This window comes from Sulfitobacter sp. CW3, from assembly GCF_019392245.1.
In the GTDB taxonomy this organism is placed as follows: Bacteria; Pseudomonadota; Alphaproteobacteria; order Rhodobacterales; family Rhodobacteraceae; genus Sulfitobacter.
Window position 1 is genome coordinate 445,233 of sequence record NZ_JAHXRL010000003.1, and the last position, 57,671, is coordinate 502,903.

The 57,671-nt window shown below is 56.0% G+C and carries 52 protein-coding genes and 1 tRNA gene (2 of these 53 cut by a window edge); 28 read left to right on the forward strand and 25 right to left on the reverse strand.

Going from position 1 to position 57,671, the window contains the following annotated elements; genetic code table 11:
• From KZZ06_RS09130 to KZZ06_RS09165, 8 genes are all read left to right on the forward strand, one after another.
• Positions 1-223: the end of an aromatic ring-hydroxylating dioxygenase subunit alpha gene (locus KZZ06_RS09130; protein WP_219579717.1), read on the forward strand. It extends 818 nt beyond the left edge of the window; only the last 223 of its 1,041 coding nucleotides appear in the window; the start codon falls outside the window, past its left edge; the stop codon is at positions 221-223.
• Between the two features lie 88 nt (positions 224-311).
• Positions 312-1,478, forward strand: coding sequence for an efflux RND transporter periplasmic adaptor subunit (locus tag KZZ06_RS09135; RefSeq protein WP_219579718.1), 1,167 nt, complete (start codon positions 312-314; stop codon positions 1,476-1,478).
• Positions 1,475-4,537 carry an efflux RND transporter permease subunit gene (locus KZZ06_RS09140; protein ID WP_219579719.1) on the forward strand — a complete coding sequence of 1,021 codons (3,063 nt, stop codon included), beginning with the start codon at positions 1,475-1,477 and terminating at the stop codon, positions 4,535-4,537. Before KZZ06_RS09135 ends, KZZ06_RS09140 begins: the two co-directional genes overlap by 4 nt.
• Positions 4,538-4,672: 135 nt before the next feature.
• Entirely contained in the window at positions 4,673-5,833 is a 1,161-nt protein-coding gene (locus KZZ06_RS09145) for an iron-containing alcohol dehydrogenase (protein ID WP_219579720.1), read from the forward strand.
• Positions 5,833-6,267 (forward strand): thioesterase family protein, encoded by a 435-nt coding sequence (locus tag KZZ06_RS09150; protein WP_219579721.1) that lies wholly within the window; start codon positions 5,833-5,835, stop codon positions 6,265-6,267. The genes KZZ06_RS09145 and KZZ06_RS09150 overlap by 1 nt, the downstream gene beginning before the upstream one ends.
• A gap of 165 nt (positions 6,268-6,432) precedes the next feature.
• A complete protein-coding gene (proB, locus tag KZZ06_RS09155) occupies positions 6,433-7,593 on the forward strand; it encodes a glutamate 5-kinase (protein WP_219579722.1) in 1,161 nt (386 codons plus the stop codon).
• A gap of 151 nt (positions 7,594-7,744) precedes the next feature.
• Positions 7,745-7,818 (forward strand) — tRNA-Cys (locus tag KZZ06_RS09160).
• Positions 7,819-7,995: 177 nt separating this feature from the next.
• The gene (locus tag KZZ06_RS09165) at positions 7,996-9,051 is read left to right on the forward strand and encodes a trypsin-like peptidase domain-containing protein (protein WP_219579723.1); all 1,056 of its coding nucleotides are present in this window, start codon (positions 7,996-7,998) and stop codon (positions 9,049-9,051) included.
• 124 nt (positions 9,052-9,175) lie between these two features.
• Here KZZ06_RS09165 and KZZ06_RS09170 read toward each other — a convergent pair whose 3' ends face one another.
• The 14 genes from KZZ06_RS09170 to KZZ06_RS09235 all read right to left on the reverse strand — a co-directional run bounded on the left by KZZ06_RS09170 (position 9,176) and on the right by KZZ06_RS09235 (position 22,801).
• A complete protein-coding gene (locus KZZ06_RS09170) occupies positions 9,176-9,634 on the reverse strand; it encodes a hypothetical protein (RefSeq protein WP_219579724.1) in 459 nt (152 codons plus the stop codon).
• The gene (locus tag KZZ06_RS09175; protein ID WP_219579725.1) at positions 9,631-9,924 is read right to left on the reverse strand and encodes a hypothetical protein; all 294 of its coding nucleotides are present in this window, start codon (positions 9,922-9,924) and stop codon (positions 9,631-9,633) included. The genes KZZ06_RS09170 and KZZ06_RS09175 overlap by 4 nt, the downstream gene beginning before the upstream one ends.
• Before the next feature lie 4 nt (positions 9,925-9,928).
• Positions 9,929-10,345 carry a hypothetical protein gene (locus KZZ06_RS09180; RefSeq protein WP_219579726.1) on the reverse strand — a complete coding sequence of 139 codons (417 nt, stop codon included), beginning with the start codon at positions 10,343-10,345 and terminating at the stop codon, positions 9,929-9,931.
• 250 nt (positions 10,346-10,595) lie between these two features.
• A complete protein-coding gene (locus tag KZZ06_RS09185) occupies positions 10,596-11,357 on the reverse strand; it encodes a hypothetical protein (RefSeq protein WP_219579727.1) in 762 nt (253 codons plus the stop codon).
• 579 nt (positions 11,358-11,936) lie between these two features.
• Positions 11,937-14,315, reverse strand: a complete 2,379-nt coding sequence (locus tag KZZ06_RS09190) for a DUF5906 domain-containing protein (protein WP_219579728.1) — start codon at positions 14,313-14,315, stop codon at positions 11,937-11,939.
• Between the two features lie 303 nt (positions 14,316-14,618).
• Positions 14,619-14,822, reverse strand: coding sequence for a helix-turn-helix domain-containing protein (locus KZZ06_RS09195; protein ID WP_219579729.1), 204 nt, complete (start codon positions 14,820-14,822; stop codon positions 14,619-14,621).
• A 238-nt stretch (positions 14,823-15,060) separates the two neighbouring features.
• On the reverse strand, positions 15,061-15,834 hold the full coding sequence (locus KZZ06_RS09200) for a hypothetical protein (RefSeq protein ID WP_219579730.1): 774 nt from the start codon (positions 15,832-15,834) through the stop codon (positions 15,061-15,063).
• 26 nt (positions 15,835-15,860) lie between these two features.
• The gene (locus KZZ06_RS09205; protein ID WP_219579731.1) at positions 15,861-16,487 is read right to left on the reverse strand and encodes a hypothetical protein; all 627 of its coding nucleotides are present in this window, start codon (positions 16,485-16,487) and stop codon (positions 15,861-15,863) included.
• A complete protein-coding gene (locus KZZ06_RS09210; RefSeq protein WP_219579732.1) occupies positions 16,484-17,746 on the reverse strand; it encodes an integrase family protein in 1,263 nt (420 codons plus the stop codon). Before KZZ06_RS09210 ends, KZZ06_RS09205 begins: the two co-directional genes overlap by 4 nt.
• Positions 17,747-18,222: 476 nt before the next feature.
• A complete protein-coding gene (locus KZZ06_RS09215; protein WP_219579733.1) occupies positions 18,223-19,428 on the reverse strand; it encodes a Bcr/CflA family efflux MFS transporter in 1,206 nt (401 codons plus the stop codon).
• 71 nt (positions 19,429-19,499) lie between these two features.
• The gene (locus KZZ06_RS09220; protein WP_219579734.1) at positions 19,500-20,039 is read right to left on the reverse strand and encodes a cytochrome b; all 540 of its coding nucleotides are present in this window, start codon (positions 20,037-20,039) and stop codon (positions 19,500-19,502) included.
• Between the two features lie 106 nt (positions 20,040-20,145).
• Positions 20,146-21,129, reverse strand: coding sequence for a YHYH protein (locus tag KZZ06_RS09225; RefSeq protein ID WP_219579735.1), 984 nt, complete (start codon positions 21,127-21,129; stop codon positions 20,146-20,148).
• Positions 21,130-21,158: 29 nt separating this feature from the next.
• Entirely contained in the window at positions 21,159-22,328 is a 1,170-nt protein-coding gene (locus KZZ06_RS09230) for a YHYH protein (RefSeq protein WP_219579736.1), read from the reverse strand.
• Positions 22,325-22,801, reverse strand: a complete 477-nt coding sequence (locus tag KZZ06_RS09235) for a MarR family winged helix-turn-helix transcriptional regulator (RefSeq protein ID WP_219579737.1) — start codon at positions 22,799-22,801, stop codon at positions 22,325-22,327. Before KZZ06_RS09235 ends, KZZ06_RS09230 begins: the two co-directional genes overlap by 4 nt.
• 76 nt (positions 22,802-22,877) lie before the next feature.
• Between KZZ06_RS09235 and KZZ06_RS09240 the strand changes: the two genes are divergently transcribed.
• Positions 22,878-23,630, forward strand: coding sequence for a hypothetical protein (locus KZZ06_RS09240; protein ID WP_219579738.1), 753 nt, complete (start codon positions 22,878-22,880; stop codon positions 23,628-23,630).
• 323 nt (positions 23,631-23,953) lie between these two features.
• Positions 23,954-25,087, forward strand: coding sequence for a Hint domain-containing protein (locus KZZ06_RS09245; protein WP_219579739.1), 1,134 nt, complete (start codon positions 23,954-23,956; stop codon positions 25,085-25,087).
• Positions 25,088-25,304: 217 nt separating this feature from the next.
• On the opposite strand, the gene KZZ06_RS09250 is transcribed toward KZZ06_RS09245, so the two are convergent.
• Complete coding sequence (locus KZZ06_RS09250; protein WP_219579740.1) at positions 25,305-26,186, reverse strand: LysR substrate-binding domain-containing protein; 882 nt, start codon at positions 26,184-26,186, stop codon at positions 25,305-25,307.
• A 181-nt stretch (positions 26,187-26,367) separates the two neighbouring features.
• Here KZZ06_RS09250 and KZZ06_RS09255 point away from each other — a divergent pair, with 181 nt between their 5' ends.
• The 3 genes from KZZ06_RS09255 to KZZ06_RS09265 are packed head-to-tail and all read left to right on the forward strand — an operon-like array spanning position 26,368 to position 30,673.
• Entirely contained in the window at positions 26,368-28,026 is a 1,659-nt protein-coding gene (locus KZZ06_RS09255; protein ID WP_219579741.1) for a GMC family oxidoreductase, read from the forward strand.
• A complete protein-coding gene (locus KZZ06_RS09260) occupies positions 28,016-29,224 on the forward strand; it encodes a mandelate racemase/muconate lactonizing enzyme family protein (protein WP_219579742.1) in 1,209 nt (402 codons plus the stop codon). The genes KZZ06_RS09255 and KZZ06_RS09260 overlap by 11 nt, the downstream gene beginning before the upstream one ends.
• An 18-nt stretch (positions 29,225-29,242) precedes the next feature.
• Complete coding sequence (locus KZZ06_RS09265; protein WP_219579743.1) at positions 29,243-30,673, forward strand: aldehyde dehydrogenase family protein; 1,431 nt, start codon at positions 29,243-29,245, stop codon at positions 30,671-30,673.
• A gap of 77 nt (positions 30,674-30,750) precedes the next feature.
• Here KZZ06_RS09265 and KZZ06_RS09270 read toward each other — a convergent pair whose 3' ends face one another.
• The 5 genes from KZZ06_RS09270 to KZZ06_RS09290 all read right to left on the reverse strand — a co-directional run bounded on the left by KZZ06_RS09270 (position 30,751) and on the right by KZZ06_RS09290 (position 35,531).
• A complete protein-coding gene (locus tag KZZ06_RS09270) occupies positions 30,751-31,896 on the reverse strand; it encodes a TauD/TfdA family dioxygenase (protein WP_257884270.1) in 1,146 nt (381 codons plus the stop codon).
• Positions 31,897-31,918: 22 nt separating this feature from the next.
• Positions 31,919-32,647 (reverse strand): class II aldolase and adducin N-terminal domain-containing protein, encoded by a 729-nt coding sequence (locus tag KZZ06_RS09275; protein WP_219579745.1) that lies wholly within the window; start codon positions 32,645-32,647, stop codon positions 31,919-31,921.
• Between the two features lie 29 nt (positions 32,648-32,676).
• Complete coding sequence (locus tag KZZ06_RS09280) at positions 32,677-33,645, reverse strand: NAD(P)-dependent oxidoreductase (RefSeq protein ID WP_219579746.1); 969 nt, start codon at positions 33,643-33,645, stop codon at positions 32,677-32,679.
• Positions 33,646-34,117: 472 nt separating this feature from the next.
• A complete protein-coding gene (locus KZZ06_RS09285) occupies positions 34,118-34,648 on the reverse strand; it encodes a redoxin domain-containing protein (protein WP_219579747.1) in 531 nt (176 codons plus the stop codon).
• 349 nt (positions 34,649-34,997) lie between these two features.
• Positions 34,998-35,531 (reverse strand): glyoxalase superfamily protein, encoded by a 534-nt coding sequence (locus KZZ06_RS09290; RefSeq protein ID WP_306664384.1) that lies wholly within the window; start codon positions 35,529-35,531, stop codon positions 34,998-35,000.
• 635 nt (positions 35,532-36,166) lie between these two features.
• Here KZZ06_RS09290 and KZZ06_RS09295 point away from each other — a divergent pair.
• The 8 genes from KZZ06_RS09295 (at position 36,167) to KZZ06_RS09330 (ending at position 43,803) form a co-directional block, all read left to right on the forward strand.
• Positions 36,167-36,445, forward strand: coding sequence for a hypothetical protein (locus KZZ06_RS09295; RefSeq protein ID WP_219579749.1), 279 nt, complete (start codon positions 36,167-36,169; stop codon positions 36,443-36,445).
• Positions 36,446-36,692: 247 nt separating this feature from the next.
• Complete coding sequence (locus tag KZZ06_RS09300; RefSeq protein WP_219579750.1) at positions 36,693-37,793, forward strand: ABC transporter substrate-binding protein; 1,101 nt, start codon at positions 36,693-36,695, stop codon at positions 37,791-37,793.
• Positions 37,786-38,832 carry an iron ABC transporter permease gene (locus tag KZZ06_RS09305; RefSeq protein ID WP_219579751.1) on the forward strand — a complete coding sequence of 349 codons (1,047 nt, stop codon included), beginning with the start codon at positions 37,786-37,788 and terminating at the stop codon, positions 38,830-38,832. Before KZZ06_RS09300 ends, KZZ06_RS09305 begins: the two co-directional genes overlap by 8 nt.
• The gene (locus tag KZZ06_RS09310; RefSeq protein ID WP_219579752.1) at positions 38,832-39,623 is read left to right on the forward strand and encodes an ABC transporter ATP-binding protein; all 792 of its coding nucleotides are present in this window, start codon (positions 38,832-38,834) and stop codon (positions 39,621-39,623) included. Before KZZ06_RS09305 ends, KZZ06_RS09310 begins: the two co-directional genes overlap by 1 nt.
• Positions 39,624-39,853: 230 nt before the next feature.
• Entirely contained in the window at positions 39,854-40,549 is a 696-nt protein-coding gene (locus tag KZZ06_RS09315; protein WP_219579753.1) for an FkbM family methyltransferase, read from the forward strand.
• Positions 40,550-40,737: 188 nt separating this feature from the next.
• Complete coding sequence (locus tag KZZ06_RS09320; RefSeq protein WP_219579754.1) at positions 40,738-41,391, forward strand: protein-L-isoaspartate O-methyltransferase; 654 nt, start codon at positions 40,738-40,740, stop codon at positions 41,389-41,391.
• A 56-nt stretch (positions 41,392-41,447) separates the two neighbouring features.
• Positions 41,448-42,884, forward strand: a complete 1,437-nt coding sequence (locus KZZ06_RS09325; RefSeq protein WP_219579755.1) for a TolC family outer membrane protein — start codon at positions 41,448-41,450, stop codon at positions 42,882-42,884.
• A gap of 76 nt (positions 42,885-42,960) precedes the next feature.
• Positions 42,961-43,803: a hypothetical protein gene (locus KZZ06_RS09330; RefSeq protein ID WP_219579756.1), complete on the forward strand. Its 843-nt coding sequence runs from the start codon at positions 42,961-42,963 to the stop codon at positions 43,801-43,803.
• Between the two features lie 151 nt (positions 43,804-43,954).
• Here KZZ06_RS09330 and KZZ06_RS09335 read toward each other — a convergent pair whose 3' ends face one another.
• Positions 43,955-44,275, reverse strand: coding sequence for a DUF6280 family protein (locus KZZ06_RS09335; protein WP_093915679.1), 321 nt, complete (start codon positions 44,273-44,275; stop codon positions 43,955-43,957).
• Positions 44,276-44,495: 220 nt separating this feature from the next.
• On the opposite strand from KZZ06_RS09335, the gene efp reads away from it, so the two are divergent.
• The 3 genes from efp (at position 44,496) to KZZ06_RS09350 (ending at position 47,864) form a co-directional block, all read left to right on the forward strand.
• On the forward strand, positions 44,496-45,059 hold the full coding sequence (gene efp, locus KZZ06_RS09340; protein ID WP_219579757.1) for an elongation factor P: 564 nt from the start codon (positions 44,496-44,498) through the stop codon (positions 45,057-45,059).
• 307 nt (positions 45,060-45,366) lie between these two features.
• Positions 45,367-46,992, forward strand: coding sequence for an amidohydrolase (locus tag KZZ06_RS09345; RefSeq protein WP_219579758.1), 1,626 nt, complete (start codon positions 45,367-45,369; stop codon positions 46,990-46,992).
• Entirely contained in the window at positions 46,989-47,864 is an 876-nt protein-coding gene (locus KZZ06_RS09350) for a GTP-binding protein (RefSeq protein ID WP_219579759.1), read from the forward strand. The genes KZZ06_RS09345 and KZZ06_RS09350 overlap by 4 nt, the downstream gene beginning before the upstream one ends.
• Positions 47,865-47,926: 62 nt before the next feature.
• Here the strand turns inward: KZZ06_RS09350 and KZZ06_RS09355 are convergent, their stop codons facing one another.
• Positions 47,927-48,670: a folate-binding protein YgfZ gene (locus tag KZZ06_RS09355; protein ID WP_219579760.1), complete on the reverse strand. Its 744-nt coding sequence runs from the start codon at positions 48,668-48,670 to the stop codon at positions 47,927-47,929.
• A 66-nt stretch (positions 48,671-48,736) separates the two neighbouring features.
• Here KZZ06_RS09355 and KZZ06_RS09360 point away from each other — a divergent pair, with 66 nt between their 5' ends.
• On the forward strand, positions 48,737-49,411 hold the full coding sequence (locus KZZ06_RS09360) for a TIGR04283 family arsenosugar biosynthesis glycosyltransferase (protein ID WP_219579761.1): 675 nt from the start codon (positions 48,737-48,739) through the stop codon (positions 49,409-49,411).
• A 12-nt stretch (positions 49,412-49,423) separates the two neighbouring features.
• Here KZZ06_RS09360 and KZZ06_RS09365 read toward each other — a convergent pair whose 3' ends face one another.
• Positions 49,424-51,280: an ABC transporter ATP-binding protein gene (locus tag KZZ06_RS09365; protein ID WP_219579762.1), complete on the reverse strand. Its 1,857-nt coding sequence runs from the start codon at positions 51,278-51,280 to the stop codon at positions 49,424-49,426.
• 162 nt (positions 51,281-51,442) lie between these two features.
• Here KZZ06_RS09365 and KZZ06_RS09370 point away from each other — a divergent pair, with 162 nt between their 5' ends.
• Positions 51,443-52,651, forward strand: coding sequence for an alanine--glyoxylate aminotransferase family protein (locus KZZ06_RS09370; protein ID WP_219579763.1), 1,209 nt, complete (start codon positions 51,443-51,445; stop codon positions 52,649-52,651).
• Positions 52,652-52,689: 38 nt separating this feature from the next.
• On the opposite strand, the gene KZZ06_RS09375 is transcribed toward KZZ06_RS09370, so the two are convergent.
• On the reverse strand, positions 52,690-53,793 hold the full coding sequence (locus tag KZZ06_RS09375; RefSeq protein WP_219579764.1) for a pyridoxal phosphate-dependent aminotransferase: 1,104 nt from the start codon (positions 53,791-53,793) through the stop codon (positions 52,690-52,692).
• 95 nt (positions 53,794-53,888) lie between these two features.
• Between KZZ06_RS09375 and KZZ06_RS09380 the strand changes: the two genes are divergently transcribed.
• Both KZZ06_RS09380 and KZZ06_RS09385 read left to right on the forward strand, forming a co-directional pair.
• The gene (locus tag KZZ06_RS09380; protein WP_219579765.1) at positions 53,889-54,053 is read left to right on the forward strand and encodes a Tat pathway signal protein; all 165 of its coding nucleotides are present in this window, start codon (positions 53,889-53,891) and stop codon (positions 54,051-54,053) included.
• Positions 54,054-54,113: 60 nt separating this feature from the next.
• Complete coding sequence (locus KZZ06_RS09385; protein ID WP_219579766.1) at positions 54,114-54,905, forward strand: crotonase/enoyl-CoA hydratase family protein; 792 nt, start codon at positions 54,114-54,116, stop codon at positions 54,903-54,905.
• A 207-nt stretch (positions 54,906-55,112) separates the two neighbouring features.
• On the opposite strand, the gene KZZ06_RS09390 is transcribed toward KZZ06_RS09385, so the two are convergent.
• On the reverse strand, positions 55,113-57,671 hold the 3' portion of the coding sequence (locus KZZ06_RS09390; protein WP_219579767.1) for a valine--tRNA ligase. It continues 456 nt past the right edge of the window; the window shows 2,559 of its 3,015 coding nt (coding positions 457-3,015); its start codon lies off the right edge, out of view; it ends in the stop codon at positions 55,113-55,115.

The following is a 57,671-nucleotide window of genomic DNA, read 5'->3' on the forward strand; positions in this document are numbered from 1 at the left end:
TCGCCCCGATGATGCAGCGCTTTCCCAGATGATGAGCGAAGATGTTCAGCACGCATTCGAGGAAGATCGCGCCGTCCTGAACGCGGTGCAAAAGGGGATGGCCGAGAAAACCAGCCCGCATATCGACCTGCCCATCGATGGCGGGCAATTGCGTTTCCGCCGCCAGCTAGAGGCGATGATCGCAGAAGAAGCGCTGGTCGATGCGAAAATGCAGGGGAGTTAGGCACCGCTACAACTAATTTTCGATGCTTGGCATTGCAATCCCGTGCAATCGGATCAGTTACCACACAACTGAAAAGACGGAGTTCACGATGAAGATGTTTTTGGCACGACGTTTGGGGGCCGCTATTATGATAGCAGCTTCTGCGCAGGCACTATGGGCGCAAGAGGCAGACCTGAAACGCGTTCCAAGCGTGACTGTCGCCACCGCAACGCAGGCAGAGGTGGTAAGCCGTGTGTCGATTTCCGGCACATTGGAACCCTACCGCGAGGTTCTGGTCTATCCGCAGGTCACCGGGTTCCCGATCGAGGCGTTGATGGTGGACATCGGGGCGCAGGTCGCCAAGGGCGATACGCTGGCCCAGCTGAACATCGACACGCTGAAGGCGCAATTGTCGCAGGCCACAGCCGAATATGCCCGCGCCGAAGCAGGCGTTCGCCAAGCTCAAAGCCAGATCACATCGACCAAGGCATCAGCGGCACAGGCGCGCAGTGTTCTTGAACGCAACCAGCAGTTGGACCGGTCGGGCAACGTGACCCAAGCCGCACTTGATCAGGCGGTTGCCAACAGTCAAACGGCTGATGCGGCAGTGGCTTCTGCCGAGGACGGGCTAGAGGTCGCCAAGGCGCAGGTATTGCAAGCGCAGGCGCAGTTGGACATTGCCCAGCTGGATTTGGATTATGCCACGATCAAGGCCCCCACCGCCGGTATTATTTCGGCGCGAAATGCGCAGGTGGGTGCGATTGCAAGCAGCAGTGCCGATCCGTTGTTCCGGATGATCCAAGACGGTGTGATCGAGGTGAACGCCGACGTGATCGAGACCGAACTGGCGCAGATATCCGTCGGCGATCCGGCTGAGCTTGATATCCCCGGTGCCGGCATTGTTCAGGGCGCTGTGCGGCTGGTCGCGCCGACGGTGGATGCCACCAACCGGCTGGGCGTTGTGCGCGTGTCCCTTGAGGGCAGTAATGTGCTGCGCACGGGGCTTTTCGCCGGCGGCTGGATCGTCACCGAACGGCACGAGGGGCTGACCGTGCCGACGACCGCAATTCTAACCGATGCCAAAGGCGACTATCTGCTTGAGGTGCAAGACAACACATTGATCCGGCGGGAGGTAACGGCTGGATTGATCTGGAACGACATCCGCGAGGTTATATCCGGACTGGACGATGGGGCTGTCGTAGTGGCGCGGGCCAGCGCGTTCTTCTCGGATGGGGACAAGGTGAACCCGGTTCCGCAGAAGGTTGATGTAGAATGAATATGTCAACATGGGCCATTCGGTCCCCCGTGCCGTCAATGGCGCTGTTTTTGGTGCTGTGCGTTGTCGGTCTGGTCGGTTTCTTCCGGTTGCCTGTGACCCAGTTTCCCAACATCGATATTCCGATTGTCACGGTGACAATCGGACAGTCCGGCGCGGCACCAACTGAAATTGCGACCCAGATCGTTAAGCCGATTGAAGGCGCTGTTTCCGATGTGACCGGGGTCAAACACGTGACCGCCGTTGCGTCCGACGGGACCGCAACCCTGACCATTGAATTCGAACTTGAGACCGACAGCGCCACGGCGCTGACCGACGTCAAAGACGCAGTTGCGGGCGTGCAGGGCGATTTACCCGAAAACGCGACCGAACCTTTGGTCAAGCGCCTTGATGTGACGGGGACGGCGATCCTGACCTATGCGGTGTCCGACCCGACGCAATCCATCCAAGAGCTGTCCTATTTCGTGGACGAGATCGTCGCACGCGAGCTGCAGGTCGAAAAAGGTGTCGGCAAGGTAACCCGCATCGGCGGTGGTGACCGCGCCATCGAGGTAGAACTAGACCCCGATCGTCTGCTGTCATTGGGATTGACCGCGACAGATGTGAACAACCAGCTGCGCCAGAACAACATCGATCTGGGTGGTGGCTCGGGTGATCTGGGCGGGCAGGAATATTCTATCCGCGCCCTTGGCAGCGCCGACACTGTGGCGCAATTGGCCGCGACACCGATCACCACATCGCCGGGGCGTACGGTACGCTTGGACGATCTGGGCAAGGTATTCGACGGGTCCACCGAGACAACCAGTTTTGCCATGTTGGACGGGCAGCCTGTGGTCGCATTTGGTATTTTCCGGTCAACCGGTGCCAGTGATCTGACGGCGGGTGACAATGCCAAGGAACGGCTGGCCGAACTGGGCGAAGAATATCCGAACGCCAGTTTTTCGCTGATTGACGACGCCACCACCTATACCGAAGGCAACTACCATTCGGCGATGGATACCCTGTACGAAGGGGCCGCATTGGCAATCATCGTGGTGTTCTTGTTCCTGCGCAACTGGCGGGCGACGATCATCACAGCGGTTGCATTGCCTTTGTCGATCATTCCGACCTTCATGGTCATGCAGTACCTCGGGTTTTCGCTGAACACGGTCAGCTTGCTGGGCATCACTTTGGTGACGGGCATTCTGGTCGACGACGCGATTGTCGAGATCGAAAATATCGTGCGCCATATCCAGATGGGCAAACCGGCCTATGAGGCCTCCGAGGAAGCCGCGTCGGAAATCGGTCTGACCGTTATCGCGATCAGTTTTACCATCGTCGCGGTGTTTGCGCCGGTCAGCTTTATGTCCGGTATTGCGGGCCAGTATTTCAAACAGTTTGGCCTGACGGTCGCCGTGGCGGTGCTGTTTTCGCTGTTGGTCGCACGTTTGATTACGCCGATGATGGCCGCCTATTTCCTGCGTGACGGGATCGCCCCCGAAGAGGAAAAAGACGGCTTTATCATGCGGCAGTATATGGCTTTGCTGGGCTGGACCCTGCGCAACCGTACGGTGACCTTGTTGTTGGGGTTGGGTATCTTTGCCGGATCGATTTTTTCGGCGACGCTTTTGCCGACCGAATTTGTGCCGCCGTCGGACCAAGGGCGGTCGACGGTGTCGTTGGAATTGCCGCCGGGTTCGACGCTTGATCAAACCCGCGCAACCGGGCGCGAGGTGTCTATGATCCTTGGCGAGATATCCGAGATCACCAATGTTTTTGTCGAAGGAGGGACATCCTCTGACACCAAGGCAAATGTCGTGGTGAACTACGGGCAAAAAGACACGCGCGACCGGTCATCCTTTGCCATCGAAGACGAGATGAAAGCCCTGTTGCGGGACCTGCCGGACGTCAAGATCAACGTGTTGGCCGAGAACGGTCAGCGGGACATCCAATTGAACGTGCTTGGCGATACTGAGGCAGCGGCCTCGGCTGCGGCGATTGAGCTGGCCAATCAGATGAACGGCCTGCCTGATGTCGAGAACGCGGCGACGACCGCATCATTGGTACGCCCCGAAATCCAGATCACCCCACGCCCGCAATTGGCAGCGGAAATGGGCGTGACATCATCGGCGCTGGCCAGCACGATCCGCATCGCAACCCTGGGCGAGACGGACAGTAATGTTGCCAAGTTCAACGCGGGCGACAGGCAGGTGCCAATTCTGGTCCGCTTGAAAGAAGACGCGCGCAATGACCTGAGCCGTCTGGCGGGATTGCGCGTGGCGTCGACAACGGGCAGCCCTGTGCCCATTAGCGTTGTGGCCGATGTGGCCTTGTCGTCAGGCCCCAGCAGCATTGAACGCTATGACCGCCAGTACCGCACCAGCGTCGAGGCGGACCTGTCCCCGGGTGGGCTGCTTGGCCCTGCGACGGAACAGGTAATGGCGTTGCCGATTGCGCTGTCCATGCCCGAAGGCACGTCGATCCAAAGCGCCGGCGACGCCGAAGTCATGGGCGAGGTGTTTACCCAATTCGGTCTTGCCATGGGTGCGGGTATCTTGCTGGTCTACGTGGTTCTTGTGTTGCTGTTTCACAGCTTTGTCACCCCTGTCACGATCCTGTTGTCGCTGCCTTTGGCCATCGGCGGGGCGATCTTTGCGCTGTATCTGAACGGGTCGGCCATCGGTTTGTCTGTTGTGATCGGTTTCCTGATGTTGATGGGGATCGTGACCAAGAATGCGATCATGCTGGTCGAATTCGCCATCGAGGCGATGAAGGACGGGGCCACGCGGTCTCAGGCGATGCTGGATGCCGGGCATAAACGTGCGCGGCCCATCATCATGACGACTGTGGCGATGACGGCGGGCATGGTGCCTTCGGCCCTTGCGGTCGGGGCGGGCGGTGAATTCCGCGCGCCTATGGCTGTGGCCGTGATTGGCGGGCTGTTGCTTTCGACCATGTTGTCGCTGCTGTTCGTGCCCTCGCTGTTTAGTGTGATCGACGGCCTTAAGGATCGAATCCACTGGGGGTTGGTTGCTGTATTGGGGGCAAACCGCCCGCGTGACGCAGCGTCTGACGGTTAAAGACGTCGCCGTTTTGCAGAGTAAAATAACTAGTGAAACAAAGCGCTAGGCGTGGCGCGCAATATTGCCTTTAATGACGGGTGCCTTTGTATTGGTATGCAAGGGCACCCAGATTTTTAATAAAGGCAGTTTCACGTGACCCCATTTGTATTCAACACCACCAAATCAGTCGTCTTTGAAAACGGTGCCGCCCTGCGCCTTGCCGAGCTTGCAGGCGGGTTGCTGGGGCAGAATTGCCTGCTGATCACCGACCCCGGTTTGCGGGGGCTGGGTCTGTGCGATCCGGCGATCGCGGCTTTGGAAACTGCGGGCCACACCGTCACGGTGTTTGACGCGGTCGAGGCCGACCCATCGCGCGCGACATTGATGCAGGCGGTCGAGGCGGGCAGGGCGGCAGGGGCCACCGGGGTGATCGGGTTTGGCGGCGGGTCGTCGCAGGACGTGGCCAAGCTGGTCGCGCTGCTGCTGGGATCGAACGAGGATCTGGACAGCGCGTGGGGTGTGGCACAGGCCAAGGGGCCGCGCTTGCCGCTGGTCTTGATTCCGACCACTGCGGGCACTGGGTCCGAGGTAACACCAGTATCAATCATCACCGTCGGGGATGAGGAAAAGCGCGGCGTGTCGTCGCCCGTGATCCTGCCTGACATGGCCATTCTGGACGCTGAACTGACGCTAGGCCTGCCCGCACATATCACCGCCGCCACGGGCGTCGATGCGATGGTGCACGCGATCGAGGCCTATGCCTCGAAAAGCGCCAACAACAATCCGCTGTCCAAGCTGCTGGCCCGCGAGGCATTGCGGCTGCTCGGGGCCAATATCGAGGCGGTCGTGGCCGATGGATCGAACCTCGAGGCGCGTGGTGCGATGCTGCTGGGGTCGATGCTGGCGGGGCAGGCCTTTGCCAATTCTCCGGTCGCCGCTGTCCATGCGCTGGCCTATCCTATCGGTGGGACGTTCCATATCCCGCACGGGCTGTCGAATGCGCTGGTGCTGCCCCATGTGCTGCGATTCAACGCGCCTGACGCGGGCACGCTATACGCCGAGATCGCGGCCGATGCCTTTCCCGAACTGGCAGCGGTCGAAGGCACGCAGGCCCGCACGGCGGCGTTCATCGATGCCTTGGCGGATCTGTCAGCGCGGGTCGGGCTTCAGACCCGTTTGCGTGATGTGAACATACCCAAAGAAGCGATTGATAAGATGGCAGCAGATGCCATGCTGCAAGGCCGCTTGCTGGTGAACAACCCGCGTGACGTCACCCAAGCAGACGCCCGTACGATCTATACGGCGGCGTGGTAATGTCAGACCGCCCCGTCGCCCCGACTCGCGCAGATTTCAAAGATTTTTACCCCCTGCAAACCCGTTGGAACGACAATGATGCCTATGGGCACATGAACAACGTCGTCCACTATGCGCTGTTTGATACGGCCGTGAACGGCTGGCTGATCGAGCGCGGCTTGCTGGACCCGTTGACCAGTCCGGTGTTCGGATTGGTCGTAGAAACCGGGTGTCGCTACTTTGGTGAAATGCAGTTTCCCGACCGGGTTACAGCCGGGTTGCGCGTTGCCAAGTTGGGTCGCAGTTCCGTGCGGATGGAGCTTGGATTATTCCGCAACGATGAAGATGTCGCATCTGCCGAAGGGTTCTTTGTGCATGTCTATGTCGACCGCACCCACCACAGACCCGCGCAATTGCCAGCCGCCACACGCACGGCGCTGGAAGGCCTGCAATAAGCCGCGCAGGCGGCCCGCTGATCGCTAACGTCTTGGGAACCCGGTTGCATCTTGTGCTTGTCCACATGTTATAACTCCGCGAATCACACCAATTTTCTGCTGTGCAGCAATTCATGCTGCGTCTGCATGTTGTGTTAACTAATGAACAACCGGAGCGTACTCCCCGTGGCCAAGAAGAAACGTATCGTCGTCAAAATCGGATCCAGCCTGCTGGCAAACGAAGAGAAACTTACTTTGCGTTTTGCGTTCATCAACGGCCTGTTGGCGGACCTCGCTGAATTGCAGACCCAAGGCTACGATATCATCCTAACGTCGTCGGGCTCTGTTGCGTTGGGTCTGAACATGATCGGCAAACGCCCCGAAGATGCGGGTATTCTGGACAAACAGGCCGCCGCTGCCTGTGGTCAGCCGTTGTTGATGAATGCCTATCGTCAGGTGGCATCAGAATACGACATGGGCGTGGCCCAAATGCTGGTCACCGTCGAAGACATGGAAGAACGCCGCCGGTTTCTGAACATCAAAAACACGATGCTGCGGTTGTTTGAAAACAACATCCTGCCAATCATCAACGAGAACGATTCAATCGCGACCACCGACCTGAAAGTCGGCGATAACGACCGTTTGTCGGCAAAGGTGGCACAGATGATCGAAGCCGATCAACTGATCATCCTGACCAGCGTCGAAGGTCTGTATGACCGCGACCCGTCCGAGCCGGGCGCGCAATTTATCGAAGAAATCGAGGATGTAAGCGAACATCTGGAATCCACCAAAAGCGTGAGCGAGCTGGGCAGCGGCGGTATGATGACCAAGATGCTGGCCGCGAACATGGCGCAAAACGCAGGCGTTGAAACGATCATTGCCGAGGGCCTGATCGAGGCACCCGTGTCGTCCGTGCTGCGCCGCGAACGCCGTCACACACGCTGCCTGGCGCGCGATAAAACCGGATCACCGCTGATGATCTGGCTAAGCAACCGTTTGCAGGTGGCGGGCACGCTGGTCGTGTCAAACGCCGCTGTCGCCGCGATTTCATCCAAAGAGCGCGGTCTGGCCCGCAATGATCTCGTGTCTATTCAGGGCGAATTTTCCAAGGGTGACGTGCTGCACGTTTATGATGAAGAGGGCAACGAATTCGCCCGGGGCCTGACGAACTTTTCCTCCGAGGAAACGATCCTGATGGCGCGCAACCCTGACATGCTGGTCGAAGACGTGATCGGCTATAAGACCAAAAGCGATATTATCGGGTCCGAGAACATCCTGATCCTCGAAGATCACCACCTGCAATTGGACGCGCCAATGGATGACGCGCAGCCGGTGATCTCGGTCTGAAACGGGCCTATGGTCACCGGCCCAGCTGTGCCGCTAAGATCACGGCGCGTTTGTCGCAAACTGGGCTAGACAAACCCCGAAAAAGTCGGGATAAGCCGACACGCATCAGGAACTGACCACCCTGATGAGACCACCGCGGCAACGCGGTCGAGGCGAGTTGGCGGAGTGGTTACGCAGCGGATTGCAAATCCGTGTACAGGAGTTCGATTCTCCTACTCGCCTCCATTTACTTTCAACGACTTAAATGAAAAACTCCTCATGACAGCCGCTTATGCTGATTGTGGTTGTAGCCACATTGTAGCCATACGTGTTCTGGATCATTACTAATTTTTCTGTGCTATTAGGCATCAAATCGTTCGGCTAAGGTGTCTCAGAAAATCCGATTAAGTCAGGAATGACTACATGAGCATAGAATTTCCAATCTCAATCATGAAAACTCTTTGGTCTCGCCGTGCAGATGGTCAATGGCAGATCAACGATATGAAGGGTTTAGAGCTATCATCCGGCAACGCGGATGAAGAAGGTTTCTTTGTCCTACGCGGTGATATTCAACTCATGACCGATGCGCCGAACAGCAGAATTAATGATGTTATGAGCATGTTTGCACCGACAGAATTTTTGATGCAACAAAGCATCGTTCCAGTTGTTGCATGGATTGAAGGCGAACCCGCCATGAGGTGTATCGGCACCGCTTCCATTATCAGTTGCACCGGTTACATGCTTACCGCTGCACACGTGCTTATGGACCCTATCGAAAGTGGCTACGGAGCGACACGAGATGGTGATCAGGTCAGGATGCACGATGACCTAAACTTTGGAATTCTCATGCCGTTTTGGGTACCAACCAACGGCATGACCATGCAAAAGGCTTTTCGTTTTTTTCCAATCGAGCAAGCGTGGAACTGGGGCGGTTGGAAACAAAGTCCCCTACTACATGAAGATGATCGTTGGGAACATCTGACTGATGTTGCAATCTGCAAAATACCAGAAATGCCAAACGGTGGATCACACCAACCGTTGAATATGTCCCTGAATCCGTTCGTGCCAGATGAAGATGCGTATGCGTTGGGCTACGCAGAAATGCCGGACGTTAAACTGAACCTACAAAACGGCGGATTGCTTGAACAGAAAAACCTGATGGACCTTCACGTTTCAGTAGGACAAATCATTCGAACATTCCCGCAAAACCATGTTGAAAAAGAGGTGTCTACACCTGGCCCCTGCTTTGATTTTAACGCCCGCATTCCTGGAAAAATGAGCGGTTCACCAATCTTCGGTGCGAGAGGCGCAGTAGTTCGCGGCGTTGTCAGTCGTAGTTTTTCAGGCGAGGAACACGCATACGGGTCAATGCTTGGTCCAGCAATGCACTTACCGTTAGATAGCTCTGACCGAACCCTAGCAAGCCTCTTGCAAAACGGCAACGAGGGTATGGCAAAGGTGGAAGGTGTGGGTCTTTAGTTGTAATGAGCGGCGCGTAGGAGATTTGAAATACACGCGCCGCCCAAACTGCTGCTACGGGTAGAAACGTTGAGTCCCTAGCAACGTTAACGCCATACAGATTGGATGAAATGCATAGCGCTTACTAGTGATCCAGTTGAACCGTGCTTCCAAACATGTTGCTTGGCCGTTCATATGGCTGACCATCGCGCTTGCTTACGTCCCTGCCAATGTTCTCAACCCAGCCATAAAACATATGACTGTCGCCATAGACGGTGAACGTGTTCAAAACCTCATGGTCAGAAAACCGCCACATCGTGCTTAGAAAACAAGGCAATCCGAACGGATGCGCAGCGAGGTTCAGCCCTTTGCGTTCCAATGCATCTATGATCATCATATTCTGGTCGCAGTGATCAAAACGAAGATGCTCAAACTTGGTCGCAACTTTCATGGCTTCTTTCACCGCTTCCCGCCCATAGTGGTCACGCAGTCCTGCATCGGTCAAAATTCCGTGCGCGGTTATCCAAAGCTCTTGTGAGGAAATCCAGGCGATGTTTGCAAACTGATCTGCAATTGCCAGTTGGTATGATTTGGCTTTTCTCATTGTCTTTTTCCTAGCTGATCAGTGTACAGGGTTTGAACATCAATGATGGACATGTCGTTGGTAATTATTTGACAAGCCAACCAATCGTTTGGCGTCCATTTACTGTAGTTGATAACAGCTTCATAAAGCGCGTCTGGTTGTGCTGAATGTTGCGCTCTGAACCTGTCCCACCATTGTTCATAATGATGCCGCTGGTCAGTTGTCAGGTCGGCCAGTGGGTCAGCGGGTTGAGCCGCCCTTAGCTTCTCAAGTAACCTGTCAGCTTTGACCAAGTTGCTTGCAATCGTCATGCCTTCAACCTTTCAACAAAGCTTCGATCTGCGCCAAACGTTCTTTTAGCGCATCCATTTCATCAATTTCCTTTAACCGTGCGATGGACATTGAAATGGTTCGGGCTTCATCAGGGCTGACCGTACCGTCAATAAGCGCAGAAACGATACTACCAACGTCTGCACCATCCAGTTCAACGGTTCGCTGATTTGGCAAAACCTTCTCAAGAATGAATATTGCTGCCTTTGTGTCGTTTTTGTTCAAATTCTCTTTGAGGACGCGCAATGCATCAGACGACATGCTCTTGATTTCTTGTATGGCTTTTTGGCTTACCCTGTTACGGCTACCTTTAGGTCGGCCAATATTCCCGCTGCCAGACGCAAAACGCCCGTTGTTATCACGCCCTGCTAAGGCGGTAGAGTTACGTTCGTTATCGGTCATCTGCGCACCTCAACACCTTGTGCAACAAACCAGTCAGCTATTTGAGCGGTTGAGAACCATCCGCTAGGACCATCTTTCAGTGTTTTTGGGAAGCCGCGTTTGTCACGCCAGCGCTGTAGGGTCTGTCGCGTGACCGATACGTTAATCAACAATGACACCAAGGTTATTGTGTCTGCCTTTGGTAATCTGACAACAGACATCGAAAGCGGACGCAGTTTGCGCCCACTCTCAACATTTGAGCCGCTAGACATCAGGCCGCTTTCAGGATTTCAAAAGCCTGCCCTGTTGTCATATTTTCTACGCTGGCGGCAACAAACGCCAAAGCACCAGAAAGGTACTGTCCAGCCGCTTCAATTTCATCATTACCGTTAACAATGCTAGTCCATTGGTCTCGCGCATTGGCTTCCAACGGTTCCCAATCTGGTTCAATGCCCGTCAAATTATCAATGGTCATGGGCGCTGGTGGGAATGCCTTATCAGTACGATAAAGAAATTTGACGATTGCGTAACGTTCTTCGATCCGTTCGAAAACCGTATCGTCCAGGCCAATTAAGGCAGGACCGCCCTCAATAGCCGATGCAAGAATTTCGACGCTCTTGGAATTTAACAACGTTTTGAAAAGTTCGGGTTGGCTTAGCGAAAGAAACCAATTTCGATATTCGGAACGCATTGCTGCGTTCCCACCCTCTACCTTCAACATCATATCGCTACGGTCTTTCAGCGATACCTTTTCATCCATGATCGCTTTGCGCAAAGCGTTCCAAGGTGCGGAGAGTTTGGCAAATTCTGTTTCAGCTTTTGTTCGATAGCCCTTTTCATTCAAGACTTCGGCCTGATTGAGCATCATGCTGCTGTAGTCATTCAGTGCCGCCGCCATAGCGAAGACCGATGGTGTCAACTTGCTATTTTTAAAACGAGAACGCCAAAGCAGCGTGGCCATGTTGTCGGCACCGTGAACCTGAAGAAAACTGCACTCAGGGGCATTGGGTGTATAAAGCAATTTTGTCAGCATTTTATCTGTCCTTATGAGTTGTCTTTCCAAACAGGTGACGCCAACCTGAAATCAAGTCAACTCACTAATATTGCTTATAAAAATCGTTATTCTGCGTTAGGTATCATGAGGCGTTATTGGCGTGAGAAACTTTATCTGACCTTGTGCCAGCGGCGAAAATGAAAAGGAGTTTTGTCAAATCAACCCGCTGTATCCAGCAATCAAAGGCTACTATCTGGTTACAAAATCACATTCGCTAATCTTTGCGACAAACAAAACTCTTTAACATTCTAAATTGATTGAACTAATATATAAAATTGACGACGAAGTATCGGACTAGGTATCCGTTGCGGACCAATTGGCCTTGCGTCGCTATGTTCATCTGGACGACCTATGGCGGGCAGGGCATTACCCACCACTCACCAATATTCCTATGGTTATCGTTAGGTCTCAAATATTTTCCGGTACCCAAAGGTTCCCAAAATTCCCACCCCTATAAAAACGTCAGAACGAATTTCAGTAATTATATTTTCTATAGAGTTCTTGGATGCTGGTAATTTTGGGAACCTTTGGGTACCGGCGCTATAATCACGTCCAAAATTATGTAATTCTGCGGAAATTCATCTGATTATTAATGATAGCCTGCGAAATTTCTGATCTATCCGCGTCCGCCAAAATTTCAGCGGTTAAATCGCCCTTAACGATTAATACCGTTTTTACCTCGCTACCAACCTTTTGTTTGTGTGCAGACCTCATGCCAGAACGTTTAATTGCATGACCCATCGCCGCTGGCGACCTTGGCGCATTGTCAGCCATGAAAGCTGTGAGGTCACTGGTTGTCGCCAACTCTCCTGGCCATGACCTGATAAATTCTTGTGCGTCTTGGTCAGCAGGGCTTTCCATGCTCTTGAGCGATTTCAACTTAGCAGCGTTCATTAGTGCAGGTTCATGCGGGCTAAACCCATCTAGATTAAGTGTCATCAAATATTGCTGGACTGATGCTGTGAAGCGTTGGTCGGTAAGCAGGTTGTTCAGCCACTGATAGTAAGCTTGCGTCTGCCGGTGAACAGGGTTTTCGACAACGATGACGCGCCGGTCCTTGTTGTCGAACGGCAAGGCGTCTTCATGGTTGGAAAACATCAAAAATCGACAACAGTTCTTTTCGACAAATTGCATGCCGTATTTTTCGTTAATATTTCGTGTTTCTTCTGTAATCTTCGCTTTGAACGCTTCTTGGTTCTGGTAACGGTTGACCGTGTTACCCTCGCGGATTTCATCAACTGTTGCGAGTAACTTTTGAGACAGTCTGCCATTAAAGCCACCAAACAGCGCGTTTACATCCATGTTTGCCGCAACATAGCCTCGTAAAGCGCGTGTCAAAATACTACCCAATGTGCCGCGACCTGTTCCGGTCTGTGGGGTGATCATGAGATAGCAAGTGTGAGGTAGTTCACCAGGCTTTTGGAAAATATGCGCGCACCATTTCAGAAACCGTTCTCGCTCGATTTGATCCGGCACAAGGTATTCAACGTGCTTCAAAAACGGGTGCGCCCACTCTTGCCAATTTTCAGGCGGTGTTTGCAGCCGTATCCCAGACCAAAGGTTGTAGGCTTTGTCACCGCCTTGGCTGATTTCCGGTGATCGACAAAACTGACCATCGGCAGGGTTCCAAGTGACCGTATCGACAGACGTTCTTGTTTCGCTTTTCATCCAGCTTTGCAAAGCTGGGATTGTTTTCAGAACTGGTTGCCCATCCTTGTCAATCTTTCCCGTGTCAAAGGTGTGCCAAGATGCTGCATATTCATTACTGGCGTCATGAACAGTTCTAGTGGTCTTGTTGAGCGTGTTGACCACCTTTGATCCGGTTGCGACAAAAACAAGATGCTGCTGCATTTGTTCAGGCGTCAAAATGGTCGGAACGGTTGAAAACGCAAGATCATCGCCAATCGCAATGTCTTCAGTTTTGCGCCGGTCCCGTTGTTGCTGCATCACACCGGCAAAGGACATGTGCGCCTGTACAGATGGTACGCGCCGCACGATGCTGGACCACCCTACCTGTGCATCCTTAATGCTGTTCCACTGCTTAAGGTTTTCACCAACATCATTCCCGTTGTAGCGCTCGCACCATACCGACCACATACCATAGAGCGTGTCGGGGTCCGTCAATGACCATCCAGATTGCTTTATGGCCGCTGTAAACGCAACCCAATCACCACGGTCTAGCGTGTTCGGATCACTGTTGTCCAAAGCGAACTGAAGCCATTCTAAGCTAGGTGCTGCTTTCTCATGATCACCCAATTCAGCCCGTGCGCCGCCATGCGCGATAACATTCACATGGGCGAGTGCAGCTTCAAAGGTTTCAGTATTTGCAACCTGACCGTGACCAGACATGGGGCTACATGTCACAAGATGTGGCTGACCTTTTTGGTGTAGCGTACCAGGCAACCGCATAACGCGCGGCGCGTCAAAACAGACGGGATCACCATCAAACAATTGAACAAGCTTCTGCTGCACCTCACTAAAGCGTTCGTTGCCTTGGTATTGAACAACGGGCCAATAAACATGTGCCTTGTTTGGGCTGCTGTTGACCATAAACGATGGTTTGATTGACCATTGGTCAGCGCGTTGTAAATTCTGCATTGCCGAAAGATTATCAAGGTCAACAAATTGCGCTCTGATATTGGTTATATTGCTTGCTGATTGGCCCCGCCCGTCACATTCATTGATGACAGCAAAACAACCATATCCAAGCCGGTTGTAGGCCAATAACGATGACCAAACATCACCAATAGTGCCGCGAAAGTTCACACCCTGCAAACCACGGTCACGGTCATGAATTGCGCGAAAATCAAAGACACCACCGCCCAAAGCATCGGTGAATGCGCGGGCCTGTTCTATGTCCTGTCCGACCGGAACAGAGTTGTCGAATGCTTGGGGGAAATAAGGGGCGCGGCTGATCGCACAGAATTGGAAAGCCATGTTTATACCTAGGGTTTAAAATGAGATTGAACGCCCGTGAAGGCGTGTTCAGTAGGCTATCCGGCCAATGCGCCACGTCTTTACCGTGGCATGGGTCATCCAACCCTTGCTCATGTTCAAACGGCGCATGAGGGCGGATGCGGGGCAATCACCGTTACCGATGAAGGTTCACGCCCCCGCTATCCTATCTCATTCTGCACGGTTGGATAACATGCTTACCCTTTGTACAGCGTAGAAAAAAGTCATTCAATACATTGTAATTGTTTAATTTTATCGCAAAGTTCACCTGAACTATCACCGCAATCAATGCGCTGTGGCTTCAACGATATTGCTTTCAACATATGCAACGAGGTCCGACGCACGATAACGAACATGACGACCCATTTTTACATATGGAATACGGCGCTCACACCACCTGTCGCGTTCAAGTTTCTTTTCTGACACGCCAAGATATTCGGCGGCTTGTGCTTGTGTGAGTATCGACGGTAAGATGATATTTTGTTCCATGCTGTAACCCTTCAGTTGAACCTATGGGCTAACTTATTGAGCGTTCGCAGTTCTTAGAAGTCATTGCCCACCGCAAAAAAGGGGTCAAATAACTCTGAAGGCTACAATATGGCCACTTTGATGAAGGTATCGGCAAAACTTAAAGACAATAGTCTAAAAAATACGAATTGCAGCGGATAGGTTGTCCGACATCATCTAGCTCTACCAGCTAAGAGGTTTCTTCTCGGTCAAAAAACCGTCAAACATTCACAACAAGATCGTCACTTAACGTATATAGAAATGATCGCTTTACTGTTCCTTTAAATTTTGTCTTGCTGCGAACTTCCGCCTTTACTGCCTTTGCTTCTTCCGGCGTCAAACGTGGGTCCAACATTATTTGATCAATAAGGTCGTGTGGATCAATTTTGTATTTGTAAATGTCACTATCGGAGTGTGAATTGTTTATGTCAGAGTATATCAGCCTAATTTCTCTTTCATGAGAAAAAGCCTTACGTTTCGCAAGTAGAGTTTGGGCAATGGATTCTCCGGTTATTGCCGATCTAAGTCCGTTTTTTGCAAAATCTTTTAGTTCAGCGTCCTTCAGGTACCTAACTTTTCCAATACTACTTTGCACAGGCCCAAACTTGCCGCATGGTTGACCCAAGCTATCTGCCAGTTTTCGCATCGTTGTTTTGATACGAAGCCCATTTGGTGGGAGCTTCTTTCCATCCACATCAAATCTATCTGGTGAATAGATACGCCACATTGCATCTGAAGCCTTGAGCGTTGTCCAGCATTGGCCATAGTATTCATCATGAAAGCTGAAAGTGACTTTGTTACCTTCACTATCCATCGCCGTAGATTTCAATATAAAATTCTCGAACGGGTCTTCCCATTTTCCTGGACGAACAAGTACGTTCTTTTGTTCGTCAAACATTTGAATTAGTCGTTCCTTTGGGAATATTCGGTAAATTGGTTTGTCTAAATCATCATTCTCTAAATTATAGAAAGAAAAAGATTCCGTTTGAGCCATCGGTAATTCCTTACAAAGATTTCATACTAGTCCAGAGAGCGTGATCCGTATAGCGCTTCCATAGATGCGCATATGCTTTCACGCTCTTCAATCATTGAATCATATTTCTCGACGGTTCGGCAACTAATTCTAAACCTTTTTGCGGTATCAATAATGGCATTCTTGCGAGCAGAGCCTTTTTCCCGTTCATTTCTCAGCATCTCCACCACGGCAACCACGTTCGCTTTACCTGCACCAATACACGGTCTACCGACAAATGCGTGACTGGTAGATGGTATTTTAGGTGAAAATAATTCGGCCAGTTCTTCGCGTTCACCTGAACCAAGCACAGGCCGTCCTAATCGCAGGGTTTCAGCCAGCAACGCACCGACATCAGCGGGGCCGTCATTCTTCCCCTTGCGCCAGGCTGCGCTTGCACGTCTCACCGCGTGGGCAAACTCAGTTTCACATGACGGTTGTTTGATTTTCCGTAGCTTGCCAGTCACTGCCAAAGCCAACAATTCCAACCCGTTCGGGTCAAGCGTCCGTTCGCGGCACAGAATTTCCCTTAAGGGTCCAGCTTCTGCGATTACATCTGCACCAGCTTTAGGTCGGATGCCTGTTGCCGCCAGCCGCACCGCATGAGCAAAACCAGTGTCACATGTGTTGGTCATGTCTCAATTTTTCGCAGCATAAAATCCTCAATTCGTTGCATTGGTTCACGCAAATCATCAGTAGTAATTTCACCAATATACCCAGCGGTTACATCGCTGGTGTTCCCGCTGATATGGTTCAGCAATCGTTTCAACTTATATGCCGAAATGTCCAAGGTGTTCGCCACCGCCGCAAATGTGCGACGTAGATCATGTGCAGTCACGCGAAATCCACTAGCCTGCTTGATACGTGCAAATGCCGTACGAAGATCGCTTGAGACTTTGTCGTCCTTATCACCAAAAACGTAGTCACTGGATGAAAGCACTTTGCGTGACGCAAGGATTGCGGTCAGTTCAGTTCCTAGTGCTGTTTCATGATCGCTACGGTTTTTCGTGTCTCGAAAAGTGACGGTTCGTCGCTTAAGATCAACATCAGACCACTTTAGCGCCGGATAACCGTCTTGTTCGTTGCCAAACACTTCAGCCAACCGTGCGCCGGTCAGCAGTATGAAAATCAAGGCGTCCCGATGTTCCGCGCCGTGTTTCAAGCCAAGAAGTTCTGTTTGGACTGCGTTCACCCAAACAGGTATGTCATTCCTTTCAAGGCGTCCCTTCTTTGGTTTTGTATCAGCCCATTGATTTAGCCGTTTTAAGCGGTCTACGGGGTTGGTCGCAATGATTGGCGTGTCGGTGTCGCTTTCGTCGTTCACATGGTTCAGGGCGGCCCGCAGGTAGCGCATTGCAAGGTTTGCTTGCGTAGGGGCATCGGCGGCGATTTTGGCGTGACGCTCTTTCACCATGCCGCCAGTGATTTCGGTAACGGCCTTGTCCATCCAGTCGCCAAAATGCCGGTTCGTAACAGTGTGAATATCGCGGATGGTTCGTGCCTTTTTTAGCTTCACGCCAGACCCGTATCCGCTACCCTTTTTTTTCGGCGCATCAGCATAGCTTTTGATAGCATCCACCAAGGTTAGGGCCGCAGCGTCCTTACGGGCGTCAGCTTCTTTCTTGCGCGCTTTTTCCGCCGCAGGATCAATGCCACGATTGAAAGCGTCTGCTTGGCGGGTCGCTTCAGCCCGCGCTCGCTTCAGATCAGTGAACACGTCCACACGTCCGATTGTCACACGGCGCTTTTTACCATTAACGCGGGCGTCAAAGATGAACGTCTTGGCTGTTGGGGTAACCCGCAGACCAAAGCCCCTCGGTGTGTCAAACCAAATGAATTTTTGCCCTGCCGCTGGGTGAGGCACGGCCTCAATCGCTTTCTTTGAAAGCTCCATTTTCTCGCCCCTTCCATTTATGTAGCCAATGTGTAGCCACGCTGGTTAGAAATTATGAGTGCCTACAGCGGACTTTTTAGGGTAATATATCCATATAAATCAAGGATATTATTGGCTACACTTGTATCTTAGTGGTTATTAGATGCTGTACGCAGCGGATTGCAAATCCGTGTACAGGAGTTCGATTCTCCTACTCGCCTCCATATTTATCAAGGGCTTACAGGGCTCGATGAATTTGGATGCTTGGTCGGACAGCGAAAACGATGCGATTGCAGTGTCTTCAACAGGTGCCTAATCCAACAGGCGCGTCGTAACGCTGGTTCCGTAGTCATATCGTCTAGATGATTATGACCACTGATTTTTCGAACCCTGATTGCCGCGATGTGTCCTGACTCCTCGAAAAGCTTGATCGGGTCCTCGACAAATCCGGTCTCGAACGCGGTTAGAAATCTAATACCCCCTCATTTTCATCAATCTCAAGTTGTTTGGACGACCTTCTCGGCCACAAACGGACGGTGTCTCACGAACGTCCACATGACTGCGCAGCAGGTTCCGACTGCGACCAGAAGAATTGCATAATTCCGGATTAAGTTGTCGGAACTGGCAGACACGATTTGAATACCCGCAGCACCCATGAGGGTTACGCTGAACTGGATGAGGGCTGCGGCTGATCCGGTGTCCCCTGATTGTTGTTCAAGCAGCAGGTTTGCGCCGGGAACCCGCACCATGATCACCGCGACTGTGCACGTAGCGGCAATCGCTGCAAAGGCCCAGGGCGACATGCTTCCGACGAAAAGCATGGATATGCCGCCCAGTATCAGAATCCCGAAGCACGCCAGAATGATGCTTTGCACCGGGACGAAGCGCGAAAATTTTAGATAGAGATACGGCCCAAGCATGGCAAACGCGGCGTTCAGTGCAAAGATGAAGCTGAACGCCTGCTCGGTCATGCCAAACCTATCGACATAGACGTAGGACGAGATGCCGATGAACGCCATCAAGCACATGGGGGCCGCGGAGAAGATCACCAGAAGGTAACCAAATCTGGCATTCTTCATGACGGTGCCCAAGCGCGCCCAGGATTTGAGGAGCGGGCCGGTCGATTTTTCCTCGAGGGTTTCGTGATACAGGGTGACGAGTGCGAAGGCACAGCAGCCGAATATTGCGAGGGTTATGAACATCATGTGCCATGACGCTATTTTGAGCAAAAAGGCCCCCAAAACGGGTGCGATCATCGGCGCAATGATGATCAACGACATGACAACGGCCATGACCCGCTCGCGCTCGCGGCCATCGTACAGGTCTTTGACGATGGTCGTTCCAACAACGGTGACGCCGCCACCGGCAAATCCTTGCAAGGCTCTCAGGGTGATCAGGGCTTCGATGTTGAACGCAAAGGCACATAAAATACTGGCGACGATGTATATCGTCAGCGCATGGAACAAGATCGGCTTGCGGCCTGTTCGTTCGCTCAGCGGCCCCCAGAAAAGCATGCCGATGGCAAAGGCGATCATGTAGGCCCCAAGCGTCAGGTTGACCATGCTGTGACTGGTCGCGAAAGTTGCGGTCATCTGCGGGAGTGCAGGCAGATAAAGATCCATGGTCAGCGGCGGGAATGCCCCGAGGATTACGAGCAGAAACAACGTTCCTTTTTCGCGCAGAATGGGCTGTTCGACTTTCATCGCGATATGTCCTGTTGTGTTCGAGAAATCTCGGGAACGCGTTGCATCTGGGCACGCTTACCCCGGAACTCTCACCGCGCCATGCGTCCAAGGGTATTGTCACGTTGGATCGCGCCATGCCAGATCGTCGCCACCGCGATGTGCCCAAGCACCAGAAGGGCAAGGGCCCAACCCATTTCACCATGCCATTCCGCAGCGATTTGCGTCCACGCAATCGCGGTTTCATGCGCGGGAAAGATCGGAATGCCGAAATAGCTGAATCCGCGCGTGCCCCCAGCCGCGGCAAGAAGCCGGACGGCTGGCACGATCACCATCAATGCATAAAGCGCCACGTGACCGGCAACGGCAGCTTGTCCCATCTTTCCGGAATGGGTGGGCCGTTGTTTCATGTTCATCAACCCCCAGACGCCGCGCAACAGGACCAGCAGGAAAAGTGTCGCGCCTAAATTCGCGTGATAGCCCCAAAGGGTTTCGCGCAATGCGTTTTCACGTGGCAGCGCCCAATGGGCTGCGGCTGATACGAATTGCGCCGCAAACAACGCGGCCATGCCCCAGTGCAGGGTGCGGCTGACGGGGCCATAGCGTTCGGGGCTGTCTGAAAGGCGGGTCATGTGGGTTTCCGTTCGTTTTGTTTTGTGTGGTCGGCTTTGTCGTGATTGTCATTGTCTCGGCACACCTCAGGTCGAGGGTGCGCCAGTCTTTCCCATCATTTGCGGGTTAGGGTCGTGGCCTGCGCACGGAAGCGTCACACACGCCATCGGGGTCTTCCAACGCGCACCCTGCTTGCGCGGTGAGGCATCCGAGAATCGCGTTAGAGCCAGCTTCGCCCACGTGATAATGATAGGTGCCGTTTTCGTTGGTGTGGCCCTTGCATTGGTCCAGGCCAACGGGATCGGAGCCATCCGCCATCAGGTGCGGCAGGATCGCTTGTCCGTCCATCGCGATGCCGATTTGCGCGCCATGACCGTTTGCTTCTGCGACGTCGGGTGCCGCATCAAGGCAGTCTGTGACCGCGTGATAGTGATAGCCCACATGCGGGTTTACGTGTCCGCCGCAATCATCAAACGGGGCGATCGTATAGGCCCCCAAGATCGCATCAACCGGGGCAGGGCCGTCCAGCCGCACGCCGTTATATGCCACACCTGATCCGGTTGCGGCTGTTGGCAACATGTCCGTCGCGGCGACCGGATCGAAGGGAATAACGTAGGTGACAGTCGCGGCCTCGGGCAGCGTTTCAGGAAGGCATTGAACGCAGTAGTTCTGATACGCCGGATCAACGTCGGGACGCGCCGCTGCCTGGCATTCCTCTAGCGTCCCTGTGTAGCGAATATGACCTGTCTCTGAATCATAGAGCTTCCAGTTGGTGTCACCGTAAATTTCGGCCAGTTGCGTAATGAATTCGCCATTCACATCGACGGTTTTCCCGTCAAGAAACCAGATACCACCTGCCTCGGCCCCATCGCTGATAGTGGTCGGACACCACGGGCCGGGCGTATAGGTCTGGGGATCGGCGGCCAGTGTGATGGAAAAACATTCCGTTTTCTCGCCTTGCGACAAGGTGCAGTCGACAACTTCGGGCCCGGCGACGATATCTGCCGTTGCGAAAAACTGGGCCACCTTGCCGAGGCGCTCGTCGGGATGGGCGAATGCAGGCGCCGTAGCGCCCGCGAGGGCCAAGGCGGCGAAGATAGCGGATTTCATGTTAAACTCCGATTTGGGCGTGTAATGTTTTACTGGTTGGGGGGCGGGGGCAAGACGCTGCGGAGCGCGTTTTCAGTTACGCCTAGTGTCTTCGCCGCGGCGGCAAGGTCAGGTTGCTGTCCGGGTCCGCCAAGCGCCTCCAGCAGCGCCTGTGGCTCGACGCCAAGTGCCGTTGCGGCTTTCTCAAAACCCGGAGGCATTCCACCGGGGCCACCATTTTGGGGGCGGGGTGGTTCACTGCGGCCATCCTCTCCTGCTCTTTGCGCGCCGACCCCGGCTGTCGCAGTCGTGGAGAAATTCCCCTGTGCCTGCACCCCGACAAGGCATGGCGGCAGGTTCGGGAAGGTCTCGCTGGCGTGGTAGTGGTAAACTTCCGTGCCGTCGGCCACCCGTGACACGTGGCCGTTGCATTGATCCAAACCGGTTGGCGCTGAACCGTCGGGCTCGCGGCTGCCATACAGCGCGAAGCCGTCGAATGTGTAACCGAACAAGGCGCTTGCGTTCTGATCAAGCGCGCAATTGGCATCGACGTTTTCGGTCTTGAAAACGGTTGTCATGTCGGTCGATGTTGCGTGCCAGTGGTACCAGCCGCCGGGGTCGACATGCCCGCCGCAGGTATCCAGCGCGGGCATGTGGCCCGTGACCTGAATCTGCGGTGCGTCTGAAAAGATCGGCACGCCGTCAAGCGCCACGCCGACCTTTCCGACGGTCCCAAGTTGAGTAGGGGTGTCGGCCATCACCGGATCGACCGGCAACAGCATCGTGATCTCGACGCTTTCATCGACCGAGACATTGATACAGGCGTGATCCACCGTCGGTTGCTCGGTTGCGTTGTCGACTGAATAGACGTTCCCGTCGTCGTCGAAGAAGCGATAGCCCAAACCGTCAAGCATTCTCAGAAAGTCACCGTCGACCCGGTAGAGACCAGCATTCTTGCCGGTCCATTCCCAGATGCCGCCTGCCTCGTCCAAAGTGGCGGGGCAGAACGGCCCGATGTCGCGCCCCTCGGGCAGGTAGCCGACCGTGATCTGATGGCATTGTGTTTCCGTCCCATCCGAGAGGGTGCAGTCCACGATTTCGGGTGCCTCAAGAAAGGCGGATTGCACGAAAGCAGCGGTATCAGAATGCGCGAAGGCCGGGCTCGCGCCGACAAGGACCACAAGGAGGCCGAGCGGTCCTATGCATGTATTCCGGATCATAGAGGTTCCTTTATCGTATCTTTAGGTGCCGTCGTGCCGGCGCCGGGCACACGGCCACCAAGGCTGTCGCGCAGATCACGGGTTGTTCGTGCCAGCGTTTCGGCATTTTCTGCCCCCAGTCGTTCGACGATCAGCGCGTCGATGTCGCGCCAAGCAGCGTGAATTTCCGACAAGAGCCCGCGCCCACGCGTCGTCAAGCGCAGGACGTTGCTGCGCGCCTCGTCTGGATGAGGTTCGCGCGAAATAAAGCCCGCCTCTATCAGGCGGACGGTCATCGTGCTCATGCTGGCGGGCGTGATATCGAATTCGCGTGCGAGGCTGACCTGCGAGGCGGGTTCTATCCGCGACAGCGCGTCGATGATGCGGGCCTGTCGGGGGCGGATGCCGATCTTGGCAAGGCGTTCGCGCAACCGCTCTTCCAGAAGGGCGGCCGCGTGCAAAAGGAAGTGCAGGGAAAATGTGTCTGTTATCATGCGAAAAGTTAGTATGCTAACATATGCGCCATGGCAACCGCCTTTCCATGCGGTTGCCAAAAACAAGACGAACGAAATGAACCCGATGATCAATTCCGTAAAAGAACCGGAAGCCTCAAATCGGGCGCGGTTCGTTGATGCCTTCCGCACCCTGCTGCCGACCGTCGCCTTCGTGGTCGTAATCTGGTCGGTATCAAGCTGGGGATACTCCGCCCTTGTGAATGCCATCGCGCTGGACAGCGGCTATGATGATGCGCCGCTCTTGTTTGCCGGATACTATCTTATCTGGACAGTCATCGTTTTGCTGGCATTCCGGCCTGTCTTCAAAGGTCAGTTGTCGCGGCCTGCGCTCTCTGGCCACGCCGTTGCACTTACGCCTGTTCTGATTGGTTATGGCCTCTTTGTCGCCGTGGCGCTTCCGCTCTTGCCGGATGTGTCAGTCTATCGAGCCCCGTCGGACCCGCCGGAATTCATGTTTGCAACGGCTTGGTATTACCTCCCTAAATCGGCCGACATCCTGTTTCAGCAGGTTCTCGTCGCGACCATGGTGCTACGTGCGGATCGTGCACGCATGTCGTTTTGGGGGATCTCGATCATGATGGGCGTTCTTTTTGGCGGCTTTCACCTGACGCTCTCCCTCGATGGGTTCTTGCTGCCCTACGTGGCAAGGTTCACCATCGCCGCCTCGATCTTCGGGCTCGTGATCCCATGGCTTTATTTGCGCACACGCCATGGATTTCGCTGGGCGTACGGTCTGCACTGGGGCTTTTACGCGCTGGACGCCGCGCTCACGCATATCCTTCTGGCCGTGCCAAAGTGGGCAATGTGATGGAATTCCTGATGATTGACCCCGCAATTGAAGCGATCTGTAACCGTCAGCGTCCCCGATAAGTCGCCATTGGAACTGAGGCGGCAAACGTCTGCATTCCGCCATTTCTGTGCAATATGACCGTCAGCTATAGGCTCCGGACCGACGTTCGCTGGACTTGGCCGTAAGGGTTGCGACACCAACTTGGGTGAAACCTGCAATGGTACGCTTGATGTGAATGTTTGTTGGCGGTACTATGTGCGCAATACCCTACGCAGTATTAATCGATAGGGTGACATAGATACGCAAAAAAAAGGCGTATCAATATTGGCAGGTGGCCGGAAATGGCTGAGCGGACGATTTATGTATTCGCCAAGAGCGATGTCGCGATTACCCGTGACTCGGGCGGCGGGCAGCCGGTTGCGGGCGACTTGATCGGCGCGTCTCTGAATGGTGACGCTTTTAGCTGGCAAAGCCCAACCGATCTTAGCCTCACGTTTTCAGGGTCCATGACCGCAATCACATTCGAAGATACCGACGGTATTCTACGTGACGATCCGTTCGCGGATTCGACTGTCACGGATCAATTCTTAACCGAGCCCGTCACGATCAATGGCACGACATATGAGCCAAGCACCGGAACAGTGAGATGGGACAACCCGCAACCCGTGAATGTCGAAAACGAATACGAAGTCACGCTGTTCGACGACAACGGTACGGTATATCACATGGTTGGTATCTCGATCACGCAGGGTTACTCGACCCAAGTCGTAGGTGTGGCTTTTAACGGGGCAACGCCACCGCCCGGGACCACGCTCCACTACATCCAGACCGTGTCGACCTATAGTGCAACAGGGCAAACTATGACCGTTCCCGAGGCGACCGTCTGCTTTCTGGCCGGAACCTTGATCGAGACACCTGCCGGGCCTCTCCCAATTGAAGGCTTAAAGGCAGGTATGGAGGTTTTGACCCTGAGCGGCACCGCAAGGCCGATCCGCTGGATCGGTCAAAGCTCGGTATGCGGTCTGGGTAAATTGGCACCGATTTGCATCAAGTCCGGTGTTCTGGGTAATACACGTGATCTTTATATGTCTCCCAACCACCGGGTCTTGGTGAGATCAAGCAAGGCCGAGCTAAGCTTTGGGCAATGCGATGTATTGGTGCCGGCCAAAGCCTTTGTCGATGGCGTGAATGTCGTGCGCGTGCCCATGCCCAAGGCCAGCTATCTGCACATTTTGCTTGATGAACACGACATGGTTTTCTCGGAAGGTATCGCCACCGAAAGTCTGTTCAGTGGCTCGGTGACAGTGGGTGTTTTGGCCGCAGACGCGCTGGCCGAATTGGAAGAAATATTTCCGCATTTCCAACACTCACAACAACGGTCCAGCCACTTGGCTCTGACCATGTCAGAGGCGCGGTACCTAATAGAGAGCGGCTCACACGGCGATGTGCATTCGGTCGAACTGTGTGCGGCTTGATCTCGATCTCTAGAGGCGCGTTAACAATATAGATGCACGTCGCACTCCAACAGTCGTAGATATGTTTCTGCGTAATGGATACAACGGACAGGTCAAGGTCCGTCGCCTTACGTGAGCGCCGAAACTGAGAGCGATTCATGCGTTCAAAACACATCGCAAAACGATCAAATTGCATGTTGTGCGACAGGGCTATCTGTCGCCAGCCTAAGCATCCAAACTACGCGGGCACTTCGCCGATCAGCCAATGGCGAAATGCTTTGATCTCATCGGGGCCCGCGGCTGTGTCACGCATCACGAGGTAGTAGGCCTCGCGGATCGGCAGGCGGTATTCGAAAATCGACACCAAATCCCCACGGTTCACGAACGGCTGGGAAAAACTTTCGTGGATCAGCGCGGCTCCGAACCCGGCCGCGATTGTCTGCAGTGCAATCAGCGAAGAATCTGCCGTGAGCCAAATTGGCGGTTCGGGAATTTCCAGATCGTAAAGCTCAGACAGCCGCCGCCATTCGACCTCGGAGCCGAGTACTGGCACGATCCCTGCTGCCAGCACTTCTTGAATGCGTGGCTCTGGACCGAAAGACCGCGCATGATCGGGGTGACAAACAACGGTGGCAACCTCTTCACCCAGTTTCCAGATTTTGGGCTCGTCCCAGTGGCCGGTTCCATAGCGGATATCGATATCGATCGCTTCGTTTTCCATCCGGTCGGACCACACGGCCGTCGACAGGGAAATCTCGATATCGGGATGGAGATCGTGAAAGGCTTTTAGCCGCGGGGCGAGGACAAGTGTCGCATAGCTGATCGAGGCCCGTATCCGGACCTTTCGCTTGCGGCGTACCGTAAAAAGACCCTCGGTTGCGTCCTGCATCTCTGAGAAAGACTTCCGCACGGGCAATGCGTAAGCCTGCCCCATGTCGGTCAGTTCGACACCGCGCGGGAGGCGGCGAAATAACAGGGTATCCAAATGCTGTTCCAACAGGCGGATTTGCTGGCTGACGGCTGCCGGTGTCAGGTTCAGTTCGAATGCAGCATCGGAAAAACTGCTGTGGCGCGCTGCAGCCTCAAAGGCTCTCAGCCATGTTACATGGGGCAGTCGCATAGGACACCTCTGGCTTGCGCGTGCCGAACATCGACACCCATTGTCTGACATATTCCGAAAGCAAGACAGAGGTGAAGCGCGAAACCGTCAAAATGAACGGACCCAATGACGCCAAAGCGATTGTTTGTCACCGCAGCCCGCCTGCGATCATATCCACCACTCACGAGGAGGATAGCGCAATATGGTCGATGCTTCATATGATTACATTGTCGTAGGGGCCGGATCGGCTGGTTGCGCGCTTGTCGAGCGGTTGACCCGGGACGGAAAAATGCGCGTGCTGCTGCTCGAGGCTGGTGGTTCGGACCGTCGATTCTGGATCAAAGTGCCTATCGGTTATGGCGTCAACTTTACCAACCCGCGCCTGAACTGGAGCTATCACGCCGAGCCGGATGCCGCGTTGGACGGGCGCAGCATGTATTGGCCGCGTGGTAAAGTCATCGGCGGATCAAGCTCGATCAATGCGATGGCCTATATGCGCGGGCTGCCGCATGATTTTGATGATTGGGAAAACGCCGGGGCAAAGGATTGGTCGTGGGTCTCTGTTCTTCCGGCCTATCAGCGGATGGAGCGGCATCTGGAACGCGGCCCTGACGGAAAACGCCAAGAGCGGGGCGACGGGTTACTGAGCATCAGTGACCTGAGCGACCAGATGAATCCCTTTTCGGCGCGGTTTTTGGCCGCCGCGCAGGATTGTGGCTGGGCCAGTTGCCAGGATCTGAGCGCGGTAACGGAGGAGGCTGTCGGGTATTACCGCAGCACGGTGCGCAACGGTTTGCGCTGTTCGGCGGCGGATGCATTTCTGGCACCGGCGTGCCGCCGTGACACGCTGCGGGTGGTGACAAATGCAGTGGTCGAAAAAGTGACGTTTGATGGCAAACGGGCGATGGGGCTGCGGTACCGTGTGGGTGATCAGAGTTTCGATGTCGCAGCCGGACGCGAGGTGATCCTGTGCGCAGGGGCGGTCAATTCGCCCAAGTTGCTGCAACTCTCTGGCGTGGCTTCCGCTCGCATGCTGCGCGGGCTTGGCATCGCGGTCCATCACGATCTGCCTGAGGTCGGGCAGGGGCTTCAGGATCATCTTGCCATTTCCCATCTCTTTCGCGCCACGGCACCGACGTTGAATAATACCCTCGGGCGTTTCCTTCCACGGATGTTGGCGGGCTTACGCTATGTCGCGACGCGGCGGGGGCCGCTGGCTGTGCCTGTAAACCAAGTGGGGGGCTACGTCAGAAGCCGGCCTGAATACGCGCGGCCAGATATGCAAATCTATTGCAACCCTCTGTCCTATCAAAGCGGGGCAGATGGCAAACCGGTTCCGGACCACGCGCCGGGCTATTTGCTGAGCGCACAGCTGTGCCGGCCGGACAGTCGGGGCGAGATTATGATCAGATCGTCTGATCCGCGGGACGCGCCACTGATCCGCGCGAATTCTCTTGCGACCGAGCATGATCGCGACGGTGCCCGCCGCGCCATTGAGGTCATAGACAGGTTGGCCGCGACACCCACACTTTCAACGCGCACCAGCAGGCGCTTGGTGCCCGATCCGGCGATAACGGATCGCGATGACCTGATGGATGATTTTCGCGCCCGTGCTTCTACCGTTTTTCATCCTACATCCACCTGTCGCATGGGGCGCACGGCGAAGGATTCTGTGCTGGACGGGCGGTTGCGCGTGCATGGCGTAACAGGTTTGCGCGTCGTCGACAGCTCGGCCTTTCCGGCGGTCACCTCGGGCAACACAAACGCGCCGACGATGATGTTGGCCATACGCGCGGCGGAAATGATCCTCGAGGATGCCGCGACCAAGGATAATGAAAGGGTAATGTGCCATGCGACTTGAAACCATCGAAACCTTTGTTTTCGGCAATCCCCCTCCACGCCATGGCGGTCGGTATTTTATCTTCGTCCGTCTCACAACAGCCTGCGGCATTACGGGCGTGGGCGAAATTTACAACGCTACCTTTGGCCCCGATCTGGTCACCGCGATGGCCCAAGACATGTTTCAACGGCAGTTCGAGGGGGCGGACCCGCACCACATCGAACGCCTTTGGCGGCAAAGCTATGGCGCGGGCTTTACCCAGCGGCCGGACGTGACGGTGATGGGCGTGCTGAGCGGGCTGGAAATGGCGTGCTGGGACATCATCGGCAAGGCGGCGGATCAACCGGTCCATCAATTGCTTGGGGGCAAAGTACACGACCGTCTGCGCAGCTATACCTATCTTTATCCGCCTGAGGGCGACGTTTATCCCGCACCCGGCACCCCCAGCGTTTATGACGATCCCGATCTGGCCGCCGAGGTTGCTGTTCAGATGGTCGACAAGGGTTTCACAGCCGTGAAGTTCGACCCCGCCGGCCCGTTTTCGGTCTACGACGGTCACCAACCCCGGCTTGCGGATATCGCGCTCTCCGAAATGTTCTGCAAACGCATTCGCGAGGCTGTCGGCGACAGAGCGGACCTGCTGTTCGGCACCCACGGGCAATTTACCGTATCAGGTGCAAAGCGGCTGGCACGGCGGCTGGAGGCGTACGACCCCCTTTGGTTCGAGGAACCGACCACGCCTGAAAATCCCGCAGACATGGCCGAGATCGCGCGCTTTACGTCGATCCCTGTCGCAGCGGGGGAACGGCTGTGCACCAAGCACGAATTTGCGCGCGTGTTGGAGGCAGGGGCCGCTTCGATCCTGCAGCTGAACCTTGGTCGCGTCGGGGGGTTACTGGAAGCCAAGAAGATCGCCGGGATGGCCGAAACCCGACAGGCGCAGATCGCACCGCATTTGTATTGCGGCCCCGTGGTCGCGGCTGCAAACATCCGGATCGCGGCCTGTAGCCCGAATTTTCTGATCCTCGAGAGTATCGGAACCTTTGATGGCCCGTATATGTCGTGCCTAAAGACCGACATCACATGGGAAGACGGTTATGTCATTCCATCCACCGCGCCGGGCCTTGGCGTGGAACTGGACGATGCAGCCATCGCCGCGTCACCCTATACTGGCACTGAGCTGCATCTGACGATGGCGCAACAACCCGTAAACCCCTGACTTACATAGAGGACCAACATGCACACGCTTGATACATTCTATATCGACGGCGAATGGGTCGCCCCTGAAGGCACAGCGACCATGCCGATCAAGAACCCTGCCAACAACACCCAGATTGGCATCTTGACCCTTGGCAGTACCGTCGACGTGGACCGTGCAGTCGCCGCTGCAAAAACCGCTTTCGAAACATTCTCGCGGACGACCAAGGCAGAACGCCTTGCGCTGCTGCGCAAGCTGCTTGAGATAACCAAGCGCCGTCAGGGCGATCTGGCCCGGGCGATAACAGCCGAGATGGGCGCGCCCGCAAGCATGGCACATGACGTACAGGCCGAAAGCGGGGTCGGGCATCTGGTGTCCTTCATCGAAGCACTTGAGGAAATGGTAGAGGAAGAGGAACTGCCCAACGGCGATATCCTGAACCGAGAACCTATCGGTGTGGTCGGAATGATCACGCCTTGGAACTGGCCGATCAACCAGATCGCGCTGAAGGTCATCCCTGCATTGGCCACGGGTGCCACTTGCGTGCTCAAGCCGTCAGAACACACGCCGCTTTCGGCCAATATCTACGCCGAAATTGTGCATGAGGCGGGGTATCCTGCGGGCGTGTTCAATCTTGTCCACGGTGACGGCCCGACCGTCGGTGCCGCGATATCGTCGCATCCCGATGTTGCGATGGTGTCCTTCACCGGATCGACCCGCGCGGGTGTCGAAGTATCCCGCGCCGCCGCCCCGGGTATCAAGCGCGTGACGCTGGAACTGGGTGGCAAATCCCCCAACCTTGTCTTTGCCGATTGCGACCTTGAAAAGCGTATCGCGGAAAGCGTGGCGGAGTGTTTCGACAATACTGGCCAGTCCTGCAATGCGCCGACGCGGATGCTGGTTGAACGGTCCTGCTATGATCGCGCGCTGGAATTGGCCAAGGCCGCAGCGCAGGCGCAAAAGGTTGATGATCCGGCCAAACAGGGCGATCATATCGGGCCGCTCTTTGATGAAATCCAATATGATCGCGTCCAGACGATGATCCAGACAGGGATCGACGAAGGGGCGACTTTGCTGGCAGGGGGCCTTGGCAAACCCGACGGTTTGGAATTGGGCTGGTATGCGCGTCCAACTGTCTTTGCCGACGTGAACAACAACATGGCAATCGCGCGGGAGGAAATCTTTGGCCCGGTTCTGGTGATGATCCCCTTTGATACCGAAGACGAGGCCATCGCCATCGCGAATGACACTGAATACGGCCTTGCCGCATTTGTTCAGACGGGTAGCGCGGAACGTGCAGACCGGGTGGCCCGCCGTTTGCGCGCGGGCGTTATAGCTGTGAACGGGCGCGCAACGGAGTACGGATCGCCATTCGGGGGCTACAAGAAATCTGGCAACGGTCGCGAAGGCGGCGTTTTCGGTCTGGAAGATTACCAAGAGATCAAGGTGCGCACGCCCTTCGTGGTGTGAGAACCGCACGCCTCGTGGCGCACATGTAAAAAGCCTGCACCAGAGCATGGTGCAGGCTTTATCGTGGGTCCGCGCAGTTAGGCCGTTTGCAACATCGACGCGTCTGAGGTCAGGCCGGTATGGCCCTGCTTCGCCAAGACGCGATAGGTTGATCGCAATGCCCCGCGGTCCGAGTAACACCCACGGAGGTGGCGTTTGCCACTGTCGGCGACGTACCCCTCTCGGCCATGCACGATGCGGTGATTGTCGAAGATGATGCAGTTTCCTGCCTCGGACCGGAAACGGACCACAAATCGATCCTCCTGCATCATCTTTAGAAACTTGATGAAAGCGGGGTAATAGCTGTCCAGCAGATCCTGCGGCAGGTCCATCGTATCCTGAAGGTGCTGCGAGATGGTCACGCCGGTCACGCGCCCCTCTGGATCGGTCTCGATCACGCGCTGGTGGGCGCGGTAGTCCCAGTTGTCGTGGCGGTAAAAGAACGGGATCTTGTTGTCGGCCAGCAGGCGGAACGCTTCGGGGTCTTCTTCGCGCAAGGTCTCTGCCACTGAAGCGCCGTCAAGAAACAAAGAAAGGCCACCCTCTACGGTGTTCTCCATGCAGTGCAGGAATTGCACGCCGGGCGCGGCTTCTTCGCCGGGCAAATCGGTGTGCATCTCAAGCGGGCCGGCCGTGAAAGCAAGGTTCGTCGGCGCGATTTCAACACGGACATCAAAGAACAGCCCTTCAGCTGAAGGGGTGATCGGGCCGATGGCATTGACCAGTCGCGGCAGGCTGTCTGGGTCGGTGGCCATGCCGGTGACAATTGCTATGCCGTCCTCGATCAGCGCACGGGTGAGCTGCGCGCGGGATTCCGGGTCATCCAGCACGGCCTGCTGCGGCACGCGGGTAAATCGCAGCCCATGATCGGCATACCAAAGATTGCGTGGCAAATCAGCAGGATCGTCGGCGCGCCCGTTGGCCGTAAAGCTTTCCAGTAGTGCAAGCGGGATATGGCTGATTTGGGTTTCAGCCTGCCATTCAATGACAAGATCGGCCCCCTCGATCCGCGCAGCTTTTGCGCGCGGCAGATCGGGCAGGGATGCGACATCGAAAATGCGTTCACGGGTTTGGCTGTCAATACAAGACGCGCAGGCATCGCGCAGCCAACAGTAGTTGAAATAGGTCGTTCCGGCGCACAGATGTACATTCAGGCCGGTATCGGTCAGGACAATTTGGGTCATGTTTATGCTCATCTTTTGGCGATCAAGTGGCGTAGTCTGAGTTTTCGTGGTCCAGGATGCCCCGGATGGCGCGTAGGTGGGCTTCGGCTTGTCCGGGGTAATCCTCCAGTTCCAGCGCAGTCTTTTCTGCGATCTCATGCGGGATAAGACGCAGCGGCTGTCCCGTCTGCAGCGCGCGGATATAGGTCTCGGCGGCGCGCTCAAAGTAATAAAGCCTGTTAAAGGCATCCGCGACGCTATCGCCCAACACCAGAACACCGTGATTGCCCATGATCATGACCTTCTTGGACGGATCGGTTAGCATCGCGGCGCAACGCTCTCCTTCATCCTCGAACGCCAGCCCGCCGAAATGTTCGTCGATCACGACGCGGTCATAGAATGTAGCCGTGTTCTGGTCGATCGGGGGCAGGGTGCTGTCGGCAAGTGATGCAAGCACTGTCGAAAAGATCGAATGCGCATGCATGACGCACCGCGCATGCGGGCAGTTGCGGTGGATCGACCCATGCAAACCCCAAGCCGTTGGATCAGGCGCGTCAGGCCGGTCAAGCGCGTCCGGATCGTTTGCGTCAAGCAGCAACAACTCGGACGCGCGGATGCGCGAGAAATGCGCCTGATTGGGATTGATCAGGAACTCTGTGCCATCCGCGTTGACCGCCAAGCTGAAGTGGTTGGCAACGGCTTCGTGCATGTTCAGGCGTGCGGTCCAGCGAAAAGCCGCAGCAAGGTCAGCGCGTTCCTGCCAATAGCTCATGTTCGGTCCGGTATCGAGGCTCACCCCGCTTACTCCGCAGCCACGACGGGCGTGGCCACCGGAGGGAACACTTCATAGCCTTGCTCTTCGGGTTCGTCGTCAATCAATTCCGCAGGGAAGCCAGCAGCGAGGATCGACAGGCCTGTGGCCTCTTCAAGGCGGCGGATGATATCGTCGCTGTTCGCGCGTTCGCCATACCGGCGTTGGCCGTCCTTCATGATATCAATGACCATCGGTGACAGTTCCAGCGGGACATTGTTGCGCTCTGCAATGGTTTGGAACAGACGGATATCCTTGAGGATCAGATCCATCGTAAAGTTCACATCGCGCGACCCGTTCAGGATCAGCTGGCTTTCGGTCTCGTGCACAAAACTGGTGCCCGAGGATATCTTTATCGCCTCATACGTTGTGGCAAGGTCCATGCCGGCCGCCTTCATGGTGACCATCGCCTCGCAGCAGCTCAGCAGATTTATTGTGGCAAGGTAGTTGGTCATCACCTTGAGCGTCGATGCTGTCCCCACATCGCCCGTATGCAACACACGGCGTCCAAGACGCGTCAGAAGCGGAAGAACCTTTTCGAATGTGGCGCGATTACAGCCCGCGAAGATCGAGATATTGCCCGTATCCGCGCGGTGACAGCCGCCCGAAACGGGGCAATCGACGGCGGTGCCGCCCTTTTCCTCGACCAGGGCCGCCAGACGGCGAATTTCGGCTTCATCCGTCGTAGACATCTCAAGCCAGATCTTTCCGGGGCCGACCTCTGGCAGCATCTCGTCCATAACCGCAGCAGACGCAGCAGGTGACGGCAAGCAGGTGATAACCACATCACAGTCGCGCATCAGTTCGGCGGCATTGATTGCACTGCCTGCACCGCGCGCCGTAAAACCCGCCACCAGTTCGGGCTTTTGATCCAGAACGGTCAAGTCGATGCCATTGCGCAGCAGACTCCCCGCCAGTTTGCCGCCTACGTTCCCAAGGCCGATGAACCCAACTTTCATGCTTTTCTCCAATGCGTCGTTTACTTTGTCCGAGAGAGTACCAAGATCATTCAAAGCTGAATAACGATGTGATTATGTGCTCAGGGCCAATTCACATTGACCCAGCAGCAGACCAATCATCGCAAAAGCGCCTAAGACGCGCGCGGGACCAAAGCATGCGACCGCTCGCGCGGGGGGCTAAGCTGGGGTTTTAGCGTGGGTAAGCGCCAGCATAGAAAGGATCAGAACGGACATAGGTTCCCGTCAATGTTTGCGATCATGCCGCGCTGGGCGGCTCCACACACAAAGTGAGGATGGTCGCAGGACCACAATCTGTGCTCAAGACGGTCCGATGGCTACCTATTTCGATGGCCGGAACATGCACGACCATGTGTGCCCTGACAAAAGCCTCGAACACAGTTCATGATTTACGCAAGCGGATGCTGCCAGCCGTTGCGACTAACGACCGGCAGCATCGTCCATGAGATCAACCTCAAGCGGCGTGTGTGCCGCGCACCGGATAGTTCTTTTGGCGAATGAACGTCAGACCGTCGAGCAAACCTTTCAAGGCAGGTCTCGCGAAGGGCGCATTCGACACATCCACGATCTGCAGTTTGCCGTCGTCACGCACCACGAAAGTCGCAGGCTCCGCAAAGGGGCGATCCGTTTCCTCAGGACTGCGTGGATCAGAGATAAAGACGCCAAGCCGTGCCATTTGTTCGGGGCTGAGGTCATAGCCGATGACACCGTTATACCCGATGTCGTCAGCCGAGGCCCGTGCCTTTTCTTTCGGATCAGCCGACATCGCAAGAACGTCGACGTTTATTGCGGCGAAGTCGTCCAGCATCCCGTTCAGCTCGGTCAGATAGGATTTGCAAATCGGGCAGTGCTTGCCGCGATAGACAACGATCAATTGCCAATCGCCGCGTTTTTCATTCGCTGCCCCGACAGTGACGTTACCATCTGTCAGAGTGGGTACGCTCATGTCTGGAAACGTCGTGTCGGGTATCAGTGTATCGGGCATGTTGGAACTCCTTCAGTCTGGTTCGATGGCAAACCACTCGGCAAGCTGAGTTGTTCCGATTTAGATTGTGTACACGGCAAGTTGCTCGATCCGGCTACTTCAGCCCGCAGGATCGTATAATCGCCACCTGTCTGGGATCACGTAAAGCCGACCGGCCTGACAAGTCGGTTACCCAGCTCCCATGTAGAAAAGGCAAAGAGGCCCGTCATGCTTGGCGCAGGCAATGGCGGGTTCGAGCCCAAAACATCGATGCTGCAAGGCGCATGGATGGCCGCTTTTTCACGAAGAACAGCACTAAAAATTGTTGGAATAGCTTACCTAGGACTGCCTCTAATTGACGCCACTTTCACTACGAACCTTGCTCACAAAACCTCAGACGATTTCCAAACGGATCATGAACTTGCATTTGCAACCCCCACGGAAGCTTTTCCAAAGCTGGATGATTGAAGGAATACTCTCGATCAGACAGCTCACGGTGTAAGGCACGCAGGTTCGTGGTAGGAATAAACGCATTAGAGCCGGGGCTGGCATCATTGTGATGTTCCGAGAGATGAAGCTGTAATCCGTCACGTTGTACGGCCATGTAAAGCGGTAAGTCAGCTGTGTGCCGATGCTCGAACGCAACTTTGAAACCAAGAAAATCACAGTAAAATTCTCGGGCTTTCGCCTCGTCGAAGAAACGTAAAATTGGGCTGCATCCTGTAAATTCAATGTTTTCAGGTGCCGCGTTGGTCAGAGTTGCCGTTGCAGTGTTCCAATCGGAAAAGCCGAGGCTTTTTGCGATAAGTTCAAGAGCTTTAGCATGCGGAATATCGCTACCTTCAGCGGCGAGTGCGTCGCGCAATTTTTTGGCCATAGATTTGGCCTGATCTGGACTGAACATTTTTTTCTCCATACCAGCGAAACATCAGCGGCGTGCGCGTTACCGACCGAACGCTGGTCGGGAGTCTTAGATAATTCAAAGTGTCTTTCACCGTTCCATAAGGATGCGCACGGCGGGTAGCACGAGACCTTGGTCCACAATCTGCAGTTTTAGGTATTCGTCAAGATGGATTTGTCTGGGCCAGAGTATTTCGTCGATATCTGACTATCGTCTCTTAAGCAGACACATGAAGTAAATTGCCAAACGGCAGCAAAGTCCCGCACAGCAGCCATCTACCCGTTGCGCAGTGAAGGGTTGCTTCCCACGAGACCCAAGTCGAATGCCTTTGTTGATGTGCTCGGGCACCGGATTCCTAGCTATCTGCCGACGGGCGTTGCGGTTTGGCGGCGTGGGTTCACGTCAACCCAATGATTGTGGAGTGATATGGGACGGGTGTTACCTGATCGTCTGCGACATATTGGTTATCGCATCCTTCCGACTTGTACCCCCCATGGGAGCAATCTATTCTGCTTTGCATGAATTCTCGTGGGTCTCCTACATTGCGCGCGTTGCTGTTTCGTGGATTTCTTCTGTTGTCGCTCTTTTTGTCGGGAATTGTTCCCGCTGGAATGATGCGGCAGGCAGACGAGGGGGGTATGCGGCTTGTACTTTGTACGGGCGAAGGCATCCAAGAGGTCTGGTTGACGCCAGACGGGGAAACCCGGCCAGTTACACCTGCCGACACAAATGACGCCGCACACAAGCAACACTGCATTCAGGTAAACCTCGCTTTCGGCGAGGTTCAGCCGCAGAATGTGGCCGGGTTGTTGCAGGTCGCGCAGCCCGTCGAATTCACGACAAGCACACATCAAACTCTTAAACGCCTGAATGCGACGACGGCGGGCGAGCCGCGTGCGCCGCCAGTTCTGCTGTAACCAAAGGGACGTCTGCGACGTCTGGAGAGCAAACGACCGTCGATGAGACGGCGTGTTTTGTTACAGTTGCCAATCACACGCCTACCAGCCACCTGAATAGCGCCAAAATCCCCTGTTGGGGGCAGCGCGAAACGGGGTGTGCTGCACGGCATGGGCCATTTGCATCCAGACATCACGGCAGGCGTTCTGACGCCCTCAGGGCGCAGGATTGCGCCGCCTCTAACCTACAAAATCTGGAAAAATAGTAATGTCTAATACACTTAAGTCGGTCATGGCCGCAGGCCTTTTGGCGACAATCGGCACGACAGCCGGTGCTGAAATCACAATCACAGACCTGCGCGACCGCACCGTAACACTTGAAGAACCGGCACAACGGGTAATGCTGGGTTTCTACTTTCAAGACTTCCTTGCCATTGCCGGAGAAGGCGCGATTGATCGCATTGTTGGCCTGTCGCGCGGCCCTTGGGCTGAATGGAGACCGGGGCAATGGGAAGTCTACACGCAAGCCTTCCCGCAGTTGGCAACGCTCCCTGATGTGGGCGACACAGGAAGCTCGACCTTCTCTATCGAAGCCGCAATTGCCACCCAGCCTGATCTTATCGTTCTAGCCGCATGGCAGTATGATGCGCTTGGTGAAAGTGCCGAACAGTTCGCGGCGGCGGATATTCCTGTGCTGGTTCTTGATTACAATGCGCAGACGCTGGAAAAACACCTCGCTTCTACCCGTGCCCTTGGGGCTGCAATGGGCGCGGATGACCGTGCTGAACAAATCGCGACCTTCTATGAAGAAATGCTGGCCGACACCGCACGCCGCGTCGCAGCCTCAACCGGCACACCGAAAAAAGTCTATGTCGAACTTGCCCAGAAAGGCCCTGACGAAGTGGGCAATTCCTATTCCGGCGGTATGTGGGGCGGCATCATTGACGGTCTCGCTGGGCAAAATATCGCGAATGGCCAAGTCGAAAACTGGGGGCCGCTGGCACCGGAATATGTCTTGGCGCAACAACCCGAGGTCATCCTGCTCGCGGGTTCGGAATGGCTTGACCGTCCTGCTGCGGTCCCGCTGGGTTTTGCGCAGAATGCCGATCTGGCAAAGGAACGTATGCGTGCCTATCTTGGTCGCCCCGGTTGGTCGGAACTTCCTGCCGCGCAAGACGGTCAGCTTTACGGGATTTACCATGGCGGCACACGTTCGGTTTCCGATTTCGCCTATTTCCGCTTCTTGGGCAAAGTACTGCACCCCGAAGCCTTCGCCGATGTTGATCCGCAGGCCGAACTTGCAAAGTTCTACGCTGACTGGCTGCCGGTCAAACTTGACGGCACATTCATGATCCAAGCGGATGAGTGATGTCAGCCCAAGCCTTGGTGGTGCGCCACGCCGCTCTGGTTTGACACGAGCGGGGGCGGTTTTTGCCGCCCTCGCTGGGCTTGTTTGCCTCATGGTGGGGGACCTGATCACGGGCCCCGCTGGCCTGCCATTAAGCAAGGTTCTGACGGGGATCGCCGCGGGACCGTCTGGCGACGACAAAGGTCTGGCCACGATCCTGTGGCTGTTGCGGATGCCGCAAACGCTTACCGCGGTCCTGGTCGGGGCGTGTCTGGGGGTTGCGGGGCTGATGATGCAGACGATTTTGGCGAACCCGCTGGCCAGCCCGTACACGCTGGGGTTTTCCGCCGCTGCGGGGTTTGGTGCCGCCAGTGTCATTCTCTTTGGGTCGGCGCTTCCGGTGGCGATGTGGCTTGGCGTTCCGCTTGCGGCATTTGCTGGCACTTTGGTCGCCGCAGGTCTTGTCTATGTGGTGGCGAAATATCGCGGGTCTTCGCCCGAGATACTTGTTCTTGCAGGTATTGCGGTGCTGTTCTTCTTTCAATCGTTACAGTCGATGCTGCAATTCATGGCCGCGCCCGAAGTTCTTCAACAAATTGTTTTCTGGCTGTTTGGCAGCCTTCTAAAGGCCACGTGGACAAGTGTTAAGGTTATATCTGTGCTGTTTGCCCTGTGCCTTCCGTTCCTGCTGCGTGATGCGTGGAACCTGACCTCATTGCGCCTTGGTGACAGCAATGCCGCGAGCCTTGGGCTTGATGTCGATGCGCTGCGTCGCCGGACCCTTGTGATTGTTGCGGTGTTAACGGCAGCGGCAGTAAGCTTTACGGGGACGATTGGTTTTGTCGGCTTGATCGCCCCCCATGTAGCACGCGCTTTGATCGGGGAAGACCATCGTTTCTCCCTTCCCATGTCGGCGATTATGGGTGCCATCGTTCTTGTTGCGGCTTCTGTGGTGGGGAAACTCATCTCTCCCGGGGCTGTGATCCCCGTAGGGATCATCACTGCTATTGCGGGCATCCCGATGCTTGTTGGCGTCATTATGATGAAAGGAACCCGCTGATGGGCCGTTTCACCCTCGATCGCTTTGGCGTCCATGTGAAAAAGCGGAGCTTGCTACAGATAGACAAGCTTGATCTGCCGTCCTGCGGGATTGTCGGGGTTATTGGTCCGAACGGGGCTGGCAAATCGACCTTCTTGCGCGCGCTTGCGGGCGTTGCGCGCCACACGGGGGAAAAGTCGCTGGACGGGGCATGGCCTTCGCCGGAACACGTTGGATTTCTGCCGCAGGATTTTACGGTAAATGCCGCCTTAAGCGTGTCTGAGTGTGTCCTTTTAGGCCGGCGTGAGCAGCTGGGCTGGCGTGTCACCGACAAGGACCGCCTTATCGTCGATGATGCGCTTGCGCGTTTTGGCCTGACCCATTTGGCCGACCGCCCCATGACGTCTCTGTCAGGGGGGCAGCAGCAACTTGTCCTTTTGGCGCAGCGCCTGTCGCGCGCCCCGCGAGTGCTGATCCTTGATGAACCAACCAGCGCACTTGATCTGCGCCACCAGATCAATGTGCTCAGCTACCTCAAGGATTTTCACAGTCACGACACCCTCATTATTGTCGCGTTGCACGACCTCACCCTTGCGGGGAGGTTTTCCAATGCGCTTTTGCTTATCGAAAATGGCGGATTGCGCGCGCAGGGGCTACCAAGCGAGGTTCTGTGCCCGGAAATCCTTGATCCTGTTTACGGGATTTCGAGCGAGTGCTTACAAGACCGTTTGGGCGCGCAGGTCGTGGTGCCTCACATGGCCGGAAAATCTGCGGTTGGTATTCGCGAGGTCAAGACAAACACCCACCCTTGAACCGAATCTGGTCCCATACTGGGGGAGGGTGTAGATATGCGCGGGCTGTTCTCATTGATGCCGCGACGTACAGCAAAACCATGATGATGTTGGATTGAAGACTGCCCAGTCAGGCCCTTTGGACGGGCTTTGAACTGCACTCGCTTCATTCAATTATTGCGCCATATGCCTTGGCCGTGTCTAATTGGCGAGAAAAGTGGCCTTTGCGGGCATAGAAAATAGGCTGGGCCATGAGCACAAGCACCAAGAATGACGTTGTCGCGACCTATCACGGGGTTGAAGTGTTGAGCGCGCCGCATCTTGGACCGACCATGATCAATAATATGGTGTCAGGCAATTACGAGCGGCGCGAGGTTCTTTCGGCGCTCAAATTCATTGAAGAAGGTGATGTTGTCGTCGAGATGGGGGCAGGGGCCGGGGTTGTTGGTGCTGTGGCGGCTAAGAACTGCGCGCCTGCAAAAATTATCTCGTTCGAGGCAAACCACAAGCTGATCTCGTCGATCAAGGCGCTGTATGAACATAACGGCATTGCGGATAAAATTGAGGTCCACAACCAGATTGTGCTGTCTGATCCGCAGCCACCGCAAGCCGTTGATTTCTATATTAGGGGCAATTTTCTGGGGTCTGGGATGACCATCACCAAGGGCATGGAACGCGCCGAACAAGTGTCGGTTCCGGTGGTCGAATGGGCCACAATTCAAGAGCAGTTGAAGCCTACGGTCTTGTTGATGGACATCGAAGGGGCCGAGCTGGAGTTTTTTCGCCACGCCGATCTAGGTGGCATTCGCGTGATTATCGCCGAACTGCACCGGCATATCTACCACCGCCCCGGCATGCGTGAGATCAGGGAAGGTATTGCCGCTAAAGGGTTTATTGAAGATAAGGACGCGTCTGGTGGCGGCGTATTCGTGTTTACCGCAGTTTAACGTTATGCTGACTTGATGACCGTAACCCTGCTGGAGAAAACCTGCTGTGGTACAAAGCCCGCAGCGCGATTATGCATCATTCTCAAATGAATTTGCTCAACTTCAAGTGAAACGAGCATCTTGGCGTTGCTGATAGGCTTGGGCTATGGCATTGCATACACCTATATATGAACGAAAGAGTTTAGCTGATGTCCGACTTTTCCGCCCGCCGCACGATGATGGTTGATACGCAGGTTCGCCCCTCTGATGTGACAAAATTCCCTATCATTGATGCGATGCTGACCGTCGCGCGCGAGGATTACGTGCCCGCCGCACAACGCGAAGCGGCCTATCTGGGTGAGAATCTGAACTTGGGCGAGGGGCGCATTCTGCTTGAGCCACGGACGCTTGCGAAAATGCTGGACGCGCTGGCCATCGGCAACAACGATCTGGTTCTCGATATCGGTTGCGCCTACGGGTATTCGACCGCAGTGATTGCCCATATCGCCGAAGCCGTGGTTGCCGTCGAAGAAGACGAACAAATGGCCCACGAGGCGCAGGAAATGCTAACAACTTCGTCAGTGGACAACGCGATTGTGCACACTGGCCCCCTGATCGAAGGGGCAGCCAAGCATGGCCCCTACGACGTTATCCTGATCCAGGGCGGTGTCGAGGTCGTGCCAGATGCAATCTTGGACCAGCTTAAGATTGGCGGCCGCATTGCCTGCATCTTTATGGCCGGCGTGTTGGGTGAAGTACGGATCGGTTACAAGAGTGATCACGGCGTCAGTTGGCGTGCAGACTTTAATGCCGGCGCGCCGGTGCTGAAAGGTTTCGTTCGCGAAAAGGCCTTCCAACTTTAAGAACGTAAATACACGGTCCCCTCGAATACTGGATCGAATTAAGAGAGTCTGATTTGATGAAGCAGGAAAATAAAGCCCACGGTCTGCGCCGTACATTTGCGGCCGGTGTGATGGGCGTAGGTCTGTTGTTCCCAGTGGCGTCATGGTCCGAGACATTGGCCGACGCCTTGGTCGGCGCGTATAACAACTCTGGTCTGCTGGATCAGAATCGTGCCGTACTGCGCGCCGCCGACGAAGACGTGGGTATTGCCAAATCAGCGCTAAAGCCGGTTGTACAATGGACCGCTAACGCCACCCAAAACGTCAACCGCTCCGTCAGTGCAGGATCGACCTTTGTCGCAGCTGGCACCCGGACAGATACGGATTCGCTGACGACAACTGCCAACTTGATCGCGTCGCTTTTGGTCTATGATTTCGGTGCAACGCGCTATGGGATCGAGGCCGCCAAAGAAACTGTTTTGGCGACACGCGAAAACCTGATCAGCGTTGAACAGCAAATCCTGCTGCGGGCTGTTGACGCTTACATGAGCGTGATCCAGTCCCGGGAACTGGTGTCGCTGCGCGAAAACAACGTGCGCTTGCTGACCCAGGAATTGCGCGCCGCGCGTGACCGCTTTGAAGTGGGCGAAGTCACCCGGACCGATGTTGCCTTGGCCGAAGCACAGCTTGCGCAAGCGCGCAGCGGTCTTGCTGGTGCGCAGGGCGATCTGATCTCGGCAAAGGCCTATTTCAAGGTTGCCGTTGGCCGCGAGCCGGGAAATCTAACCGCGCCGCCCAGCTTGCCGAGCATTTCGGATATTCGCACAGCCAAAGCGTTGGCCGTGCGCAGCCACCCGGATATTTTGGCCGTGCAACATCAGGTCGCCGCAGCTGAGCTTTTGATCCGCAGAAGCGTCGCCGCCATGGAACCGCAGGTTTCCGTTCAGGGGTCTTTGGGCGTGACCGAGACATTCGACTCGCAATCGTCAAGCCGCAGCGGTTCGGTGGGTCTGCAACTGAGCCAGACGATTTACCAAGGCGGTGCGTTGTCGGCGGGGGTTCGTAAGAACCGTGCGCAACGCGACGCACAACGTGGCAACCTGCATGTGGTTGTGAAAGACGTCGAACGTGCGGTCAGTGACGCTTATGCGGGTCTTGCCGCATCGCGTGCCCAGATCGAAGCATCGCAACGCCAAGTAAGCGCCGCAAGAATCGCGTTCCAGGGTGTACGTGAAGAGGCGGCCTTGGGCGCACGCACCACATTGGATGTGTTGGACGCCGAGCAATCCTTGTTGGATGCGCAATCAAGCAGCGTCACGGCACAGACCCAAATATATGTGACAGCCTATTCGGTTTTGCAGGCGACAGGCCAGTTGACGGCCCGCAATCTAAAGTTGCCTGTGCAGGTTTATGACCCTGCCGCCTATTATAATCTGGTCAAAGACAGCCCTGCAAAATTGTCTAAAGAAGGCAAGCAACTGGACCGCGTTCTACGTGCGCTGCAAAAGGACTGACAATTTTTACGACGGTGTTGTGAGAATCTCCGCCATCGCCTAAGTTGTTTAGTTATGAATGAATGGTTGTTGAATTATGTCTGATGCTGTTTCCAATGCAGAAGTAGAGGACGTGCTGTCTTCCATACGCCGACTGGTGTCTGAAAACAGACGTCCGGTGGGTCAGGTCAAGGAAAGCACGCCTTCGGAAGAGAAGCTGGTGCTGACCCCTTCGTTGCGGGTTTCCAATGACGCCCCCATCGGGGATGCCCATCGCAAGCCAGCATTCGTTGAAACCACCGATCGCGACAATGGCGCGAAAACCGTGGGCGATCAGGCGGCTGATGCTGATCCTGTGGACGCCGCGCCTGTCGAAGCTGTTGCTGTTGATGATGCGGGGCAGTTCGACACAGTGACCTCGTTCAAGCAGCGCTCTGGTATTTTGAACCTTGGCGCGTCGGAACTGGTGGATGACGAGGCCAAGCCCAGCGGATCTGATCGGTTGAGCGCCAAGATCGCGGCGCTTGAAACCGCCATTGGGCGTATTTCAGACGGATGGGACGCTGAAGAGCGTGAAGTAAGTGAATTTGTGTCTGCCGAACCGCTTGCCATGGCGTGGGAAGATGACGTCGAGCTTGACGCAACCGGTGCGCCGATCCCTGCATCAAAAAGCCAAGAGACGTCACAAGCGGCACCTGAGCCCGTTGAGAATATCGTTGAGGCGGCACCTTATGTTGAGGAAGACGATTCCGCCTCGCAGGACACTGCCAAGGGCTTTGGTGCTGACGAATATTTTGACGAGGACATGCTGCGCGACTTGGTCGAAGAGATTGTCCGCAAAGAGCTGCAAGGCGCGTTGGGTGAGCGTATCACCCGCAACGTGCGCAAGCTGGTTCGCCGCGAAGTCCACCGCGCATTAACGGCTCAAGATCTCGAATAACGATCCCGCTGCTTAGGGGATTATGACGGCATCTGCGCGGGCAGGTGCCGTTTTTGTTTGGGACATGCTTTTGGGTGGTCAGCCCTGCATGCAATAAAAAAAGACGCGGCCCCGAGGCCGCGTCTTTTTAGCACTGAAATTTTTAAGTAGATCAGGCTGCTTCGGCTTGTTGCGCCGCATGGCGACGTTCTGACTCTTCGCGAGACAGGGCAACAGATGTACGTACACCTTTACCGACAAAATCCATCAGGCCGGACACAACACGTTCGTTCGGGTCGATACCGGCACAGCTCAACACTTCACGACCGTCGCGCGAACGCGCCCAGCGTGCAATCTGCTCAGGACCGTTGCCATATTTCTTGTCATCGGCAATTGCATCGTCCAATGCTGCCAGTACCACGGCAGCAAAAAGTTTGCGGGCACGGTTACCTTGCTCATTGTTAAAGGCAGTGCCATCAACGAAATCTTTCATCTCGTCGTCCTTTCTATTATTCTTGCTCTTGTCATTTAGGCGAGGCGTTCCTTATGACTGAAAGAGCGCGATTCGGATACACATATTTTGCATATCACCTATGCATTCAGTACATGGCTCTTTGCGCTTTTGGCAGGCGCTTGGCTGCCTTGCGTGGCCAGTTCTTAGAAGATATAGGTCGCCTGAATTATTCTTCAACATTTTGCCATGGTGCCACCAAATGCCTAAGATCAATGGAAACGAAATTCGTCCCGGAAACGTGCTTGAGCACAACGGTGGTCTTTGGGCTGCGGTTAAGGTTGATCACGTCAAACCGGGCAAGGGCGGAGCCTTTGCACAAGTCGAGATGCGCAACCTGCGCAACGGGTCGAAACTGAACGAACGCTTTCGCAGCGCGGACAAGGTTGAAAAGGTCCGTCTTGTGCAGAAAGACCAACAATTCCTATACGAAGACGCAGGAATGCTGGTTTTGATGGACACGGAAACCTACGATCAAGTGCAGCTGTCGGCGGAACTTTTGGGCGAGCGTCGCCCGTTTTTGCAAGACGGTATGATGGTCGTTGTCGAGTATCACGAGGACGAAGCGCTGAACGCTTCCTTGCCACAAAAAGTGACCTGCAAGATCGTCGAGACCGAGCCGGTCGTCAAAGGCCAGACTGCTGCGAATTCTTTCAAGCCAGCGATCTTGGATAATGGTGTCAAAGTGATGGTACCACCCTTCGTCGGCCAAGACGAAGACATCATCGTAAACACCGAAACGATGGAATATTCCGAGCGCGCCTAACGCTCGAAATTGACCCCACGTCAAGACCGCGCCGAATTGCAAAGCCCCGGATCAACCGGGGCTTTTTGCTGTCTGAGGGGCGGCGTCAGGTCAGGATTATGGCACGCTGCGCGACAATAGTTGCCGTTTTGCAACATCGCTTTCCCGCTGGCGCGGCATCCCTAGCACAACATGGCAGAGAAATTCCGACGGCTTTTATGGGCACGGCAGATCTGTCGGTGCCCGCGCTTTGGCGCTTTGTCGGGCGGTAAAACTGTTTTTCGCCTGAACCAAGCTGTTATAGCTGTTCGGGGAGATAGGGGGAATCATGTCAGACATCGTTGTTTTTGCGGCCAAAAAGATCATCACAATGGACATCAACCGGATGGAAGCGACCCATGTCGCGGTCCGTGACGGAGAGATATTGGCGGTGGGTGACGCCACCTGCGCTGACCAGTGGGGCGCTGTGACCCATGATGACAGCCTGAAAGACGCGGTGCTGATGCCCGGTTTCATCGAAGGGCATGCGCATATGATGGCCGGCGCGATGTGGGAATATGCCTATGCGGGGTATCACGACCGGATCGACCCCGATGGCAAGCTGTGGCGGGGTATGGCGGATAATGACGCGGTGATTGGCGGGCTGCGCGATTACGCAGAAACGCTGGATGACGACGCGCCGCTGGTCGGCTGGGGGTTTGACCCGATTTTCCTGACGTCAGAGCGGCTGAGCAAAAAGCATCTCGATCAGATCAGCGCAACGCGTCCCATCGCCATCATTTACTCGAATTTCCACCTGATGTGTGTGAATTCGGCCGCGCTTGAGATGGCAGGGTTCGATCAGACCACCAACGCCGAAGGCGTGATCAAAGGGCCCGACGGCCAGCCCACGGGCGAATTGCAGGAAATGGCGGCCATGTTCCCGGTCATGCGGCGCTTGGGGATCGACTTTCGCGGCCTAAGCCAGAAAGAAGCCTCCATCCGTGCCTATGCAGATGTGTCGCGCCGGGCCGGTGTGACCACGGTCACCGATCTTTATTCCCAGATGGAGGAAGACGATCTGACCACCATGCTGCGCGTAACCGGCGCGGATGATTTCCCGCTGCGCATCGTGCCAGCCTTGGGCGCGATGGAGGGGCCGAAAGCCATTGCAGACAAGGCGCAGGCGCTTGCAAAACGCAGCACCGACAAGCTGCGGCTGGGGGCGGTTAAACTAATGACAGATGGCGCGATCCAAGGTTGGACCGCACGGGTCAAAAGCCCCGGCTATGTGGGCGGGCAGCCCAACGGCATTTGGAACACCCCGCCCGAGACGATCTTTGCGCTGGTCGAAGAATTGAACAGCCGTGGCATCCAGATGCATATCCACGTGAACGGGGACGAGGCTGCCGAGGTGACGTTGAACGCGATCGAGGCTGCGCTGCGCAAGAACCCTTGGGCAGGGCACCGTCATGTCCTTCAGCATTGCCAGTTGATGGGCCGTGATTTGTTTACGCGGGCCGCTGATATGGGGGTGTGCTGCAACATCTTTTCCAACCACGTCCATTACTTTGGCGATCAGCACGTGGCACTGACCATCGGCCGCGACCGCGCTGAACGCATGGACGGATCGCGCAGCGCGATTGATGCAGGGGTGAACATCGCGATCCATTCAGATGCACCCGTAACGCCCATGGCACCATTATTCACCGCATGGTGCGCCGTGAACCGGCAGACCATGTCGGGGCGCACATTGGGCCCCGCACAGTGCATCGACGTCGAAGAAGCGCTGTTCGCCATCACCATGGGGGCCGCCTATACGTTGAAGCTGGACAGCGAGATTGGCAGCATCGAGACAGGCAAACGCGCCGATTTCGTGGCTTTGGGCGATGATCCATTGGCCGTTGATCCGATGGCGCTAAAGGATGTGCCGATACTGGGGACGGTCTTTGGGGGCCGTGTTCACCTGCTATGAAGCCACGCCTGCCACTGACTGTGATCTCGGGCTATTTGGGCGCGGGTAAGACCACCTTGATCAACCGGTTGCTGGCCGAGGATCACGGCTTGAAACTGATGGTGATGGTCAATGATTTCGGTGCGATCAATATCGACGCGGCGCTGATCGCAGAGGCCGGTGAAGACACGATGACCCTGACCAACGGCTGCGTGTGCTGCACAATGGGCAACGATCTGTTCATGGCCATCGGGGATGTGCTGGATCGCGCGCAGCGCCCCGACCATCTGGTGATCGAAGCGTCGGGCATAGCAGACCCCGCGCGCATCGCCCAAGTGGCGCAGGCCGAGCCGGATTTGGCCTATGGTGGCATTGCGACTGTGGTGGACGGCCCGAGTTATGACGTTTTGGCGCGCGACGGGCAGATTGGCGCGCAGGTCGCCGGGCAGGTCAACGCCGCTGATCTGGTGTTGATCAGCAAGCAAGTTGTACCCGATCCGGGACTGGCATTGCGGTTACAGGTACAGTCACGGGCGTTGGTGGTGGACCTGGCGCAGGTGGCCAGTGTGGCCCCGATTGTTTTCGGGGTGGCTGAACGGGCGGTGCCGAATATTTCCATGGCCCAGCACGCCGCCTATGTGGGGTGGAGTGATAGCAGTGAAGTGGCGCTGGAGTACCCAGCGTTGATGGAAAAGTTGCAGAACCGCCCGGAAGGCCTGTTTCGTTTCAAAGGGTTTGTTGTCCATGATCGTACAAGCAGTTGGGAAGTACACTGCGTTGGTGCCAGCGTGAATGTAAAGCCGGTCAAGGCCGCGCAGGCGACCCAAGTTGTGGGGATAGGCTTAAAGACACAAACAAGTGCGGCAGAGATCTCAACATGGTGGCACAGCTAAAGCGCAGACGGAGTTTTTCAAAAACTCCGAGCCAAAATTTTTGAAAAACTTTGATCCCCGCCTTAGCCGTCTGTCACCATCGTGACGGTTGCGCCATCTGCCTGCATCGCCGCTGTTGCGCGGTCGTAGCGCAGATAGGCCAATGCCTCGGTGCCCGCTTGCGTGAACACAGTGCCGGCGGGTTTGCCGTTTGCCGAAATCTCGGTGCCTGCAGCTACCGGCGCGCTGATCTGGACCTTGGCCAGCCCTTTGCGCAGTTCTGTCTTATGCTTCATCCGCGCGGTTACTTCCTGGCCCACATAGCAGCCTTTGCGGAAATCAACGCCGTTCAGCCGCTCAAAACCCATTTCCAGAATAAAGCTGTCTGGCGTCAGTTCGGCCCCGCTTTCGGGGATCATGTGCGAGACGCGCAAAGCATCCCAATCGGTCATGTCATCGGTCTGCGGGGCATCGCGGTAGGCGCGCCAGCCCATGTTCGGGTCGCGCGGATCGGCGTAGCCATCGGTGGGCGCGTCGCCCAAGCCACGGTGCAGATACAGGCCGCTGGCCTCGATCTTCACATCGGCGCGCAGTTTGTACATGCTCAGCCGTTGCACCAGTGCATCGGCGCTGGCTTCGGTGACATCCAGCAGCACAGCATCGCCCTCTGCGGATAAAAAGAAATCAACGATGAACTTGCCTTGCGGGGTCAAAAGCGCCGCGTAGATCGGGCCTTGGTCCAGCTTGTTTACGTCATTTGTGACAAGCCCCTGCAGAAAGCTGAGGGTATCTGCACCGGATAGTTTCAGGATGCGGCGGTCGTTCATATCGCTTTTCCTTGCGTTTGATGGCATGACATATATCAGGCCGACCAAAAGCCGAAAGGGGCAACCATGCCTGCGCCAATAACCGTGATCATTCCGACGCTGAATGCGGAGCACAGCCTGACCGGCTGTTTGACTGCGTTGATGGAGGGGGTTGATGCCGGGCTGATCTGCGAACTGATTGTGTCAGATGGCGGATCGGAGGATGCAACGCGGGTTGTCGCGGATGCGTGGGGGGCTGAAATCATCGAAGGTGACGCATCGCGCGGCGGGCAATTGCGCCGGGGCTGTGCCAAGGCCAAAGGCGAATGGTTGCTGATATTGCATGCTGACACGCAGCTGGATCAAGGTTGGACCGGCCCGGTGATCGCACATCTGAAGGGACGCAAGGCCGGGTGGTTTCGGCTGCGGTTTAACAGCACCGGGTTTGCCGCGCGGTTTGTCGCTGGATGGGCGCATCTGCGCAGCCTGATGGGGTTGCCTTACGGCGATCAGGGGTTGTTGGTGCCGCGTGCGTTGTATCAGTCTGTGGGCGGCTATCCCGATCAGCCGCTGATGGAGGACGTGGCGATGGCGCGGCTGCTCAAGGGGCAGCTGGCGGGCATTGACTGTGCTGCGATCACATCGGCTGAGAAATATCACACCGCCGGATGGTTACGCCGAGGCGGGTGTAATATCTGGACGTTGATCCGGTATTTTGCAGGGGTATCCCCGCAAAAGCTGGCCAAGGCCTACGCCAAATAGCGCGCCGTTGATCTAGCCGAACAGGCGCTGTCCCAGACGTTGCAGCAGGTTCGGCTCGGCTGGCTTTAGACCCTTTTCTAACGCGCGCAAGGCCCGCGAATTGCGACCATCCGAGATGATTTTGCCATCCTCGAATTGCAGTCGGTACAGATCGGCATAGATGCCGCCACGGGCCAACAGCTCTTCGTGTTTGCCTTCGTCCATGATCTGGCCACGGTCCATCACCACGATCTTGTCGGCACCGCGAATGGTGGACAGGCGGTGCGCGATAACGATTGTGGTGCGCCCTTGGGATAGACGGTCCAGCGCTTGCTGAACGACTTTTTCCGACTGGGCGTCCAGCGCGCTTGTTGCCTCGTCCAGCAGCAGGATCGGCGTGTTGCGCAGCAGCGCGCGGGCGATCACAACCCGTTGACGTTGTCCGCCAGACAGGGCCGACCCGCGCGGGCCGACGCGGGTATCAAGGCCGTGTTCAAGCTTGGGCAGGAAATCAGCGACATGGGCGGCCTCAAGCACGGATTGCAATTCGGCATCCGATACGTTTTCACGGCCCAAGACGATGTTTTCGCGCAAGGTTTCGTCAAACAGCAGGGCCTCTTGTGTCACCACAGAAAACAGGCCGCGCAGTTGGTTGATGTCCATATCTTTCAGCGGCACGCCGCCAATCGTGACAGTGCCCGATTGTGGATCAATCAGCCGCGTCAGCAGGTTAAAGATCGTCGATTTACCGGCACCTGACGCCCCAACAAGGGCGGTCGTCTGCCCGGCTTTTGCGATGAGTGATAAATCATCCAGTACCTTTGCATCGCCATAGGACAGGCTGACCCCGTTCAACACGATGTCCGACGACCCGTCCGGCACGGCGACCGGCGTCTTGGGGGATTTCAATGTAACTGGTGCATCCATCAATTCCTTGATCCGTTCAAGGGCGGCCGCAGCCGTTTGCCACAGCCCGCTGATGCCGCCCAACCGACGCAGCGGGTTAAACGTGAAACCCATCGCGGTGAAGAAGGTCATGAACTGGCCGATGGTCTTGTCGCCCGATATGATCTCGGACCCGCCATAAAGGATCACGGCCATAAACCCGACGCCCGACATGATGTCGATCATGCCCGGAATGGCCGAGTTGCCAAAGGCGGCGCGGACTTCGGTTTTGACGTATTTGCGGGTCAGATCGCGGTATTGGCGGGATTGATACCGTTCAAGCGCGTTCAGCTTGATCTGAACAATGCCGTGGAACACTTCGTCCAGTCGGGTTGACAGGTGGGCACCCAGATCGCGTGCCTCGCGCGAACGCGCGCGCACAAACCGTTGCGCGAGGGCGGCCGGCATGACCATCAGTGGCACGCCGATACAGGCCAGCAGCGCCCAGATCGGATCAATGGAAATCGCGACCCCAAGCAACACAATCAAACCGATCAGATCGCGCCCCGTGCCCGTGATGATGGCGCGCCACACATCATTGACCGCGTTCACATCTGACTGGACCCGTTGGATCAGGAACCCCGGTGGATGCGCTTGGTGAAATGCGCCGTCCTGCATCATCATGCGGTTCAGCATATCCATCCGCATATCTGCCGCAGATGTTTGCGCGATCCGCGTCAAAAGCACCTTTTGCGCAATGCTTGCCACCGCGCGCAGCACGAAAATACCCACCAGCACAAGACCGACCCAGATCAGGGCGGATTCGTTACCAGCGACGAAAACCTGATCGAACATGGGCTGCATCAACTTGGCCAGCGCCCCAAGGGTCGCCCCTTCGATGGCCATGAAAACAACGGCCAGCCCCAGCATCCAGATGTGCTTTTTCAGATAGTCTTGCCAAAGCCATTTTAGCAGCTCTTTGGAAGTATAGGTGACATCACTCATGAATGCGCCAGGGTCCTTTGGTCAAATATCTGTCTGGTTTACGCAGCCCGGAGGGGCAGGGCAAGCATGACGGCCTGCTTTGGGTTGCGGATTGTCCGATTGACGCCGCGCCGCACGGGGATAAGTTGACCCGGAATACAGTTGTTGAAAGGCGTATCGTTCATGTCATCCCGCACAAATTTATCGCATGGGCGCGGTTATCTCGCCATTCCCGGCCCCTCTGTTATGCCAGAGGCCGTGCTGAATGCGATGCACCGGCCTGCACCGAACATCTATGCGGGCGAATTGGTCGATATGATGCCGCCGCTGATGCGGGACTTGCGTGCGGTAGCAAAGACACAGCACCACGTTGCAATGTATATCGGCAACGGGCATGCGGCATGGGAGGCATCACTGTCCAACGTTATCCGCCCCGGTGACAAGGTGTTGGTGCCGGCGACGGGGCGCTTTGGCATCGGTTGGGGTGCCACGGCGACAGGCCTAGGTGCCGAAGTCGAGGTCATGGATTTCGGCAAGCAGTCCGCGATGGATCTTGCCCGTATCGAAGAACGCCTGAAAGCGGATACCGCCCACGAGATCAAAGCCGTGCTGGCTGTACATGTGGATACCTCGACATCGGTTGTGAATGACATTGCAGGGGTGCGCGCCGCATTGGACAGCACAGGGCATCCGGCGCTTTTGATGGCTGATTGCATCGCATCGCTGGCTTGTGACCGCTTCGAGATGGACGCCTGGGGCGTCGATGTGATGGTAACGGGCTGCCAAAAGGGGCTGATGGTGCCCCCCGGCGTTAGCTTTGTGTTCTTCAACGATCGTGCGGCAGAGGTGCGGGCATCGATGCCTCGTGTAAGCACTTTTTGGGATTGGGAACCGCGTGCGAACGCGCAAGAGTTCTATCAATACCACTGCGGCACGGCCCCCACGCATCATATTTACGGCCTGCGGGCAGCACTTGATATGATCCACGCCGAGACGATCGAGGCCGTGTGGGACCGTCATACCATTCTGTCGCGCGCCGTCTGGGCGGCCTGTGATGCATGGGGCAGCGAAGGGGAACTTGCCTTGAATATTGCCGACCCCGCCTTGCGCAGCCACGCTGTCACGTCGCTAAGGCTCAAGGCCCCGCAGGCCACGCAATTGCGCGAATGGGTGCAGGAAAACATCGGCCTGACCTTGGGCATTGGCCTTGGCATGGCCGCGCCGGGCACCCCGGAAAGCCACGGGTTTTTCCGGTTGGGCCACATGGGGCATGTGAACGGTCAGATGATCATGGGGATGCTTGGCGGGATGGAAGCCGGGATGGCCTCGCTCGGGATCAAGCGCGGCTCGGGCGCGTTGGACGCCGCAGCCAAGGTGATCGGCGGGGTTTAACCCCGCCGCGCTTGGTCGATGTCTGGGGTGGCTGGGGCCTATGCTTTTGCCGCGTCAGCCAATGCAAGGGGCAGGGCCGCGGCCAAGGCGTCCAGATCGGCGGGCGTGCCACAGCTGACCCGGATACAGCGGTTCTGCGGGGCGACAAAAGGCATGCGCACAAAGATGCCCCGCGCGACCAACCCGTCAAGGACAGCTTTGGCAAAGACCCCATCGCGCCCGCAGTCAATCGCCACAAAATTCGCAGCAGAGGGCAGCGCCGTAAGGCCGTTGTCGCGGGCAATCGCGGCAATCCGGTCGCGGGCGGTGGCGATTTGCGTTTTCACATGGGCCAGCCAATCGGTGTCTTTCAGCGCCGCCAGCGCGCCCGCTTGTGCCGCGCGGTTCATGCCAAAGTGGTTGCGCACCTTACCAAAGGCGGTGACCAAATCAGGGGCCGCAATAGCATAGCCCACCCGCGCACCCGCCAGCCCATGCACCTTCGAGAATGTGCGCATCCGGATCACACGTGGATCATCTGCATCCAACGTGGGCGCGGTACCCTCAGGGGCACAGTCGACATAGGCCTCGTCCAGCACCAGCAGGCAACCCTCTGGTAGGGCTTCCATCGCCTTGACCAGATCCGCGCCGGAATGCCAACTGCCCATCGGATTATCGGGGTTCGCCAGATAGACCAGTTTCGCGTCAACTTCGGCGGCCTTTGCAAACAGCGCGCTTGGGTCCTCGTGATCCCCACGATAGGGCACCTTGTGCAGCACACCGCCAAATCCGGCGACATGGTAATTAAACGTCGGATATGCGCCATCTGAAGTGACGACCGTATCACCCGGTGCCACCATAAGCCGCACCAGATATCCCAATAAGCCATCAATGCCTTCGCCGACGATGATATGATCCGCGGTGATACCATGATGCGCGGCCAAGGCCTGACGCAAATCATAGCTTTCCGGATCGCCGTACATCCACTGCTGGGCGGCTGCCATCGCCTCAATCGCGCGGGGCGAGGGGCCGAATACATTTTCATTAGCACCCAATCGTGCGTCAAACGCCCGGCCAGCGGCGCGTTCCTGGGTTTCAGGGCCCACAAACGGCACGGTCGAGGGCAGGGATTGGGCAAGCGGGGTAAGGCGTACATGTGTCATGCCACCCGATTACTGCATCCCTATCGCCTTGGGCAAGCATTGAAAAAGCGCCTTACGCCCCTAAATAATAATCATTCGCAATTGGAGGCTGCATCATGGCCAAACTCACCCGACGCGGCTTTGTCGCGATAGCACTTGCCGCCAGTGCGATCCGCACGGTCCCCCTTGCCGGGGCCAAACTGGGCGGGCGGCGTATTCTGACGCTGGTCTATGATAAATCGCTTGGCATGATGCGAGCGGTCGAACGCTGGGTGCCGTAGCGTTTTGCTTTGCACGGGCGTTGATATAGGTCCAGATGGTGAAAATTACCGGAGGAACCTATGGCCCGCGTCACAATCACTTATGAAAACCACATCGCCCATGTGCGCCTGACCCGCGCCGATAAAATGAATGCCGTAGATCAGGGTATGATCGATGCAATCATTGCAGCCGGTAACGAAGTCGCCGCATCTGATGCACGGGTTGCGGTGATCTCGGGCGAGGGCAAAGCATTCTGCGCGGGCATCGACATCAGCGCCATGGGCGCGCTTGCGGGGGGCGATCCGGTCGACAAAATGATGCCGCGGACCCACGGGGATGGCACAACCAACCAATGGCAAGAAGTTTCGATGGTATGGACCCGTGTCGGCGTACCCGTCATCGCGGCATTACATGGCAAGGTTTACGGGGCAGGGATGCAACTGGCCCTTGGGGCGGACATCCGCATCGCTGCACCCGACGCTGAATTGGCGGTGATGGAAATGAAATGGGGCATCGTACCCGACATGGGCGGTATGGTTCTGTTACCCAAACTGGTGCGCGGTGATGTACTGCGGCTGATGACCTATACCGCACAACCGATCGACGCGACGCAGGCCGAACGCTGGGGGCTGGTCACACAGCTTGCAGATGATCCGCTGGCCGCCGCAATGGAACTGGCCGCGACCATCGCAGGCAAAAGCCCAAGCGCGATCAAAGCGGCAAAACGCCTGACAGCCTTTGCCGAGATAAACGGTGCCGACGAAGTCCTGCTAGAGGAATCCCGCGAGCAGGCAGAGCTGCTTGGCCGCCCTCACCAGATGGAAGTCATCGCTGCGGAATTCGGCAAGCGCCCGGCTGTTTTCAAAGACTAAAAACGGTCAGCCCCGCCTGAGCTGACAGACGGGGCTTTCCAAATGGACGATCTTCGCTTCCCAGCTAGGACCGCAGATCAAAGATCACTGATCTTGGTTTCCAAATGGTAAAAAATCCTCGCCGAAGGCATAAATTCTCTTTTGGCGGTCCAGAAGAGAAGAATGCCTTCGGCGAGGATTTAAGTCCATTTGGAATAAAGACCCGTATTACCCCAACTCGGCCAAACGATCCAAAGCAGCCTGAAGCTGGTCTGCTTCTTCCTGACGCGCGTCCAGATTACCTTGGGCTTCGGCAACGACTTCCGGCGGGGCGGAGGCTGCGAATTTGGGGTTGTTGAGGCGTCCCTTTAACCCACCGATTTCCTTGCCCAATTTATCCAGCGACTTTTGCAGCCGCGATTTTTCGGCGTCGATATCGATGAGCCCGGCCAAAGGCAGGCCGAAGGTGGCACCGGGGGCTGCGATGGATACGGTCCCTTTGGGGAAAGTATCCGCGCGTTCCAGGCTTTCGACACGGGCGAGGCGTTTGATCATCGCTTCGTTGCGATCCCAGGCGGCCTGACCGGCGGCGTCCATTTCGGTGCAAAGCATCGGCACCTTGAGCCCCGCAGGCACGTGCATTTGCTGGCGGGCGGAGCGGATGGATTCGATCAGCCCGATCACCCAGTTCAGTTCGCGGTCGGCGTTTGCGTCCAGCATGTCAGCCACGGTGTAGGTGGGCCAATCACCGTGGACCAGCATTTTGCTGCGCGCGTTGGTGTTCTGCCACAGTTCTTCGGTGATGAAGGGCATGATCGGATGCAGCATAGTCAGGCATTGATCCAGAACCCATTTCAGGGTCTGGCGCGTTTCCGCGGCCTCTGGTGCATCGTCTTGCAGCAGGGGTTTGGACAGTTCCACGTACCAGTCGCAGACCTTGCCCCAGACAAACGCATAAAGCGCGTTGGCGGCATCGTTGAACCGGTAGTTTTCCAAGGCTGTGTCGACTTCTTCGCGGACGCGGGCGGTTTCGCCGATAATCCATTTGTTCAGGGTGTGGTCCACATCCGTGTGGCGGGTGTAGGTCGCTGACAGCACGTTATCCTCGAATACGCCGTTCATTTCTGCAAAGCGGTGTGCGTTCCAGATTTTGGTGCCAAAGTTGCGGTAGCCCGCGATGCGCGCGGTATCAAGCTTGAGCGCGCCGCCCAAGGACGCCATTGCCGCATTGGTAAAACGCAGGGCGTCAGCCCCGAATTCGTCAATGATTTCCAGCGGGTCGATGACGTTGCCGACGGATTTCGACATCTTCTTGCCCTTGGCATCGCGCACAAGGCCATGGAGATAGACGGTTTCAAAGGGGATCTGTTTCACCACGTCGAGCTGCATCATCATCATGCGGGCGACCCAGAAGAACAGGATGTCTTGGCCCGTGATCAGATCGGATGTTGGGAAGTATTTTTTAAGCTCTGGCGTATCTTCGGGCCAGCCAAGCGTGCCGATCGGCCAGAGGCCGGAGGAGAACCATGTGTCTAGGACATCGGGGTCACGGTAGATTGGCAGAGGCAATTCTGTCGCCGTTCCTTGATAGTTGTCCAAAAATTCAAATGCAGCGGCTCTGTCTGCTACTTCGATGCTTTTGCGACCGTCGTTTTTTGATTGGACTTCCTCAGCAGCTTGATCGTAGCTAGCTGCACAATACTGATTATCAGATAGGTCGAACCAAACCGGAATCTGATGCCCCCACCACAATTGGCGCGAGATGCACCAAGGCTCGATGTTGTCGAGCCAGTTGTAGTACACTTTCTCGCCGCTTTCGGGGATGATTTTGACGTCGCCGTTGCGCACTGCATCGAGGGCAGGGCCGACGATCTGGTCGGTGTCTACGAACCATTGGTCGGTCAGCATCGGTTCGATCACGACCTTCGAGCGGTCGCCGAAGGGCTGCATGATCGGTTTATTTTCGACGTATGGAACGGTTTCGGTCACGTCGGACTTGTTGCCGTCTTCGTCCTTCACCGTGCGCGTCACGTCGTGCATCACGGCAAGGCCTTCAGCCGTGATAGCAGCCACAACTTTGTCACGCGCCTCGAAACGGTCAAGGCCACGGTAGTCTTCGGGGACAAGGTTCATCTCGGCGATCATTGCCTCGTTGAATTCAAGTTCACCGTTCGCGATCATTTGGGCGGTTGCGGCTTCCTCGGCATAGGGCCTGCCGTCGGCGCGCATCGCGGCCTTGGTGTCCATGAGGTTGTACATGGGGATGCCGCCGCGCTTGGCGACTTGGTAATCGTTGAAATCATGTGCGCCGGTGATCTTGACCGCACCCGAGCCGAAATCCTTGTCTGGGTATTCGTCGGTGATGATCGGGATCAGACGGCGGTGCTCTTTGGGGCCAACGGGAATTTCGCAGAGCTTTCCGATGATGGGCGCATAGCGTTCATCGGACGGGTGCACGGCAACGGCACCGTCGCCCAGCATGGTTTCGGGGCGGGTCGTCGCGATGGCGATATAGTCGCGGGTCTCGCGCAGGGTCTCGTTGCCGTCTTCGTCTTTTTCCACATATTCATAGGTCGCACCGCCCGCGAGCGGGTATTTGAAGTGCCACATGTGGCCCGGTACTTCGGTGTTTTCGACCTCAAGATCGGAAATCGCGGTTTCAAAACGCGGGTCCCAGTTGACCAGACGTTTGCCGCGATAGATTTTGCCCTCATTGTACATTTTCACAAAGACTTTGATCACGGCGTCATGGAAGTTTGGCGAATTCTCGTGACCTACGCGGGTGTC

Bases quoted from the DNA above. Each gene is read 5' to 3' on its own strand.
- KZZ06_RS09180 (WP_219579726.1), bottom strand. From the start codon at position 10,345: ATGACCGATAACGAACGTAACTCTACCGCCTTAGCAGGGCGTGATAAC.
- KZZ06_RS09300 (WP_219579750.1), top strand. From the start codon at position 36,693: ATGTCTAATACACTTAAGTCGGTCATGGCCGCAGGCCTTTTGGCGACA.
- KZZ06_RS09360 (WP_219579761.1), top strand. From the start codon at position 48,737: ATGCCTGCGCCAATAACCGTGATCATTCCGACGCTGAATGCGGAGCAC.
- KZZ06_RS09240 (WP_219579738.1), top strand. From the start codon at position 22,878: ATGAACCCGATGATCAATTCCGTAAAAGAACCGGAAGCCTCAAATCGG.
- KZZ06_RS09140 (WP_219579719.1), top strand. From the start codon at position 1,475: ATGAATATGTCAACATGGGCCATTCGGTCCCCCGTGCCGTCAATGGCG.
- KZZ06_RS09165 (WP_219579723.1), top strand. From the start codon at position 7,996: ATGAGCATAGAATTTCCAATCTCAATCATGAAAACTCTTTGGTCTCGC.
- KZZ06_RS09255 (WP_219579741.1), top strand. From the start codon at position 26,368: ATGGTCGATGCTTCATATGATTACATTGTCGTAGGGGCCGGATCGGCT.
- KZZ06_RS09215 (WP_219579733.1), bottom strand. From the start codon at position 19,428: ATGAAAGTCGAACAGCCCATTCTGCGCGAAAAAGGAACGTTGTTTCTG.
- KZZ06_RS09225 (WP_219579735.1), bottom strand. From the start codon at position 21,129: ATGAAATCCGCTATCTTCGCCGCCTTGGCCCTCGCGGGCGCTACGGCG.
- KZZ06_RS09325 (WP_219579755.1), top strand. From the start codon at position 41,448: ATGAAGCAGGAAAATAAAGCCCACGGTCTGCGCCGTACATTTGCGGCC.
- KZZ06_RS09265 (WP_219579743.1), top strand. From the start codon at position 29,243: ATGCACACGCTTGATACATTCTATATCGACGGCGAATGGGTCGCCCCT.
- KZZ06_RS09210 (WP_219579732.1), bottom strand. From the start codon at position 17,746: ATGGAGCTTTCAAAGAAAGCGATTGAGGCCGTGCCTCACCCAGCGGCA.
- KZZ06_RS09230 (WP_219579736.1), bottom strand. From the start codon at position 22,328: ATGATCCGGAATACATGCATAGGACCGCTCGGCCTCCTTGTGGTCCTT.
- KZZ06_RS09380 (WP_219579765.1), top strand. From the start codon at position 53,889: ATGGCCAAACTCACCCGACGCGGCTTTGTCGCGATAGCACTTGCCGCC.
- KZZ06_RS09190 (WP_219579728.1), bottom strand. From the start codon at position 14,315: ATGGCTTTCCAATTCTGTGCGATCAGCCGCGCCCCTTATTTCCCCCAA.
- KZZ06_RS09315 (WP_219579753.1), top strand. From the start codon at position 39,854: ATGAGCACAAGCACCAAGAATGACGTTGTCGCGACCTATCACGGGGTT.
- KZZ06_RS09290 (WP_306664384.1), bottom strand. From the start codon at position 35,531: ATGTTCAGTCCAGATCAGGCCAAATCTATGGCCAAAAAATTGCGCGAC.
- KZZ06_RS09335 (WP_093915679.1), bottom strand. From the start codon at position 44,275: ATGAAAGATTTCGTTGATGGCACTGCCTTTAACAATGAGCAAGGTAAC.
- KZZ06_RS09280 (WP_219579746.1), bottom strand. From the start codon at position 33,645: ATGAAAGTTGGGTTCATCGGCCTTGGGAACGTAGGCGGCAAACTGGCG.
- KZZ06_RS09175 (WP_219579725.1), bottom strand. From the start codon at position 9,924: ATGACGATTGCAAGCAACTTGGTCAAAGCTGACAGGTTACTTGAGAAG.
- KZZ06_RS09220 (WP_219579734.1), bottom strand. From the start codon at position 20,039: ATGACCCGCCTTTCAGACAGCCCCGAACGCTATGGCCCCGTCAGCCGC.
- KZZ06_RS09350 (WP_219579759.1), top strand. From the start codon at position 46,989: ATGAAGCCACGCCTGCCACTGACTGTGATCTCGGGCTATTTGGGCGCG.
- KZZ06_RS09285 (WP_219579747.1), bottom strand. From the start codon at position 34,648: ATGCCCGATACACTGATACCCGACACGACGTTTCCAGACATGAGCGTA.
- KZZ06_RS09330 (WP_219579756.1), top strand. From the start codon at position 42,961: ATGTCTGATGCTGTTTCCAATGCAGAAGTAGAGGACGTGCTGTCTTCC.
- KZZ06_RS09370 (WP_219579763.1), top strand. From the start codon at position 51,443: ATGTCATCCCGCACAAATTTATCGCATGGGCGCGGTTATCTCGCCATT.
- KZZ06_RS09250 (WP_219579740.1), bottom strand. From the start codon at position 26,186: ATGCGACTGCCCCATGTAACATGGCTGAGAGCCTTTGAGGCTGCAGCG.
- KZZ06_RS09355 (WP_219579760.1), bottom strand. From the start codon at position 48,670: ATGAACGACCGCCGCATCCTGAAACTATCCGGTGCAGATACCCTCAGC.
- KZZ06_RS09185 (WP_219579727.1), bottom strand. From the start codon at position 11,357: ATGCTGACAAAATTGCTTTATACACCCAATGCCCCTGAGTGCAGTTTT.
- KZZ06_RS09375 (WP_219579764.1), bottom strand. From the start codon at position 53,793: ATGACACATGTACGCCTTACCCCGCTTGCCCAATCCCTGCCCTCGACC.
- KZZ06_RS09295 (WP_219579749.1), top strand. From the start codon at position 36,167: ATGCGGCTTGTACTTTGTACGGGCGAAGGCATCCAAGAGGTCTGGTTG.
- efp (WP_219579757.1), top strand. From the start codon at position 44,496: ATGCCTAAGATCAATGGAAACGAAATTCGTCCCGGAAACGTGCTTGAG.
- KZZ06_RS09320 (WP_219579754.1), top strand. From the start codon at position 40,738: ATGTCCGACTTTTCCGCCCGCCGCACGATGATGGTTGATACGCAGGTT.
- KZZ06_RS09150 (WP_219579721.1), top strand. From the start codon at position 5,833: ATGTCAGACCGCCCCGTCGCCCCGACTCGCGCAGATTTCAAAGATTTT.
- KZZ06_RS09260 (WP_219579742.1), top strand. From the start codon at position 28,016: ATGCGACTTGAAACCATCGAAACCTTTGTTTTCGGCAATCCCCCTCCA.
- KZZ06_RS09275 (WP_219579745.1), bottom strand. From the start codon at position 32,647: ATGAGCTATTGGCAGGAACGCGCTGACCTTGCTGCGGCTTTTCGCTGG.
- KZZ06_RS09245 (WP_219579739.1), top strand. From the start codon at position 23,954: ATGGCTGAGCGGACGATTTATGTATTCGCCAAGAGCGATGTCGCGATT.
- KZZ06_RS09205 (WP_219579731.1), bottom strand. From the start codon at position 16,487: ATGACCAACACATGTGACACTGGTTTTGCTCATGCGGTGCGGCTGGCG.
- KZZ06_RS09385 (WP_219579766.1), top strand. From the start codon at position 54,114: ATGGCCCGCGTCACAATCACTTATGAAAACCACATCGCCCATGTGCGC.
- KZZ06_RS09310 (WP_219579752.1), top strand. From the start codon at position 38,832: ATGGGCCGTTTCACCCTCGATCGCTTTGGCGTCCATGTGAAAAAGCGG.
- KZZ06_RS09270 (WP_257884270.1), bottom strand. From the start codon at position 31,896: ATGACCCAAATTGTCCTGACCGATACCGGCCTGAATGTACATCTGTGC.
- KZZ06_RS09305 (WP_219579751.1), top strand. From the start codon at position 37,786: ATGAGTGATGTCAGCCCAAGCCTTGGTGGTGCGCCACGCCGCTCTGGT.
- KZZ06_RS09365 (WP_219579762.1), bottom strand. From the start codon at position 51,280: ATGAGTGATGTCACCTATACTTCCAAAGAGCTGCTAAAATGGCTTTGG.
- KZZ06_RS09135 (WP_219579718.1), top strand. From the start codon at position 312: ATGAAGATGTTTTTGGCACGACGTTTGGGGGCCGCTATTATGATAGCA.
- KZZ06_RS09170 (WP_219579724.1), bottom strand. From the start codon at position 9,634: ATGAGAAAAGCCAAATCATACCAACTGGCAATTGCAGATCAGTTTGCA.
- KZZ06_RS09345 (WP_219579758.1), top strand. From the start codon at position 45,367: ATGTCAGACATCGTTGTTTTTGCGGCCAAAAAGATCATCACAATGGAC.
- KZZ06_RS09235 (WP_219579737.1), bottom strand. From the start codon at position 22,801: ATGATAACAGACACATTTTCCCTGCACTTCCTTTTGCACGCGGCCGCC.
- KZZ06_RS09200 (WP_219579730.1), bottom strand. From the start codon at position 15,834: ATGGCTCAAACGGAATCTTTTTCTTTCTATAATTTAGAGAATGATGAT.
- KZZ06_RS09195 (WP_219579729.1), bottom strand. From the start codon at position 14,822: ATGGAACAAAATATCATCTTACCGTCGATACTCACACAAGCACAAGCC.